The sequence below is a fragment of the Streptomyces sp. 6N223 genome (assembly GCF_052246635.1).
Classification (GTDB): Bacteria; Actinomycetota; Actinomycetes; order Streptomycetales; family Streptomycetaceae; genus Streptomyces.
On record NZ_JBQQCA010000005.1, the window covers coordinates 111,190 to 167,956 of the forward strand.

Here is a 56,767-nt window from a genome sequence, read left to right on the forward strand (position 1 = left end):
GGCGTGGACCAGATCATCCCCGTCGACGTGTACGTGCCCGGCTGCCCGCCGCGCCCCGAGGCGCTGCTGCAGGGCATCCTCAAGCTCCAGGAGAAGATCGCCGAGGAGTCCACGAGCCACCGCTACGCGGCGGAGCCGGCGGCCGCGGTTCCCTCGGCCGCCGCGCTCAGCAGCGGCCTCGTGGCTCCGCCCGGTTCCGCTTCCGAGGAGGGGCAGCGGTGAGCGCGCCCGCGGAGGACACGCCGTGAGCGAGACGGTGGGGTGGCTGCCGGGCGACGCGGCGGAGATCTTCGGCGAGGGCGCCACCGCCTCGGAGGCGTACGACGTGCTCACCGTCGACGTGCCGCCGGGCGAGGCGTGGCCGGGCGCGCTGCGCGCCGCCCGCGACGAGCTGGGCTGCCGCTTCCTCGACTGGCTCAGCGCGGTCGACGAGCCCGGCGAGGGCCTGCGGGTCTGCGCCCACGTGGTGGCGGTCGGCGCCCCCGGCACCCCGCCCAGGCGGCTGCTGCTGCGCACCACGCTGCCGCGCGAGGGCGCGTCCCTGCCGAGCGCGACCGGCGTGTACGCGGGCGCGGCGTGGCACGAGCGCGAGACGCACGAGATGTTCGGCGTCGACTTCACCGGCCACCCCGGACTGGAGCCGCTGCTCCTGCCCGAGGGCTTCGAGGGCCATCCGCTGCGCAAGGACTTCGTGCTGGCGGCGCGGGTCGTCAAGGCCTGGCCGGGCGCGAAGGAGCCGGGCGAGCCCGCGCACGGCGGCCCCCGGCGCCGCCAGATGCTGCCGCCCGGCGTCCCCGACCCCAACGAGTGGGGCCCGCTCAAGGGCCAGCTCCCCGACGCCCCCGCCCGCCCGTCCCGCGCCCGCGCCGCACGCGCCGCCCGTGCGGAACGCCCGGAACGTCCGGACAGTCCCAACCGTGCCGACGGCCCCGGCAGTCCGGAACGCCCGGCGCGCCCGCGCCGCACGCGCAGCGCGGGCGAGGGCTCGGCGAGCCAGCGCGCCGCCCGCCCGGAGGGCGAAGCCCCCGGCGCCGGTCAGGGGGAGGAGTCCTGATGGACGTGGCCGACGTCGCGCTGCGGCTGCTGGCCGTGCTGCTGGCGTTCCTCCTCCTGCCCCTCCTCGTCGGGCAGACCGAGCACAAGGTGATGGCCCACATGCAGGGCCGCGTCGGCCCCATGCACGCCGGCGGCTTCCACGGCTGGGCCCAGCTCGTCGCCGACGGCGTGAAGTTCGCGCAGAAGGAGGACACCGTCCCCGCCGGCGCGGACCGCCGCGTCTTCCAGCTCGCGCCCGCCGTCGCGCTCATCCCCTACCTCGTCGTCCTCGTCGCCATCCCCCTCGGCCCCGACGAGCTGGTCGGCGAGACCCCCGACGCGGGCATCTTCTTCGTGCTCGCCGTCCTCGGCGTCGGCGTCCTCGGCTCGCTGATGGGCGGCTGGGCCTCCGCCAACAAGTACTCGCTCCTCGGCGGCCTGCGCACCGCCGCCCAGCTCATGGCGTACGAGCTGCCGCTCCTGCTGTCCGCCGCCTCCGTGGCCATGGCCGCCGGCACGCTCTCCCTCACCGGCATCATGGCCGAGTACGAGTGGTGGTGGGTGCCCTGGCAGCTCGTCGGCGGCTTCGTCTTCTTCACCGCCGGCATGGCCGAGCTGCAACGCCCGCCCTTCGACGCCCCGATCGCGCCCGAGGAGATCATCTTCGGCGCCTTCACCGAGTACTCCGGCCTGCGCTTCGCGCTCTTCCTGCTCGCGGAGTACGCCGGGATCGTGGTCGTCTCCGCGCTGACGGCGGTGCTCTTCCTCGGCGGCTGGCACGGCCCGTTCTCCGATCAGCTCGGCTGGGTGTGGATGCTGCTGAAGACGGGCGTGCTGAGCTTCGGCGTGATCTGGGCCAGAGTCGCCTGGCCGCGGCTGCGCGCCGACCAGATCCAGCGCTTCGCCTGGACCGTGCTGGTGCCGCTGGCCCTGGCGCAGATCGCGCTGACCGGAGTGATCAAGGTGGCGATCTCATGAGCTTCGGCACCGGCATGGCCAAGGGCCTGGCCGTGACGCTGCGGACGATGACGCGGCGCGCGGTCACCCAGCAGTACCCCGAGGCGCAGCCCGCGCTGCCGCCGCGCAGCCGGGGCGTCATCGGGCTGTTCGAGGAGAACTGCACGGTCTGCATGCTGTGCGCCCGCGAGTGCCCCGACTGGTGCATCTACATCGACTCCCACAAGGAGACCGTCCCCCCGGCCGCCCCGGGCGGGCGCGAGCGCAGCCGCAACGTCCTGGACCGCTTCGCCATCGACTTCGCGCTGTGCATGTACTGCGGCATCTGCATCGAGGTGTGCCCGTTCGACGCGCTCTTCTGGTCCCCGGAGTTCGAGTACGCCGAGACCGACATCCGCGAGCTGACCCACGAGCGCGACACGCTGCGCGAGTGGATGTGGACCGTCCCCGAGCCGCCGCCCCTGGACAACGCCGCGGAGGAGCCGAAGGAGATCGCGGCCGCCCGCAAGGCGGCGGAACGCCGGGCCGCCGCCGCGGGTGGCGAAGCGGGGGAGGGCGCGTCGTCGTGAAGCGCACACCGCAACGCTCGACCGCGCCACGCCGCCGCGCGGGCGCCCAGGGGAGCGGAGCCCTCCTGGCAGGGTCGGCGGGCGCCACGCCCCCGCCCCTCCGCGCCCGCCGGGAGGCATCGTGGTGAGGCTCGCCGCCCAGGCGCCCCCGCTCGCCGCCGAGGGGAACGGCTTCCTCTCGCCCTCCGGCCAGGAGATCGTCTTCGTGCTGGTCGGCCTCGTCATCCTGGCCGCCGCCGTGCTGTGCGTCACCAGCAAACAGCTCGTGCACGCCGCCCTGTGGCTCGTCGTCGCGCTCGGCGGCCTGGCCGTGCAGTACCTGCTCCTCACCGCCGAGTTCGTGGCCTGGGTGCAGGTGCTGATCTACCTCGGCTCGGTGGTCGTGCTGCTGCTCTTCGGTCTGATGCTCACCAAGGCCCCCATCGGGCCCTCGCCCGACGCCGACTCCGGCAACCGCCCGGTCGCCCTCGCCGCCGCGCTCGCCTCCGCCGCCATCCTCGTCACCCTCGTCGTCGACGCCTTCCGCGGCCAGTGGATCGAGCTCGACGCCGAGGCCCCGCACGGCGAGTCCGGGCCGGTCGGCGAGAGCCTCTTCCGCCACTGGGTGCTGCCCTTCGAGGCGCTGTCGGTGCTGCTGCTCGCCGCGCTCGTCGGCGCCATCGTCGTGTCTCGCAAGCGGGACGGTGGTGACTGATGCACCTGGTCTACCCGGCGGTGCTGGCCGTCCTGCTGTTCTGCGCCGGCCTGTACGGCGTGCTGGCGCGGCGCAACGCCATCCTCGTGCTGATGTCGGTGGAGCTGATGCTCGCCGCCGTCAGCCTCAACCTGGTGGCGTTCGACGTCTGGCTGCGCGACGAGCTGCGTTCCGGGCAGGTGTTCACCCTTTTCCTCATCGCCCTGTCCGCCGCCGAGATCGGCATCGGGCTGGCCGTCGTGCTGCTGATGTACCGCACCCGCGGCATCTCCGCCATCGACCGGATGCGCGAGCTGAACGACACCGACCGCCCGCCCCCCGCCGCGATCCCCCACCCCACATCCCCCACGCCTGCCCCCACACGCACCCCCACCCCCACCTCCGCTGCCCCGGAACCTGCCCGCCGGGAGAAACCCACCACGTGAACACCGCCACCGCCGCCGCCCTCGTCCCGCTGCTGCCGTTCGCCGCCGCCGCCCTCATCCTGCTCACCGGCCGCCGCGCCCCCGGCTTCGTCCGCCCCCTCGCCGTCCTGCCCACCCTCGCCGCCACCGGCCTCGCCGCCTTCGTCGCCCTCGAACAGGACGGCGGCGAGCCCATCCGCGCCGCCACCACCCTCGCCGACCCGGGCGACGCGGCGTTCACCATCCACCTCGCCCTGAACCTCGACGGCTTCGCCGTCCTCGTCGCCGTCCTCGTCGGCGTCGTCGCCACCAGCGTGCAGCTCTACTCCACCGGCTACATGCGCGGCGACCCCCGCTACCCCTCCTACGCCGCGCTGATCTCCCTCTTCACGGCCGCCATGCTGCTGGTCGTCTACGCCGACGACCTGATCGTGCTGCTCGTCGGCTGGGAGGTCATGGGCATCTGCTCCTACTTCCTCGTCGGCCACTACTGGGAGACCTCCGCCGCCCGCGCCGCCTCCCTCAAGGCGTTCCTCGTCACCAAGCTCGGCGACGTGCCCTTCCTCATCGGCATCTTCGCGCTCGCCGCCGAGGCCGACACCTTCCGCATCTCGACGATCGTCACCCGCCTGACCTCCTCCCTGGCCGGCTTCGAACTCGACCAGCCCACCCTGATCGCCCTCCTCCTGCTGGCCGGCGTCGCCGGGAAGTCCGCGCAGGTGCCGCTGCACACCTGGCTGCCGGACGCCATGGCGGGCCCGACGCCCGTCTCCGCCCTGATCCACGCCGCCACCATGGTCGCGGCCGGCGTCTACCTCGTCGCCCGCCTGCTGCCCGTCTTCGCCGCCTCCACCGCCACCCTCGTGGTGCTGGCCGTCGTGGCCGCCGCCACCATGCTGCTGTCGGCGCTCGCCGCCCTCGCGCAGGACGACGTCAAGCGGGTGCTGGCGTACTCCACCATCGGCCAGCTCGGCTTCATGACGGGGGCACTTGCCGTGGCCGACCGCGAGGCCGCGATCTTCCACCTCCTCACGCACGGGGCGTTCAAGGCGCTGCTCTTCCTCGCCGCCGGGGTGCTGATCCACACCGCGGGCACCGCCTCGCTGGCCGCCATGTCGCGGATGCGGGACCTGAAGCGGCGCGCCCCGGACGCCTACTGGACGATGACGATCGGGCTCCTCGCGCTGGCGGCGATACCCCCGTTCTCGGGCTTCTTCTCCAAGGAGGCCGTGATAGGCGCGGCCGAGCACGCGGCCCTGGACGCCGAGGGCGGGCTCGCCGCCGCCGGGTGGCTCGTGCTGGTCGCCGGGCTCGCGACGGCGCTGCTGACCGCCGCGTACGCCGCCCGCCTGTGGCTGGTCGCCTTCCACGACCCGGTCGGCGCCCGGCCCGACCGGGTGCCCGTCCACGAGAGCGCCAGCCCCGCCATGACCGGCGTGCTGTGGGTGCTGGCCATCCCCGCGCTGGGACTCGGCCTCACCTACGGCGCGCTCCCCGACTGGCTCGACGGCGGCTCGCTCGACCCCACGCTCACCACCTCCCTGGTGGCCACGGGCGCGGCGCTGGCCGGCGGGATCGCGGCGTACGCCGCCTGGCGCCGGGCGTACGAGGGTGACGGGCTCGTCGACCCGGCGTACGCCCTGCTGGGCCCGCTGCGCCCGCACGCCGACGCCGGGTTCCACCTCGACGCCGCGTACGCCACGGCGTTCGTCCGCCCCACGCAGGCGGCCGCCCGGCTGGTGCGCTTCCTGGACCGGGCCGTGATCGACACCTACGTGCGCGCGACGGCCGCCGCCCCCGGCTGGCTGGGCACGCTGACGCGCCGCGCCCAGACCGGCAACGTCCAGACCTACCTGAGCGTGCTCGTGGCCGGCGCGCTGGTGCTGGCCCTCGCCGCCGTCCTCGTCGCCGCCGGAGAGTGATCCCACGCCATGATCACCCTGAACGAGACCACGATGCAGCTCCTGCTCGTCGCCATCGTCGCCCTCCCGCTCCTGGGCTCCGCCGCGGCGCTGCTGGTGGCACCCCCGGCGGGCCGCGCCGTGCCCGCCGAAGGCCCGGACCGCGACGGCATCGCGCGCGGCGAGCGGGGGGCGTTGCCCGCCGAGGGCCCGGCCGTCCGTGGCCGGGACGGCGTCACCGTCGCCGTCGCCGTCGCGGCCACGGACGCCGACTCGGCGGCAGACGAGACCAACGCCCCCAAGCCGGAGGCGCGCCCGCGCCCGCACCCGCGCCCGGCGGCCGAGCAGCCCGCCGACGCCCCGCGCGACGCGCGCGGCAACGGCACGCCGGGCCCCGACGCGCCGCGACGCCGCCCCGCCGTCCTCCTCCTCGCCGTCATCGTCACCGGCGCCGTCCTCCTCGGCGCGCTCCTCCTCGCCGCCGGCTTCGACCACGACCGCCCCGGCGACGTTCAGGCCGAGAGCGACGTGAGCTGGATCCCGGCCCTCGACGTCCGCCTCCACTTCGGCGTGGACGGCATCTCGCTCCCCCTCCTCGTCCTCACCGCGCTCCTCACCTTCCTCTGCGCCCTCTACAGCTACTTCCGCCCCCCGACGGATCCCGAGGGCGGGAACCTCACCGCCTTCGTGGCGTTCCTGCTCCTCCTGGAGTGCGGCACCCTCGCCACCTTCGCCGTGCTCGACCTGCTGCTGTTCTTCCTCGCCTTCGAGATGGTCCTCATCCCGATGTACTTCCTCATCGCCCGCTGGGGCGGCGAGGGACGCGGGCCCGCGGCCTGGAAGTTCGTGCTCTACACCGTGCTCGGCTCGGTCGTGATGCTCCTCGGCCTCCTGCTCCTCGGCGTGAGCGCCGGCACCTTCGACATGGTCGCCCTCGCCGACGCCCGCGGCGACGGCATCGGCCACACCACCCAGCTCCTCGCCGTGCTCGCCATCGGCATCGGACTCGCTGTCAAGACCCCGATGTGGCCGCTGCACAGCTGGCTGCCCGACGCCCACACCAGCGCCCCCACCGTCGGCTCGGTCCTCCTCGCCGGCGTCCTGCTGAAGATGGGCACCTACGGCCTGGTCCGCATCGCGCTGCCCATCGCCCCCGAGGGCATGGAGACCTTCGCGCCCTACCTCGGGGCGTTCGCCGTCACCGGCATCATCTACGGCTCCCTCGCCTGCCTGAACCTCGTACGCCAGGGCGCGGGCGGCGACCTGAAGCGGCTGATCGCGTACTCCTCCGTCGGCCACATGGGCTTCGTGCTGCTCGGCATCGCCACCCTCACCCCCACCGGCGTCAACGGCGCGCTCTTCGCGAACATCGGCCACGGCCTCATCACCGGCCTCCTCTTCTTCCTCGTCGGCGCCCTGAAGGAGCGCACCGGCTCCACCGACCTCGACCGCCTCGCCGGCGACGCCGAGACGGGCGGCGCTGCGCTGTACGGCCGTACGCCGCGCTTCGGCGGACTGCTCGCCTTCGCCGCCGTCGCCTCCCTCGGGCTGCCGGGCCTCGCCGGCTTCTGGGGCGAGCTGCTGGCCATGCTCGGCGCCTTCGACCCGGCCGACGGGCTCAGCCGGCCCGCGTACCTCGTCTTCCTCGCCGTCGCCGCGTTCGGCACCCTCCTCACCGCGGCGTACCTCCTCCTCGTCGTCCGCCGCGTCTGCATGGGCGAGCACACGGGGGAGAGGCTGCCCGACCTCCGCGTCCACGAGTACGCCGCCTTCGCTCCCCTCGTCGCCCTCACCGTCCTCGCCGGACTCTGGCCCGCCGTGCTGCTCGACCTCACCGATCCCGCCGTGCAGACCCTCCTCCCGGGAGCCAGCAGATGAGCACGATCCAGTCCGTCGACTGGGTGGTCATCGCCCCACCCGTGATCGCCGCCGTCGCCGCCGTGGCCGTGATGCTGGCCGACCTCTTCCTCCCGCCCGCGCGCAGGCCCCTCCTCGGCTGGCTGACCCTCGCCGCCCTCGCCCTCGCGGCCCTCTCCCTCCTCCCCCTCCGCGACGGCGACCAGGCCACGTTCTGCCTCGCCGAGAACGCCTGCTCCTACGAGGCCGACCGCTTCGCCGTCGTCGTCCAGCTCCTCGTCCTCGGCGGCGCCTTCCTCGCCGCCCTCCTCTCCATCCCGGACGTCGACGACGGGTCCCTCCCCGCCGGCGAGTTCTGGTTCCTCCTCCTCTCCTCCGCCTCCGGCGCCGCGCTGCTGCCCGCCGCCCGGGACCTGGCCACCCTCGTCATCGCGCTGGAGGTCGCCACGCTCCCGGCGTACGCCCTGGTCGCGCTGCGGCGCGGGAGCCGCACCGGCGGACCGGGTGACTCCTCCGGGCCCGAGGCGGCGGTGAAGTTCTTCCTCACCTCGGTCACCGCCACCGCCATAGCCCTCCTCGGCATCAGCTTCGTCTACGCCGGCGCGGGCAGCCTCTACCTCGACCGCATCGCCGAGGCCCTCCCCGAGGCCGACCCGCAGCTGGCCACCCTCGCCGAGGCGGGCGTCGCGCTCACCCTCATCGGCTTCGCCTTCAAGGTCGCCGCCGTCCCCTTCCACTTCTGGGTCCCCGAGACCTACCTCGGCGCCCCCCTCCCCGTGGCCGGCTACCTCTCCGTCGTCGGCAAGGCCGCCGGCCTGGCCGGACTCATCCTCGTCACCACCCGCGCCTTCCCCTCCTACACGGAGCTGTGGGGGCCCGCCGTCGCCGTCCTCGCCGCCCTCACCATGACCGCCGGCAACGTCGCCGCCCTCCGCACCGCGCCCGACGCCCCGCACGGCGCCGTCCGCCTCCTCGCCTGGTCCTCCATCGCCCAGGCCGGCTACCTCCTCGTCCCGCTCGCGGCCGCCGCGTACGCCGAGGACCCGGGCGAGGCGGGCACCGCCATCGCGTACGCCCTGATGTACGGGGCGGTGAACCTCGGCGCCTTCGCGGTCGCGGCGTACGTCGCCCGCCACCACGCCGCCCACCGGCTGGCCGACTACCGGGGGCTGTACGCCCGCTCACCCCTCACCGCCCTCGCCATGGGCTTCTTCCTGCTCTGCCTGGCGGGCCTGCCCCCGGGCGTGATCGGCCTCTTCGCGAAGGTCGCGGTCTTCTCCTCCGCCGTGGACGCGGACCTCGGCGTCCTCGCCACGGTCATGGCGGCCAACGTCGTCATCGGCCTCTACTACTACCTGCGCTGGACCGCCCTCCTCTTCCAGCCCGCCGCCGCCGACACCTCCCGGGTGACCGTGGCCGCCCCCGTCCGAGGCGCCATCGCCCTCTCCACCGCCCTCGGTCTGGCCCTCTCCCTCGCCCCTCAGCTCATCCTGACCTTCGCCTCGGGCAGCCTCCTCTAGCGGTCGTCAGCGGTCGTCAGCGGTCGTCCAGCGGTCGTCCGGCGGGCCCTGGCGGCGAGGGAACGGAACGCCGGGGAATGGCGTTGTGCACATCGGGAGTGTCCACTGTTAGTGGAGAAACCCCGACATCCTTCAACGCTCGGACACCCCCGCACTGCGCAACTGGAGGGCACACCGTGCATCGCCGGCACAACGGACTGAGGACGGCCGCGCTCCTGGGCGGCATGTCCGCGCTGATCCTGCTCATCGGCAGCTTCTTCGGCAGCACCGGACTCGTCATCGCCCTGCTCCTCGCCCTCGCCACCAACGGCTACGCCTACTGGAACAGCGACAGGCTCGCGCTGCGCGCCATGCGGGCGAGGCCGGTCAGCGAGTTCGAGGCACCTCAGCTCTACCGCATCGTCCGAGACCTCGCCAGCCAGGCACGGCAGCCCATGCCCCGCCTGTACATCTCGCCGACCGAGGCGCCCAACGCCTTCGCCACCGGCCGCAACCCGCGCAACGCCGCCGTCTGCTGCACCCAGGGCATCCTGGGCCTGCTGGACGAGCGCGAGCTGCGCGGCGTCATCGGCCACGAGCTCAGCCACGTCTACAACCGCGACATCCTGATCTCCTCGGTGGCCGGAGCCATGGCCTCGGTGATCGTCTTCCTGGTGAACTTCGCCTGGCTGATCCCCATAGGCCGCGACGACGACGAGGGGCCCGGCATCGTGGGCCTGCTCCTGATGATGCTCCTCGGCCCCATCGCCGCCTCCCTCATCCAGCTCGCGGTCAGCCGCTCCCGCGAATACGAGGCCGACGCCGCCGGCGCCCGCCTCACCGGCGACCCCCTCGCCCTGGCCAGTGCGCTGCAGAAGCTGGAGGCCGGCACCCAGCGACGCCCCCTGCGCCCCGAGCCGCAGCTGGAGACGGCCAGCCACATGATGATCGCCAACCCCTTCCGCCGCGGCGAGGGCCTGGCCCGCATGTTCTCCACCCACCCGCCGATGGCCGAGCGCATCGCCCGCCTGGAACGTATGGCAGGAGGCGGCGGCGGCCGCGGCTGACCTGCGGCCGCCCCTCCCGTCACCGGTAGTTCACGAACTGCATCGCGAAGTCGAAGTCCTTCTCCCGCACCAGCCGCTGCACTTCCTGCAGCGCGTCCCGGCTCTTGGAGCTGACCCGCAGCTCGTCCCCCTGCACCTGAGCCTTGACCCCCTTGGGCCCCTCGTCCCTGATGAGCTTGGCCACCTTCTTGGCGTCGTCCGCCGAGATCCCCTCCTTGATCCCGCACACCATCTTGAACTCCTTGCCCGACGCCTGCGGCTCCCCGGCATCCAGCGCCTTGAGGGAGATCCCCCGCTTCACCAGCTTGGACTGAAAGATGTCCAGCACCGCCTTGGCCCGCTCCTCTGCATTGGCCCGGATCTCGATCCGCTCCCCAGACCAGCCGATGGAGGCGCCGACGCCCCGGAAGTCGTAGCGCTGCGAGATCTCCTTCGACGCCTGGTTGAGGGCGTTGTCCACCTCCTGCCGGTCAACCTTCGAGACGATGTCGAAACTGGAGTCGGCCATGATCTACAGGCTCCTCACGTACTACTCGTGGGTGTTTACTCGTCGGTGTGGCTTGCCGCACAGCCTAGTGACCCACCCCCGACCAAACCCGGTGGCGGACGCCCCCCGCAGATCGGGTATCGTTTACGACACCACAAGGCGGTGTGCCCGAGTGGCCAAAGGGAGCAGACTGTAAATCTGCCGGCTCAGCCTTCCCAGGTTCGAATCCTGGCGCCGCCACCCCCATGGAACGGCCTCTGACCTGCATCAACACGGTCGGGGGCCGCTTCGTTTCCGTCGATCGATCTTCCCGCCCAGATGCCCTCTATGTCCCACTTCGCCCCCGCGGATCTCGCGTGCTGACCAGCGCGTGTGGGCCAGGTGTGGGGCAGCTCCGGCCCGTCAGACCGCGTTCAGCCGTACCGCGATCTTCGCCTTCAACCGCGTCGGCGTACCTGCCGACGAACAGGCCGCCACCGCATGGCCAGGAGTTGCTGGACCAGCACCCCGACGGCTCCTCGGTGCGGCCGGTGGTGGAGGGCGTCCGGCGTATCCTGCCCCAGCTCCTCGACCGTCCCGCCGTGCGGGAGAGGTTCGCCCGCGACGGGCACGCTCTGTCGGTGTCGCGGGATCTGCTGGACGGGCTGATGCTCGGTGATCCCGAGTACCTGGAACGCACGGTCGCGCGGCTCCAGGAGAGCCTCGACGCGCTGCCGGGCGATCGCCCGGAGACACGTCTCGCCCGGCTGCTCACCACGGCAGGCAACCTCTCCCGCAGCCTTCGGGACAGAGACGCCTCCCTCGCGGTGGCACGCGGCCTGCTGACCGACCTGACGGGCGACCCTCGCGGCCGCGCGTCGGAAGACGGCGGCGTTGTCAGCGTCGACCTGGCCGCCACCCGTGCTGTACGGGGTCGCGGAAGGGGCCGGGGCCGGGTTTCACCGGCCCGTGTGCACGTACGCCGCCCAGTCCAGCGGCCGGTCCGACGCACCCTTCCGCACCGCGCGCACCGCCTCGTGCAGCGCGAGCGCCACCGGCGGCGGCTCGGCGCGGACGGGATGGCCCCGGTGGATGCCCAGCCGCCCGTACACCCGCTCGGCCACCTCCGCGGCGGTGTCGTCGGCGACCCGCCACAGCGTGCCGACGACCTGCCGGAAGCCGGCGAGCTGGAGCGAACCGGCAAGGTGCACAGCCTCTTCGGGCATGCGGATGCCGCCCAGCGCGGTGTCGCAGGCGGAGAGATACGCCACCTCGCCGTGGGCGAGGTCGAGCCGGGCGAGGTCGAGAACGCCGAGCTCGCCGCCGGGCAGCACCAGCGCGCCGCGCGAAGGGCTCGCCGGGTCCTGCGCACCGTGGCAGGCGAAGTGCACCCAGGAGTGGCCCGCGATCTCGCGGCACACCCGCCCGGCCGTGGCACGGTCGTCGGCGAGCTGGGTGGTCGTGGGCCACCCGGGCATGCCGCCGAGCAGCGCGGCCTCCCGCCGGACGGCGGGCAGCGGCGGGTAGCCGGGAACGTCCCCGGCACTCACCACCAGCATGCGGGGCCCATCGCCGCCGCCTCGCTGAGCGCCGCTGCGGCGGGCCCGGAGCAACGCCCCGACGCTCGGCGTGTAGGAGGACACGACGCGGTCGAGGACGCTGTCGCCGGTCCTGCTGTCGGTCGCGGCGTGCAGAGGAAGGAAGTTGAGCGGCCCGGTGGGGCACCACCACAGACGTGGCAGGGGCGTGACATCGTCCGGCGAGCCGGAACTGGTGACGCCCAGCTTGGTCAGGACGGGCGCGGCGACGGCGTTCCACAGCCAGTCCAGCGTCTCCGCGGCGATGCGCTGGGCGAGGGCACCGGCCATTCCGCTGGGCCTCGCCGCGCCCACGGTGGCCGCCTCCAGGAACGCTTCCATCCGCTCCTTCGCCTCGGCGAGGTTCAGGTCGGGCAGCGGGCAGGGGCGGACGCGGCCGCCCTCCAGCAGGAGGGCGTCACAGTGATAGGCGCCGGCGTTGACCATGACGACCGGGCCCTCGTCACCGGCGTGAACCAGTTCCCTGGCTCGCGCCGGTCGCAGCAGGTTCTCGAAGCCCGGCACCGCTCGTGCCTGGGCCAGGGTCTCCTCCCATTCTCGTGCAAGGCGGTGGCGGCGATCGGTGTCGGCGCTGTCGCGGAGGACGAACGACTCGTCGAGAGCCTGGCGCAGTGCGCCCAGGCGCGCTGCGATCCCGGGCTCGCTGCGGGCCAGCCGATCCATCCCGGTCCTGAGCTGGAGCGCCTGTGTTGCCAGTACGCCGCGGCCCTGCTCCAGCAGCTCGAGGGCGTCGTCCGTGCGGCCCGCTTCCAGCGCGATCTCGGCGGCGAATGACCCCGGCTGTACGGGAAGCCCGTCGATCGCGGCGAGCTGATTCTCGTGATCGACGCGGTCGGCTCCGCGCCAGGCGACGAGGGGCAGGAGCTCGACGGCAGTCCGAGCGGTGGCGAGCGCCTGCGGCCGGTTGAACGGCCGGGCGAACCCGGCCAGTGTCACGGCGTATTCGATCCGTTGGAGGGCGCTCGCACTGGTGTCCTCGACCAGCTCGGTGAGTGCTGGGATGATCTCGGCGGTGGCACGCAGGATGTCGGGCCCGTCCCCTTCATCGAGACCGATGCTTGTGACCAGCATCTCCTGCAGCAACCCGAGGGCCTTCCGACGAGCGTAGGAACCGAGGGGGGCCGCCGCGGCCTCAGCTCGTGCGATGTCCACCGCCCGGTCGAGGTCGGCGCGGTCCGCCGTCGCTGTGCCACCACTCCGCTCCTGAGCGGTGTCTCGCAGGAAGCGCCAGTGGCACGCTTCAGCAAGGGACAGCCGGGTGCTGGTGAGTTCCTCACCGGTCACCTCACCGGAGTCGGCAAGAACCTCCAGCATCCCCACTGCCTCGTCGAGCGCGCCGTCCTCGTTCTGGTGCATCCGCAATTCTGCCAGGTTGATACGCAATAAGCCGCGACTGGGATGGCGGCTTGGCATGCGGGCGAGGGTGCCGCGCAGGAGGAGTTCCATGCGGCGCAGTCGCTCCCGCCCCTGAGCGCCCAGCGTCAGCACTCCCGCGACGACTCCCAGCACCGTCGGGAACTCTGCCGTCAGCTCCGATCGGCCCGTCATCATGCGCTCGGCCAGGGTCAGCGCCTCGTCGAGTGAGGCCGTGTCGCCCGTCCTGGAATAGCGGCGGAGCAGCGCCGAGAGCAGGAACATCTCCTCGCGGGGCGGCCGCCACGGGTCGTCGGGCTGGATGAGGAGCGCCTCGCGGCCAACGTCGATCGCCTCCTCGAGCACGGCCAGCTGCTGCGTCGCCTCATAGCGTCTGATGAGGAGAGAACCCAGTCCGCCCAGGCAGTCGGCCCGCTCCCCGCTCTGCCGGGACACCTCCACCGCCCGGCGGGCGGTGCTTTCGCCGCGGCGGTCCGCGTCCTTGATCGCGTCGTAGCCCCTGGTGAACAGATCCGCCAGTCTCCTCAGCAGCGGGGCGTCGTGGGCATGCTGCGCGCCCGGCGCGGTGGCGTGCTCCAGGCGCTCAACCGCGAGCTCGAGCAAGGCCGCATCCTGACCCAGTTGGTACCCGTGTTCGGCGACATCGGCCAGAGCGACCAGAACGTCGGGGGCCCCGGTCTCGGCCGCCGCCTCGTCCAGCACGTCCAGCAGGGTGAGCACTTCGGAAACGTCGTGTTCGTCCCGCCGCACGATGCGGTGCCGGAAAAGCAGCCTGTCGACGAGCCTGGCGGCGTAGTGGGCGCGTACGGGATCCGTGGCCGGGGTCGTCTCGAAGAGGAACCGGTAGGCATCGATCGCCTTGTCGAGCGCCTCCGGTTCGTGGTTGAGGCGGTGGAGAGAGGACAGCATCTTGGCATAGAGCAGCGTTGTTTCGGGATGCCGGCGGTCGTACAGCCACCGCTGCGGGACCTCTTCCACGAGCCGGGCGGCCTCGGCCAGGGAGGCACTCTGGCGTTCCCGGGGTTCGCCGCCCCGAAGCACCGCGTCGATCAGCACGTCTGCCAGCGTCAGGCGGACGGCGAACTCCGCGGCACTATCCGCATCGACGAGCGGCAGGATCTCACGGAGGAGTCCGGTTAACTCCTGGATCAACGAAGGGTTACGGCCGGATCCGATCGGCAACGCCACCCGCCCCGCGACCTCGTGCGCGCGCTGGGCCTGTTCGGTGGGGTCGCTGGCCGCGAGGTCGAGGAAGCGGTGCGCGTAGCGGACGGTGGCGAGCATGTCCCGGTCATCAGAGGTGAGCTCGAAGCGAGCGGCGGACTCGTTCATCTGCCAGAAGGGGGCGGCCTGATATCCGGAGTCGGTGGGAGGAATGCTGAACGACACGGCACGCGTGGCGAGCAGCGAAGCGTCCCGGCACAGGAGGGATAAGGGTGACCCCTCGGCACGGAGCGTCTCCGCACGGCTGCTCAGCGCACCCGCCAGGCGGCGTTGGCGGTCGGCGAGAACCTGGTCGGGCTCCGCCGGCGGCGCGTACCAGGCTCGCAGGGCTGCCGGCGCCCGCGGGTCGCGGGGGAACACGTAGGCCCCGGCGAGGAGGGCGATGACGTGCTCGTCCGCGACGAAGCCGGGTCGCTTGCCACGTTGGAGCGCGGGGGCGCCCAAGGCGGCGAGGCGACGCAGCCCGCGCGCCTCCTCCTCGCTGGGCTCCGGGAGCGGCCTACCGTCCCGCAGGCACGGCCAAACCTCGGCGAGCAGTCCTCGGTGCGCCGTGAGCAGCCCGGTGGATTCTTCGTCCATCGCCGGCATTCCTCCCCGAGGCGGTATTCCGCTCAACCCTATCCAGAGGAGAGAGACAGCCGAGTTGGGGCGTAAAGAGTGATTATGATGCTGAATGCGGCAGATCAGGGAAGGAGCGAGGGCTGATGGGCGGACATGGCAGAGCACGCCGAGACAGCTCCTGCTGACGATATGCTCGCGTCCTGCATCTCTCTGTGCCTGCTCGATTGCCATCAGGTTCTGGAGGTGCCCCGGTGTCGTCAGCCGCGCGGTCGCGCGCACATCTCTCGCTCGGATCGCTCGGGGACACGCCGCTGGACGCCGAGCTGATCGCCGACGTCGCCCAGGTGTATCTCGCCCCCGAGACCGACCAGGAGTTCGCCGACCCGGTCGACCTCGACGTCTTCGGCATCGGCAGCCTCGCCTACCCCCTGGGTGATGAGCAGGTGGTGAAACGGTCATCATCACCGTGGCGCGGTGGTTGATGGCCCGGCGAGAGCCGACGACATCGGGTCGCCCCCGGCGACCATGGGGACTGTGACTCTTGATCCGGCGGGCCAGCCCGTCTCGACGGCTCCCCGCTTCTTCAGTCCCTGTGCCAGGTTGTCCCACCGAAAACCTGACCCGCACCCGGAGCTTCACGCGGCTGCCCTGACCAGTCGCCTTCAGACGCCAGTCCTACGGGCACGGGTGGCGTTCGTCGCGCCCCCACTCCTCCTGGACATCAAGGTCGGTGAACGCCCCGCACTGGAGGACCACCTCCGGCTCTTCCTGGCCGGCCTGGAGGATGTACACCGGCTTGTCCTGCGGCATGCGGTCCTCTTCGAAGTTCAGCCAGCCGGTGACGCCCTGGATCTCGACCTGGTCGAACTCGGAGACCACGGCCGTCCTGTCGAAGTCCGGGGTGCTGCCCCCGTTATAGGCCCCCTCGGCGGCCTCTGCCAGGACGTACAGCGCGTCCCAGCCCAGCGCCGCGTGCCCGGAGTACAGTGCCTCCGGGCCCAGGGTGTCGATCCTGTTGAATTCCCGTTCGTAGTCCTCCACGAACCGCTCGACGGGTCCATGCGGCTCCTCGATGAGCCCGGGTACGGCATGCGCCAGGTAGTACATGGTGAGCGAGGAGTCCTCGTCGAGCGGGTTGATCTCCAGCCCTAGGTTGCTCGCGATCGTGTCCCCGCCCAACACGGTCAACGGCAGCGGACAGTGCCCGCTGTAGGAGTCGTGAAAGGCGGTGAGGTCGTCCTCCCTCCCGGACCAGAAGACGACGGTGGCGGGCTCTGCGCGCAGCCGGGCGCAGACGTCCTCGGCCAAGGCGCCGAACGTCTCCCAGGACGCGTCGCCCGAGCCGCCTGCCGGCGATCCCTGCCGCAGCAGTTCCACCTCCCCGTGCTCTCTGAAGTAGCGGGCGAAGTCCGTGGCCAGGTTCTGGCTGTAGGCGTCGCTCGGGTCGTAGACGACGACGGCCGCCTCGGCCGGGGCGTCGGGTTCGTCGCCGGAGCCGGTCAGGGTGGAGAAGATCTCCTCGTGCGCCAGGAACTCGGACGCCATGAGCGCCTGACGGTCGTTGGTGGGCGCCAGCTGATAGTAGAGCGCGGACTCCTCGCGTAGCTGGTCGGCCGTCGCCGCAGTACCGACCGTCGGCAGGCTGGCGGCACCCAGCACCCGTAGCGCGGCGTACGACTCCTCACGGCTCTCGCTGGGCCCGATCACGCCGATGATCCCCTCCTCACCGGACAGCTCCGTGATGCGGTGAGCCACTTCCTCTGCGAACTGGTGGTTCCGGCCCGCGTTCGCCACCAGCACGCGCAGGGCGACACGCTGGTCGTTGCTCCCCGCCTCCTCCAGCACTCTGCGCTGCGCGAGCGCGACGCCTCGCAGTTCGGCGAGCATGTCGGGTACTTCGGAGTCCGGCGTCGTCGCCTCGGCGCCCATCTGTATGAGGTGAACGACGGTCCTGACCTCCCTGCCGTCCTCGGCCAGGGCGGCCACGTCCTCGTTGGTCCCCGCGATCATGTCGAACGTCTTCCGTGCCGCGCTCGGCATGCCCTCGAAGTACCGTCCGTCGCTGAGACCGACGCAGATGCCGGCGTCCGGCCCCTCGAACTGCCAGTCGCCGCAGGCCGATGACGACGGGAAGGGCGGCGGCAGCTGGACATCGAGGATCCTCACCACGCCGGCCACGGCGCCGACCAGCACCAGCGTCACGCCGCAGGCGCGCAACCCCGCGTGCACGCCTGGGCTCCAGGCCCACCGCCGGCGGGGCGCGATGCGCGGACGGTAGCTCAACGCGCGTCGTACGGCTTGGTCCCGCGCCTGGTACGGCGGCGGCACGAGGACGGAGAGCTCCGGTGGGTCGCCATCGCGCAGACGGCTGGCGGCGTTGAGGAAGTCGCTCGCCCGCTGGAGGTCGCCGGGCGCGGCCTCGGCGCGGGCCAGCAGCACGGTGCCGCGGCTGCCCAGCTCGCGAGTGGCGTTCCGGTACGCCTCGATGAGTGGAGCGGTGTGGCCTGCCGCGAAGATGACGAAGCGGGTGCGGCGGGCGCGCCACGGCGACAGTCTGGGACGGCGCAGCGCCGCGTCGAGATCGGCGAGCAGCGCCCACAGCAGCGCCTCGCCGGCCGCCGCCGTCAGGTCGCCGCCGGGCGCCAGGCGGGCGGCGCTGACGTAGAAGTCCCGGTCCGCCTCCCCACGGGAACGCCGCGCCACCCATTCGGGGAACCAGGCGTCACGCCCGCCCGTCATGCGCCGCCGGGCTCGCCAGGCGAACAGCAGCGGCCCGCACCAGCCGAACAGCCACCAGACCAGCGGCCACCACCAGGGAGCCGTCGGCGGTTCGGCCTCGGGTGGGGTGACCGTGCCGCGGCGGGGGCGCTGTTCGTAGAGGTGACGACGGAGCTGCCTGACCCGCTCCTCCTCCGAGTCGCGGGGCAACGCGCTCGCCGTGGCCGCGGCGCGCAGCAGGGCGAACCGCGGCAGCCGCAACGCTCCCGTGTGCCGCGGCATGTTGCGTAACTCGTCGGCAACTCCGTCCAGCAGAGGCAGCGGCAGCTCAGCGGGCCGGTCCGCCATCTCCACCCAGGCGTGCGCCACCAACCGCCCTCCCCCAGGCCCCTGGGGGCCTGGGAGGTGCCCCCATCGCCGCCCCAGCAGCCGCTGCCGCACCCCGGCCAGCACCGGACGCGCCGCGTCCTCGGGCCCGTCGTCCTCGAGAACGATCAGAGCCGACGGCCCTCGCCGTGTCGGCGGTTCGTTGATGAGCGCCTCGATCGCCCCCACGAACGCGTCGATGTCGCCGTAGGGAGGGATCTCGTCGTCCGGGGATAACACCGCTGCTGCCATGGCTCAACGATGGTGCCAGCCCAGAGCCGGAGCCCTCCCGGGCAACCTGTTGTTATCAAACAGTCACTCACATGCGACTCGCGGGCTGGAGCCGGCGTCGCAAGACCGTGAGAGTGCGGACCACCGCTCACCTGAGTGTGCTCATGTTCTGTGCACCCCGACGGGGAACCAGGAACAAGGGAGCAGTTCGGTACCCGCACGCCAGCGGCGGCGGTCACCCGGTGATCGACACGGTCGTGCGGTTTAAGCGGTAGTACCGATAGGGCGCACGGGGCGCGGGCGGCCATTGCAGATCGGTGCCGGAGCGGCCTAACCGCGCCCGAACCGAGGACTTGATCGACCTTTCGGCTGGCGCGGGTGGCGACCAGGTAGTAGCGGCGTCGTGACTGCAGCCGTCAGGTGGTAGCGGAAGTGTGATGAAGGGGATGGCCGGTCGGCCGCGTCGTGAGTCGTATCCCTCCGCAACGTGGTCTCCGCACTGCGCCGGTACGGTCATCTGCTCAGCGACAGCCGTATGTGCGTGGCGATGAGCAGGCAACGCAGGCCGCTGCTGGCCGTGGGGGACGCGGCCATGGCGGAGCGGGCGGAGGCCGCCGTGGACATCTTTCTCCCCGAGACGGTGGGTTGGGAGGGGGGCTTTGTCGCTGAGCGGGTACCTGAGCACGCCCCGGAGGAGTCGAGGCCCGGCTTGAGGGAGAGGGGAGCGAAGCAAGATCCTGGGCAAGGATCAGCCGACACGCCGGGCACGGCGGAGTTCGGCGATCAGTTACCTGATGGGCTTCGGGTACGCGTGGCGCACGAGGGCGAAAACTTGGTGCGGCGGGAGAGGCGAAGGATGGGCCTCCTTTACGAGGTGGCTTCCGACAGGTCGGGACGAGGACATGCAGACGTGAGCGTCCGGGCAATGCGCTGTGCTCAGTTCGGTGACGCCCGTCCACGGGCTCACAGCCCCAGGTAGCGGCCTACGGCGTGCTCGATCTCGGCGAGTTCGTCGCGGTCGAGGTAGTGGACGGGGTCGCCGTGGATGAACCGGGTGTCGATGGTGCGGATCTGGTCGGCGAGGAAGCGGGTGGGGGTGCCGAGCAGGGCGAGTTCGGGTCGGAAGACGGCGGGCTGGGCGCTGGTTGATGTGGGGACGATGGTCGCCACGCTCCAGGGCATGGAGCTCGGGCTGAGCACCAGGCCGTAGCGGCGTCCGCTTTGCTCGTGTCCGCGCTTGGCGTCGCCGAGATCGACCCGGTAGACCGCCCCGCGGATCACCAGGCGTCCCTCTCCCCGGCGAGGTCTTCCCCGGCGAGCCGCTCCGCGTCGGCTCTGGCCCGGGTGATCCAGGCCTCCCGCTCCAGCAGGCGCAGCGCCCTGCGGATCACGTCGCTGGTGCTCTCCCCCTCGCGGGAGGCCGCTTCGATGATCCGCGCGTCCTCCTCCGTGGGCCGGAATCCAATGGTCGCTGCCATGCTTCTGAGCCTAAGCGCGATGTTCAGCAAGTGTCAAACAGATGTGTTACGCCGCGAGAGCGGTGGCAATTCCGCCAATCAAGATCGTCATGCCCCTGGCGTCCCCCCAGAGGCGTGCCACGTACCGGGCTGTGACCGAAACGGCCAGGTCAGGGCGGGTTGAGGAGGGGGCTTCATCGCCGCCAAACGCGGCCTCAGCTTTGCCCCGCACTCGGGAGGCCCGGCGTACGACAGCCTGCCCTCCTACTTCCGGCAGCGCTTCGTGCCCGTCCTCGGCGCACCTCTCGACACCGCGGCGAACGCTGGCCACATCCGCTCCACCATCGATCCCGAAGACCTGCTGCGCGCCGTGGCGAACACGCAGCGCATCGCACTCGTGCGGGGTCTGACTGAGCGACGGCTCCGGCACCCCCGAACACTCACGCAGCCGCGGGCGTCGCGGCTGCCAGGACGCACGGCTCAGCATGCTCTCGCGCCATGCGCAACATGAGCTTCTGTCAGTTCCGCACAAGCGAGAGCCAATCCCTCTCCGGTCAGATTCTTGTACAATGTTAAACTATCGCGAGGCGGGAGCAGTCGGGCCTGCTGTGCCACCCGAGCCCGGCGATTGTGTGTGCGCCCGATCCTGCTGACGAGACAGACGTGATCACCACCAGTACGGCGACCAGCGGACATACCCCAGGCAGCCCACAGGAGCCGAGAGTGAAGCACGAGAGCCGTTTCTCCCAGTCCATCGTTCAGCCAGGGACGGACATCGCATTCTTGCGAGCCCGTTGGGGCCGGATACTTTCGGCAACGGAAATGGTACCGATCGGGACACTGAACGCCGTCGATTCACCGCGTCGTGTGCCGGAGGATTCCATGCATGTGAAGATCCTCGTCGAATCGGAGGAGGAATTTCCACCCATCATTGTCCACCGGCCCACCATGCGCGTGCTCGACGGGAGGCATCGCCTGCGGGCGGCCGGCGACCTGGGCAGGTCGTTGATAGCCGTCCGCTTCTTCGACGGCACCGAAGGCGAGGCGTTCGCCCTGTCCGTCGAGGGAAACACGCGCCACGGCCTTCCCCTGACCCTGTCGGAGCGCACCGCCGCCGCGCGGCGCATCCTGGCGTCCAATCCGGAGTGGTCGAACGGGGTCATCGCCTCCATCACGGCGCTGGCCACGAAGACGGTCCGGGCACTGCGACGCGAGACGGCCGGCGAGGCGCTCTGCGCGGCGGTCAGGGTGGGCCGGGACGGCAGGGTGCGGCCGGTCGACCGCGCCGCCGGGCGCCTGCGGGCCGCTGAGATGATCCGGCAGAGGCCCGAGGCATCGCTTCGCACGATCGCCAGGGTCGCGGGCATATCGCCCTGGACGGTGCGGGACGTCCGGGAACGGCTCCGCCGCGGCGAGGATCCGCTGACCGCCAAGCCGAGGATCCGGAATGCCGCGGGCGGCGGCGAGCCCGTGAGGCCGTTATTGCATGCCGTGCCCGGCACTCGCCCGGAACGTCCGCCGCGGGAAACCTCCGGCCGGCTCGACGGACTGATGAGCGATCCGGCCCTCAAATACTCGGAACGCGGACGCTTTCTGCTGCGGGTGCTGGCCGTCAACGCCCTGTCAGCCGAGAGACAGGACATGCTGGTCCGCAGCATTCCGTCGCACTGCCGGAGCACCATCCATCAGCTCGCCATGGAATACGCCGATACCTGGCGGGACCTGGCGCGGCGGATAAATCCCCAGGGATAGCCGGGAACCCTGTGACCGCATCATCGTCCATGCCTTCTTGTTCTGCCTTGTTCTGCCTTGTTCTGCCTTGTTCGGCCTTGTACTGCCTTGTTCTGCCTTGTTCCGCCGGCCGCGCGGCCGGCGGAACAAGCGGGAAACGGGCGGTACCGGGCGGAACCGGGAGCCGTCAGGGCTGCAGGCGCTCGGCGCGCCATTCCCCCGCACCGCCCGCATGCCGGTCGTACCGCAGCCGGCGGTGCAGGCGGTCCGGGCTGGCACACCAGAACTCCACCACGTCCGGCGCCAGCAGGTATCCGGCGAACCGGTCCGGGCGGGGCAGCGGCGTGCCCGCCGCCGCGAGACGGCCGGCCTCCGCGCGGAGCGCCTCCACGTCACGCAGCGGCTCGCTCTGCCGTGACAGGTGCGACATGGCGTGCAGCGGCACGGGCCGAGCCGCCCACAGCGCGTCCGACTCCTCGTCGCTGAGCGGGGCCACCGGCCCGGAGAAGAGGATCTGCCGGCTGGTCTCCCGCCAGTACAGAACGCCCGACGCCCAGCCGGTGGCGTCCATCTCCCGGCCCTTCTGACTGGTGCGGTGCGTGGCGAAGCCCACGCCGCGGTCGCTCAGCTCCGTCACGGCCACCATGCGGTTGGAGGCCCGCCCGTCCGGGGTCGCGGTGGCCAGGGCCATGGCGCGGGGCTCACGGACGCCATGCTCGACGGCCTCCGCCGTCCAGCGCCGCACGAGCCCCAGCGGCTCGGGCGGGGGCGCCTCGTACTCGGGGAAGTCGAGGCCGACGGTGCCGGTGAGGGATTCGTACCTGCTGGAGTCCATGGCCTGCCCGCTCAGGTGGGGATTCCTTCCCTGCGGATCTCGGGCACCGCGATCCCCAGGGCCCGGAACTGCTGGCACGGGTTCATGAATTCCCGCTGCTGCTTGATCTTCCCGTCCTCGAACAGGAACGAATGGAGGAAGTGGTTCCGGTAGAACCCCTCCGGATAGCCGGGGAAGAGGATCTTCCCCTCGCCGTCGCACTCGACCCAGAAGCGGTTGGGGTCCTGGGTGTCGAAGATCTCGATGTTGATCCACGCCCAGTCCGGGAAGCACTTCAGCGACCACACGGCGTGGTCGCCGAGCCGGTCCCGCCCCCGGATGATGATCGGCTCACCGCTGTCCGTGGTCCACAGGCCGCCCGATCCGTCCTCCGTGAACAGCAGGTGGCGGCGGAGGCGGTCCTGGCCTCGCGTGTGCATGTACTGCTCGACGATGGCGCGGTTGTGGCCGCGCAGTTCCGTCTCGTCGGCCGGGGCCTGGGCGGTGGCGCTGTCGTTCGACATGGCTGATCCCGATTCCTTCCCTGGTTCAGGCGGTGCCGATGGGGCTGGCCGGTCGGTTCATGGTTGCCCGAGGCGGCCTGTGAGGTCGAACACCGCCCGGCGAACGCCGGGACGCACCGCCGCCACCGGCCGCCCAGGGCCGGTGTCCAAGGGGGTCGTTCTCCCGCCTTGAACGCCGGGCCGGTGGTTGGACGGCACCCTCGCGCCTAGCATGATCGGCCGGTTCTGAGCGTCATACGGCAGCGTCATACGACCCGTACGGGGAGACCACGTGACAGCAGATCTGAAGGCGTTGCAGGAGGCGGTCGAGATGATCTCCGGCGGGTGGCGGGCGCAGGCCGTCCACACCGCCGCGAAGCTCCGGCTGCCCGACCACATCGAGGCGGGCCTGACCACCGACGCCGAACTGGCCGCGGCGACCGGCGCGAAGGAAGAGGGAATCCGCCGCCTCATGCGGCTGCTGGTGGCGATGGGGCTGTTCGGCGGCAGCCACCGTGCCGGATACCGCAACACCCCGGTGAGCGCCACGCTGCTGGACCGGCCCGGCACCCTCCGCGACATGTGCCTGCTGTACGGGGAGGAGTTCTACACCGCCTGGGGCCACGCCCCGGAGAGCCTCGGCACCCTCACCGCCGGCTTCGAACTCGCCTTCGGCCAGCCGCTGTACGACTTCCTCGACGGCCATCCCGACCTGGCGGGCCGCTTCCAGCGCGCCATGGTCGCCGGCAACCTCTTCTTCGACCACGTCCCGGAGATATTCGACTTCTCCGGCGGCAAGACGATCGTCGACTGCGGCGGGGGAAACGGCCACCTGCTCTCCGTGATCCTCCAGGCGGCACCGGACGCCCGCGGCAGACTGCTCGACCGGGATCACGTGATCCCCCTCGCCCGCGCCCACCTGTCGCGCACGGTCGGCCTGGACCGTGTCGAACTCGTCGGCGGGGACATGTTCCAGGCCGTGCCCGAGGGCGGCGACGTCTACCTCTTCTGCCGGGTGCTGGCCGGCTGGCACGACGACGACGCCGTGGCGGCGTTCGCCCACTGCCGGCGCGGCATGGCCGGGCCCTCCTCCCGGCTGCTGGTCCTGGACCGGATGGTGGTGGACGAGGACTCCACCGTGCTGCCCGCGCTGTGGGACCTCCACCTGCTGATGACGACCGGCGGCCGGCACCGGAGCGTCGAGGAGTTCACCACCCTGCTGGACCGCGCCGGGTGGCAGGTCGAGCGCATCGCCTCGCTTCCCATGGAGACCACAGCCCTGGTCGCCGCGCCCCGCTCCGGTGAGGCGGCGGCCCGATGACCGGCATACCCTCCATCGCGCCCTACCCGCCGCCGACCGCCCCCGGCCCACCCGGGAACGTCGTCCGCTGGACCCTGGAGCCGGCACGCGCCGTGCTGCTCGTTCACGACATGCAGCGCTACTTCCTCCGCCCGCTCCCGGACCCGCTGCGGTCCCGCCTCGTCCACAACGCCGCCACGCTCCGGAAGCGGTGCGCCGCCGCCGGCGTGCAGGTGGCGTACACGGCGCAGCCGGGCCGGATGACGGACGAGGAACGCGGCCTGCTCAAGGACTTCTGGGGGCCGGGCATGCGCACCGAGCCCGGCGACCGGGACGTCGTGCCCGAACTCGCCCCCGAGCCGGGCGACTGGGTCCTCACCAAGTGGCGCTACAGCGCCTTCTTCCGCACCGACCTGCTCGCCCGCATGCGCGCCTCGGGCCGCGACCAGCTCGTGCTGTGCGGCGTCTACGCCCACGTCGGCGTGCTGGCGACCGCACTGGAGGCCTACGCACACGACATCAAGCCGTTTCTGGTCGCCGACGCGCTCGGCGACTTCTCCGAGGCGCACCACCGGATGGCCCTGGACTACGCGGCGCAGCGCTGCGGGATGGTTCTCGCGACCGAGGCGGTGCTGCCGTGAGGCGGGCAGCCAGGGGACCGCTCGATCCACTCGATCGCATCCTGGCGGCCGAAGTACCTCAGACGTCCGCCTTCGCCCTGCTGTACCGCCCCGAGAGCGGCACCCCCGGCGCCGTCGACGTGATGACCGGAGACGTCACGCTCCCGCCCTCGCTCGCGGACATCCCCCTCGGCCAGAGCCCAGGGGCGGGGCACGACGCTCTGGTCCTCGTGCCGTACCGCCAGCTCGCCGAGCGCGGATTCCCGGCCCCCGACGACGGGGCGCGGCCGCTCGCGATGGCCATCACCGGCCACGAGTCGGTGCCGCTGCCCGAGGTTCTCACCCGCATCCCCCACGTCCCCGCCGAGCTGACGCGCCATGGCTTCGACGTGGACGACGACGCCTACGGCGAAACGGTCCGCCGCATCGTCGCGGACGAGATCGGCACCGGGGAGGGCGCCAACTTCGTGATCAAGCGCTCCTTCCTCGTCACCATCCGCGACTTCTCGCCGCGCCACGCGCTGTCCTTCTTCCGGAACCTGCTGCACCGCGAACAGGGCGCCTACTGGACCTTCGTCATCCACACCGGGCAGCGGACGTTCGTGGGCGCCACCCCCGAACGCCACGTCTCGCTCCATGACGGGACCGCCGCGATGAACCCCATCAGCGGCACCTACCGCTACCCGGCCACCGGCCCCTCGCTGCCCGAGACCCTCGCGTTCCTCGCGGACGAGAAGGAGACCGACGAGCTCTACATGGTCGTCGACGAGGAGCTGAAGATGATGGCGCGGATCTGCGAGGGCGGCGGCCGGATCAGGGGCCCCTACCTGAAGGAGATGGCCCGGGTCGCCCACACCGAGTACCACATCGAGGGCCCCACCCGCCGCGACGTGCGCGACATCCTGCGCGAGACCATGTTCGCCCCCACCGTCACCGGAAGCCCGCTGGAGAGCGCCGCCCGCGTCATCAGCCGGTACGAGCCCGAGGGACGCGGGTTCTACGGCGGCGTCGCGGCGCTCATCGGCCGCGACCCCGGCGGCCGCCGCACCCTCGACTCGGCCATCCTCATCCGCACCGCCGACATCGACCCACGCGGCCTGGCGCGCATCGCCGTCGGCGCCACCCTGGTGCGCCACTCGTGCCCGGCCGGCGAGGCGGCCGAGACCCGCGCCAAGGTCGCCGGCTTGCTCGACGCGCTGGAGGCCGGCGGCGCCAGCCGCCTGGGAACGCACCCCGACGTCCTCGCCGCCCTGCGGCGACGCAACGACGGCATCGCGGACTTCTGGCTGCGCGACGGCACCGCGCCGCCGGCCTCCGAGCCGCGGCTGGCGGGGGTGAGAGCGCTGGTCGTCGACGGGGAGGACACCTTCACCGCGATGATGCGGCACCAACTGACCGCCCTCGGCCTGAAGGTGACGGTCCGCCGCTTCGACGAGCCCTACGCGTTCGACGGCCACGACCTCGTGGTGATGGGCCCGGGCCCCGGCGATCCGCGCGCGGACGGCGACCCGAAGATCCGGCACCTGGCGTCCGCGATCGGCACCCTCCTCGAGGAGCGCCGCCCGTTCGTCGCGGTGTGCCTGAGCCACCAGGTGCTCAGCAGGCGCCTCGGCCTCACGCTGCTGCGCCGCGACGAGCCCAACCAGGGGGTGCGGCGGGAGATCGACTACTTCGGCGCCGCCGAGCGCGTCAGCTTCTACAACACGTTCGCGGCGCACAGCCCCGAGGACAAGTGCGAGGTGGCGGGCGTCGGCGTGGTGGACGTCAGCCGGGACGCGGAGACCGGCGAGGTGTACGCGCTGCGCGGGCCGCGTTTCGCCTCCATGCAGTTCCACGCCGAGTCGCTGCTGACCGTCGACGGCCCGCGCATCTGGGCCCGGACCATCCGGGGGGTGCTCGGCCGATGAGGGTGGACATCGCCTGGTGGGACCTGGACGGCACCTCCCAGACCATCGACACCCTGCGCGAGCACCTGCGGGACGGCGCCGTCACGCCGTGGGCCGAGGTCCCCGGCCTCCGGCTGAAGTTCTGGATGGCCGACCGCGACCGCAACCGCTGGGGCGCGGTGATGCTCTGGGAGAACGACCGTCCCGCCGAGTTGCCCCCGAACCTGGCGGCCGGCCTGATCGGCGGCCCGCCCACCCACCGCATGCGTTTCGACGTCGAGGCAACGGTCGAAGGCCGCTTCTCACGCGCCGATCTCGACGGCCTCGGCCCCGCCCTGGAGAGCTAGGAGCCCCCATGCACAGGTACACGGTGGTGGACGCCTTCAGCCGCGATCCGCTCGCGGGCAACCCCGTGGCCGTCTTCTTCGACGCCGCCGACCTCACCTCCGACCTGATGCAGCGCATCGCACGGGAGATGAATCTCTCCGAGGTCACCTTCGTCCTCCCGCCCCAGCGCGGCGGCGACGCCCACATCCGGATCTTCACGCCCGTCAACGAGCTGCCGTTCGCCGGCCACCCGATCCTCGGCACGGCCGTGGCGCTCGGCCAGACGCTCAAGAAGGACAGCCTGCGGCTGGAGACCGCCGTGGGCGTCATCGACATGGAGCTGTACGACGACGAGGGCGCCGCGGCGGTGCGGATGTGGCAGCCCGTACCGACCTGGGAGCCGTACGAGCACGCGGCGGAACTGCTGGCCGCGCTGGGCGTCCCGGCCTCCACGGCGCCGGTGGAGGTCTATCGCAACGGGCCGCGCCACGTGTTCGTCGGCCTGGCGAGCGTGTCCGCGCTGTCGGCCCTCCGCCCCGACCACCGGGCCCTGGGCGCCTTCCCCGACATGGCCGCCAACTGCTTCGCCGGAAGCGGCAATCGGTGGCGGACCCGGATGTTCTCGCCCGCCTACGGCGTGGTCGAGGACGCCGCCACCGGCTCCGCGGCCGGGCCGCTCGCCATCCACCTGGCCCGGCACGGGCTCGCCGGGTACGGGCAGGAACTGCGGATTCTCCAGGGCGTCGAGATGGGCCGTCCCTCCCTCATGCGCGCCACCGCCGAGGCCGAGGGCGAGCACGTCCGCGAGGTCACCGTCGGCGGCCACGGCGCCATCGCCGCCCACGGCACCCTCTACGTCTGATCGCGCGGCGGCCCGCGGGCGCGTGACCACGGCCGGCCCGTGGACCCGGCGAGTTTTGGCCTGCGTGAAACGCCGTCCCGAAACAGATCGTGGATCTTCGCTGCTGTGCCGGCGTCACCCACACTCATGATTCGGCGGCGGTGAGCGCTGCCGGTGCGGCTCGCGGTCGTTCTCCTTTTGGTATGCCCATCCTCCCGTGTCTCCTGCGGGTGGGTCTCCTGCGAGGAAGGAGCTTCCTTTGAGAACGACTCTCCGTTCGGCCCTGCTTGCTCTGGCGCTGGCTCTGCTCACGGCCGCCACTGCGCTCGCCCCCGCCGCGGACGCGGCCCCGGGGGTCCGGCGCGTCGACGTCGCCCTGGAGTGGTACGGCGTCACCGCCGAGACGCTGTCGTCGCCCGCCCTGCCGATGCAGGTCATCAACAACCGTGGCTGGACCATCAGCTGGACCGCCGCCACCCGGGCCCTGCGCACCGCCCCCGACGCGCAGGCCCCGGACACCTACCGGCAGGCCGCCCTGGCGGGCGCCGTGCACGCGGCGCTGCGGGAGCTGGCCCCCGACGAGGCGGAAGAGCTGGACGCGGCCCTGGAGCGCACTCTTGAGCGGCTCCCCGACGGACCGGCGGAGGACAACGGGCTGGCTGCCGGCCGCGCCGAGGCGGCCACGATGCTCGCCGAGCGGCAGGGCGACGGGCTCGACCCGGTCTCCATCAACCCGCCCTTCCCCACTCCGCCACCGGCCCCGGGCGTCTGGCAGCCCACTCCGCCCGACTACCTGCCCGCTCCGCTGTCGGGCCTGCGCAACGCCCGCCCGTTCCTGCTGGTGAACGCCGACCAGTTCCGGCCGCCGCCACCGCCGGCTCTCGGCTCGCCGCGTTACGAGGCCGACCTGGCCGAGGTCCGTGACTACGGCTCGGCCGACAGCACGGTGCGCACGGCGGAGCAGACCGAAACGGCGGCGTTCTGGTACGGCTCGGCGTACGTGCAGCACACCGAGCCGCTGCGCGTCGCGCTGGCGCGCCTCGACGCGCCGCTGGTGGACCGGGCCGCGCTGGTCGCCCTCCACCACGCGGCGCTCGTCGACGCCCAGATCGCCACCTCCGACAGCAAGTACCACTACCTGACCTGGCGGCCGGTGACCGCCCTGCGGGCCGGCGGCGACACCGACTGGACTCCGCTGCACATCACCCCTCCCGGCCCCGGCTACACCAGCGGGCACAGCGGCTATTCGGCTGCGTCAGAAGGCGTCCTGACCGGCCTCACCGGAGCCCGCACCGAGCCGTTCGAGCTGACCAGCCCGACGGCACCGGGGGTCACCCGCACCTACACGGCGTGGCGGCAGCTCACCCAGGAGGTCGTGGACGCCCGGGTCTGGTCCGGCATCCACACCAGAACCGATGACGAAGCCGGCGCGCGCCTGGGCCGCCAGGTCGCGGAGCACACGCTGCGGCACGCCGAGGAGCTGTTCGGGGGGTAGGTCTCGCCACGACGAGCGGCGGGGGGGGAATGCGCGGTACCGATCGGCGGTGCCGCGCGTCTCCCTTCGCTCCGCAGGCGAGCCGAACCGTCCGGGCCACGCCGACCGGGCAGGTGAGCCGGATCACGTTCGGGTCGAGTTGAGTGTGCCCCAAGGGCAGAGTGTGAGCTGGTCGGGACGCGACGCCCCGCCGGCCGGCTGTTTCCGGCCCGTTCGAGGAGAATCATGCCTGCCCGTACCGCCCTCGCCCGGACCTCGTTGACGGCCTCGGTGGTGCCGATGCTGCTGGTGCCCGGCGCCTGTAGCCAGTCCGGCTCGGAACCAGGGGAGCAGCCCGAGGAGGACACGTCGTCGGGGGAGCCGCCGGCGGGACTGGAACGCCTCTGCGAGCGGGAGCTGGCCTTCGAGTCCTCTGCCGACCGCGCCACCACCCCGGGTGAGGAGGAGTTGCACCCCACCAACGAGGCGTTCGAGCCACTGGACCACGAGGCCCCGGCGGCGAGACGGCGCGGATCGCGGTGCTGCGCGCCCCCGCCCGCGGCGAGTCGATGGGGTCGCCGGGTGATCAACCCGGGAGGGCCTGGAGGGCCGGGGCTCTTCCAGGCCGCGACCATGAACGGGGCGTCCGGCCCGGTCGCCGAACGGTGTGACCTGGTCGGGTTCGACCCCAGAGGCGCCGGTCTCTGACCGGCTCCGTCCGGGTGGGGGACGGACCCTTGTCTCCCGCGTTGCTGCCGCCAAGGCGGCACCAGCTGCCGGCCCAGGCACTGGTGCGGACCGTGGCCGAGCCGGTGACGGCGAACGAGATGAGGAGCCCCGGTTTCCGCCGTGCCGCGTGAACCATCCCTTGGCGTCGAATTATCTCGTTGGAGGAAACTGTGACGCACAAGAAGATCGGGACATCTGGTGTGATTGCGTCGTGCTGTGCCGTGACCCGTGTGGGGCTTGTCGGCTGCAGCGATTCCAGGACAGAGGTGCAGGTGATCCTGCACGGGCAGCAATGCCTCGCGGAGGTTCCCGAGTACGGGCCGGGCCTTGAGGAAGACGGGACAAGAGGCCAGCAGGCGCGGCTGGTGTTATCCCGCAAAAGCGAACTGAACACCTCCGAGAACAGCGGGCACCACAGCTACGTCGACGAGCCCGAGGCCGCGGTCGATGCCATGGAGCGCGTCGCCTCCCGCGGCATGCGCGGCATGCGGGAACGCACCGCGCTCGATGGCGGTGACCTCACCGCGAGACCGGCGGAGGGCGGGGGGTTCGAGGTCACGCCGCGCCTGCCGATCGATGAGGCGATATGACGACACGCGTCCTCGTCGCCGACGACCAGGCCCTGCTCCGCACAGGGCTGGTCACCCTGCTGAACTCCGACGCCGGTCTTGACGTCGTCGGGGAGGCGGCCGACGGCGCGCAAGCCGTGGAACTGGCCGCGGCCCTGCGCCCGGACGTGGTCCTGATGGACATCAGGATGCCCGTCCTCGACGGCATCGCCGCCACCCGCCAGATCCTCTCCGCGCCCGGTGAGGACGCGCCACGCGTGATGGTGCTGACCTCCCTGGATCTCCCCGAGTACGTCTCCACCGCGCTCAGCGAGGGCGCCGCGGGATTCCTGCTCAAGGACACGCCCCCCGATCGCATCGTCGCCGCCGTGCACACCGTCGCCGCCGGCGACATGATCATCGCCCCCCACATCACCCGGCAACTGGTCGAGACGTTCGCGCAGCACCACCAGGCCACCGCTCCAGGACATCAGCTGGACTCCCTCACCAACCGTGAGACCGAGGTGCTGCGCCTGGTCGGCAACGGCCTCACCAACGGAGAGATCGCTCAGCGCCTCGTGCTGAGCGAAGCGACCGTCAAGACCCACATCAAACGCCTGATGAGCAAGCTCGGACTCACCAGCCGTGCCCAAGCCGTCGTCGCCGCCTACGAATCCGGCCTCATCACCCCACGAGCACATCGCGACACGAACGAACGTGGGCAGAGGGCGTGCCGGGTCGGACCGGATCGCCTCGGGCACCAGTCCTCTCCCGGATGGCGAGCCAACGCGACACCCTCACGTCCGTCATCAACGACCACCGCCTCCTGGAAGCCGTCGAGAACGAGACGATCGCCGAGCTCGCCCGCAGCGCCGCCGGCCTTTCCCCCACCAGCAGCCGTCCGCTCCATGACCGAGTCCCTGCGCCGCGTCGAAGGGCTCGGCCCGTCGTAGCCGCCCGCCCCGCGGCCACGGCCACGGCCTCGGCGGTGCTGTCTGACGCCGGACGCAGCTCCAGACCTCGGCGATGAACGCGGCCGAAAGGCTCGCCATGAGCCATCGGGCGGCATCCAGCGTGCTCCATACCTCGCCTCAGCGGACGGCGACGCGCCAGGGGCGGGTGGGTTGGCTGTCCCGTCTGGCGGCGAAACGCGGCAGGCACCTGTGCCGGCCTCCCACGGGTGTGGCCGGGAACTGACACCCAAATTTGCCTAACTGATTTAGGCAACTCCACAATCATCTATGGTAGATCGGGGAAGCGATTCGGAGGATGGGCATGGCCCGGGTAGGACTGACCACGGAGTGCCTGGTCCGGGCGGGGGCGGATCTGGCCGACCAGATCGGCTTCGAGCAGACGACCCCCGCAGAGCTCGCCCGGCGGTTCGGCGTCAAGACCGCGAGCCTGTACTCGCACGTGAAGAACGCCCACGACCTGAAGACCAAGATCGCTCTGCTCGCCCTGGAAGAACTCGCCGACCTGGTCTGCGCCGCAGTGGCCGGCCGGGCCGGCAAAGACGCCCTGACCGCCTTCGCGAACGCCTACCGCGACTACGCCCTCAAGCACCCGGGCCGCTTCACCGCCGCCCGGTTCCGGCTCGACCCGGAGACGGCGGCCGCCAGCGCCGGCGTCCGGCACGCCCAGATGACGCGGGCGATCCTGCGCGGATACCACCTGCCCGAACCGCACCAGACGCACGCGGTGCGGCTGCTGGGCAGCGTCTTCAGCGGTTACGTCGTCCTGGAAACCTCCGGGGGCTTCAGCCACAGCGCCCCCGACTCGCAGGAGAGCTGGAGCGAGATCCTCAACGCGCTCGACGCCCTGCTGCGCACCTGGCCCACCACCTCCTAGCGGCCGGCCCATCCGGCTGGCCCTGCGGCCGACTCTCCTCATGGAAGAGACCGAGGACATGGACACCGAGCACGACTGGACCACAACCCCCATCACCGCCAGCCTCCTGCGCGGCGCTCTCGACCTGGAGCACACCGAACGCGGCGTACTGCCCCACCGGCTGCCAGCGCGCGCCCGGCGACAGATCCCCGACGGCCATCTGGCCCTGGCGGAGTCGACGCCCTCCGGCGTGCGCCTGGTCTTCCGCACCCGGGCCACCGCCGTCGAACTGGACGTCGTGGCCACCAAACGGACCTACCCCGGAGCACCGCCCCGCCCCGACGGGGTGTACGAGCTTCTCGTCGACGGACAGCTCGCGGGCCAGGCCAGCGCGGCCGACGGCGACACCCTCACCATCGACCTGGCCTCCGGCACCGCACAGACCCGGCCCGGGCCGGGTCAGACCCTGCGCTTCGCGGGCCTGCCCGGGGACGAGAAGGACGTCGAGATCTGGCTGCCGCACGACGAGACCACGCAACTGGCCGCCCTGCGCGCCAACGCCCCTCTCCACCCCCCACCCCACAGCGGCCGCAAGACCTGGCTGCACCACGGCAGTTCCATCAGCCAGGGCTCCAACGCCGCTGCCCCCACCGGGACCTGGCCCGCCCTGGCCGCGGCCGCGGGCAACGTGGAGCTGGTCAACCTGGGATTCGGCGGCGGCGCCCTGCTCGACCCCTTCACCGCCCGCACCATGCGCGACAGTCCCGCCGACCTGATCAGCGTCAAGATCGGCATCAACGTCGTCAACGCCGACCTGATGCGGCTTCGCGCCTTCGGCCCGGCCGTCCACGGCTTCCTCGACACCATCCGCGAAGGGCACCCCGCCACTCCGCTGCTGATCGTCTCCCCCCTCTACTGCCCGATCCACGAGAACACCCCAGGGCCCAGCGCCCCGGACCTCAGCGCGATGAGCCAGGGACGGCTGCGGTTCACGGCCACCGGCAATCCCGCGCAGACCGCCGCGGGGAAGCTGACCCTCGCCGTCATTCGCGACGAGCTGGCCCGCATCGTCCAGCAGCGCGCCACCACCGACCCGGACCTGCACTACCTCGACGGCCTCGACCTCTACGGCGAGACCGACCACGCCGAACTGCCGCTGCTCGACGGCCTCCACCCGGACCCTGCCACCCACCAGCGCATCGGCGAGCGCTTCGCCCACCTCGCCTTCGGCGACGGCGGCCCGTTCGCCATGGCGACCGAGTTCACCCCGAGCGGGCGTACACGCTGATGTCCGCAGGGGATCGACCGTCGCGTTCCTCCGGAGCAGCGGACGGTATGCCCTCCCTCGCCCGCTTGTCTGTGATGCCGTCAGTCGTGGGCCTGGCTCGTGGGGGCTCCCGGCTCCCCGTCGGCGACCTCCCACCGGTCGTTGTAGCCCAGCGGATAGTCGTACGCCGGCCGCGCGGCGTTCCCGCTCGTCCGGAACGGCCGCCCATCGTCGTCGATCCGCACCGTCCCGCGCTGGCCGCCGCTGGACCACTCCAGCTCCAGATACCAGTTCACGTCGTGCGCCTGCGTGCGTGCGGTCACGTAGTAGACCTCGGGGTCGGTCTCGCTCACCTGGTACGGGAAGTCCCGCTGCCCGGCCTCGGGCGTCACCTCCGGCCGCCCGGCGTCGAGGTCCACGCCGAAGTGCCTCGTCTCCACCGGGCCGCCGCAGGCGTCGACGCCCATGACGTAGTCGTTCCAGGGAAGGGGCGTGTCCCTTTCCACCACACGCACCTCCAGGCCTTCCAGAACGACGGTGTTCTCCCCCGTCCCCTGCACGGTCAGCCGCACCCACTGCTCGCCGGCGGCGACCCCGCCCAGCGCGGTGACCCACCCGCGCGCGTCGTCCTCGGTCGGCGGCGGGGGCACCTGGCCGGGTTCCCGGTTCATCAGGTAGTGCTGGGAGCACGGGCTGTCCCAGTGGTACGGCTCGGTGACCACGGCGGGCGCGGTGACATCGCCGGCCTCCGTGCCGCCGGCCGCCTCACCGCCGGACTCGCCCGCGGTGGCCGAATCCGTCGCATCGGGGCCGGGGCCGGGGCTGGGGGAGGCGGACGAGGAGGGGGACTCGGAGGAGGACGCCGAGGAACCGCGACTCGGGGAAGCGCTGGAATCAGCACCGGTGCCCGGGCTCTGGGAGCCCGCGGAGGCAGCTCCCGCGACGTGCTGCTCCCCGCCGCCATCGCCGTGCCCGTCGCCGGCGTCGCCGGGACCGAGACTCGCGACCAGCGCGCCCGACAGGACGACCGCGACCACACCTGCCCCCGCCAGAACGCCGGTACGCCGACGCCGCCCCGCCACGGACACGGCCTTCGGCTCCGAAACGGTCCCGGGCTCCGGCTCCCGGCCCTCGTCGGCGGCCCCGGACCCCTCTACGGCAACCGACGTCACCGCCCCCTTCTGCCTGCGCCGGGCATCGGCCAGCACCCACCTCCGGTGCAGCTCCACCAGCTCCTCGGGCGTCGCCTTGCACACCCGCGCGAACCGCTCCACGGGCGCGTAATCCGCCGGGACGACGTCCCCGTTGACGTACCGGTGCAACGTCGACGCACTCATGTGGAGCCGCTTCCCGAGCACCCCGTAACTCAGCCCGGACCGCTCCTTCAACTGCCCCAGAAGCTCCGGAAAACCGTCCCCCACCATCGTTCCTCCCACCCTCCACATCCCGGATCCGCGTTCCAGAGAGACGGCATTCCCGCTGGCCAGAGCCATTGCGGGCATTCCAGCGTCCCCGAAGGCCCGGCAGCCATGGCAGCTGGAACGAAACACCCCACAAGCTGCGGTCAATCCAAACACGCCGCACCCGGCACCCGGTTGAGCGGCCCGCACCAGCCACCCGTACCGAAACCAGGGGGACCACCCATGTCCGCACGCACCACCCGCACCCGCCTGCTCGCCGCCACCGCGATCACCATCGCCACACTGGCGCTGACGGCCTGCAACAGCGACGACGGCACCCAGGACGAGGGCGCCTCCGCGACCCTGACGGACAACCCGAGCGAGGGGGAGACCACGGACGGCGACCAGGGCGCCGACTCCGCGACCGGATCCCAGGGTTCCGCGGGATCCACGGGGTCGACCGGCGCAACGGACTCCACCGGCTCGCAGGACTCCGGCTCGGGCAACGACACCGGCTCCAGCCGGAACGCCCCGTGCGACGGCTCGAACACCGAGACCACCGCCACCGAGGTCTCCAGGCCCGTGAACCACCTCCTCCTCACCGTCACCAACACCGGCCCGGAGAACTGCGACCTCCTCAACTACCCGATCCTCCGCTTCGAGGGCGCCCAGTCGGTCCCACCGGTCTTCGAGGACTCCAAGCCGCAGGCGGTGGTCACGCTGGCCCCGGGCGAGTCGGGCTACGCGGGCGTACTCCTGGCGTCTGCCGACGGCAGCGGCGAGAACCACTACACGGCTCAGACCCTCGAGGTGTTCTTCCACGACGGCGACGCCGAGAGCGCCGCCCCGTCCCTCCCCGAGGGGGGCGTCTCCTTCGACGACACGCTGACGGTCACGTACTGGCAGCAGCACATGGACGACGCACTCACCTGGTGACCCCTGGCCCTCGAGAGGAGGAGCGACGTCGTGGCGTGGAGCACCCGTCAGGTTGCCGAACTCGCGGGCACGACCGTGAAGGCCGTACGGCACTACCACAAGGTCGGCCTGCTCGACGAGCCCGAACGAGGCGACAACGGATACAAGCACTACGGCGTCGCCCACCTGGTACGTCTGCTGCGCATCAAGCGCCTGGCCGACCTGGGAGCCCCGCTCTCCCGGATCGCTGCCCTGGGGGACTTCGACGAGCATCCCGAAGAGGCGTTCCGCGCGCTGGACGCCGAACTGGCCGTCACCATCGAACGGCTGCAACGGGACCGCGCCGAACTCGCCCTGATCCTGCGCCAGCGCGCACCGATCGACCTGCCACCCGAGTTCGCCCCCGTCACGACCCACCTCTCCGAAGCCGACCGCTCGCTCATGGTCGTCCTCGCCCGGATCCTCGGCCCCACCACCCTCGACGCCTGGCGCGAGGCGCTGCGGGACTTACGCCGCGACCCGGTGATCGACCAGTTCGACGAGCTGCCGGCCGGCGCCGACGAGCGGACCCGGCACGACCTCGCCGAACGCCTCACTCCCCACGCCCAGGCCGTGCTCGCCAAGCATCCCGGATTATGGGACGTCGGCCCCGACGCACCGCGCGACGCGAAGTCCGTGGCACGCATCGTCGGACAGGCGATCGCCGACCTCTACACCCCCGCCCAGATCGACGTTCTGCGACGCGTGAACCGCCTGCTGCGCGGGCCCGCGGAACCGGACGGCAACCGCCCTCTCGGACAGCCCTGCCGGCCGGTCCACTGACCAAACACAGGGCGTCGGGCGTGCTTCCCCGGGAGGCATTCCGGCTACCCCCAGGGGGGTAGCCGGAATGCCCATCGAGGTGGGACGACGAAGGGTGAGACGCGGCATAGCGTCGATGACGCACCGGTCACGCGATTCCTCACCGGTGTACACCACACGGACCTGGGGGCAACGGTTGCACAGCTCATTCCCGCAGACAGCCCCGTGTACGGCCGCACCCAGCCACGCCACACCCGGACGGCCGGGGCAGCACGGAGGGCCCCGGGGGCGGATCCCCGTGGTGGTCCACGCCCCGGACCCGATCTCCCGGGAGGGCGCGCGCGGCCAGCTGCGCCGACGTCCGGAGATCGCGCTCCGCGAGGACTCCCAGGAGGGCTCCCAGGAGGGCTTCCAGGAGGGCATCGAGGAGGGCTCCGAGAAGTGCTCCGAGACCGTGCCGGGCACGGTGACCCTGCTGATCAGCGACACCCTCGATGACGCCGCCCTCACCCGGCTGCGCCGGGTCATGCGCGGCGAGGGCACCCGCGCGGTGCTCGTGGTGGGCGAGCTCCGGGAGGCCAAGCTGCTCGACGTGCTCGGGTGCGGGATCGGCGCCATCGTCTGGCGCCACGAGGCCACCGAAGACCGCCTGGTGCAGGCGGTGATCGCGGCGGCCCGCGGCGACGGCGATCTGCCGGCCGATCTGCTCGGCCGGCTGATCGACCAGGTGAACACGCTGCACGGCACGGCGGCCGGCCGGGCCAGCGCCCCCACCTCAGGGCTGTCGCCACGCGAGGTGGACGTGCTGCGGCTGGTCGCCGACGGCCTCGGCACCGTGGAGATCGCCGCCAAGCTGTCCTATTCCGATCGCACGATCAAGAACATCCTGCACGAGCTCACCACACGGCTGCACCTGCGGAACCGGGCACACGCCGTGGCCTACGCCCTCCGCGAGGGCTACATCTGACCGACCGAACGGGAGCCTGACGGTGATCCACGAGGTAGACAACGTCCTCGAGGGGCTGCTCGGCGGCGGGGCACTGGCCGGTTCCGGCATCGACGTCTCGTTCGAGGCGCCGACCCGCGACTGGGCGGCCCGCCGCAACGCGCCCGCGATCAACGCGTATCTGTACGACATCAGGGAGGACACGAAACGCCGCCAGCGGGGGCACGCGCCCGTGCGCGACGAGCGCGACATCGAGGTGAAGCGCCGGCGCCCACCGCGCTGGTTCCGGCTGTCGTACCTGGTCACGGCGTGGACGAGGCAGCCGCAGGACGAACACCGGCTGCTGTCCGCGGCGCTGGCCACGCTGCTGCCCCGCGAGCTGCTGCCCCCATCCGAACTCCCCGGCGCGCTGGGCGCGGTGGGCCTGTCGATGCCGATGACGGTGGCCGGCGTCCACACCGAGTCCCGCTCCCTCGCGGAGATCTGGTCGGCCCTCGGCGGCGAACTCAAGCCGTCCATCGACCTGGTGGTCACCGCCCCCTTCCCGGCGCACCCCGACTACGACGCCGGCCCGCCGGTCACGGAGGGCGCGATGGTCCGCGCCCGCGGCATGGACGGTGCCCCGCCGGGCCCGGAGGAACGCGCACACCGGCCCCACCAGGTGGCGGCGGCCCGGCATTCCCGTGAGTCCGCGCGGACCCCGGAGGCACCGAGGGCCGCGAGGTGACCACGGAGCCCATGACGCGGCCGGAGCCCGCCCACGCCGACCCGGCCGCCGCTCTCCTCGCCCGCCTGGCCCGGCTGCGTGAGCTGGTCGCGCTGCTGGTCGACGACCGGTCCGCCGACGACCCGACCGCCGGCGATCCGCTGCGCGGGCTGTACCTGTCCGAGGATGTCGTGCGGCACCTGCTGCGGCCCGCCGGGCCCGGGACGCCGCCCCCCGCGCCGCCCGCGCGGGGCCCCGGCGTGCCCCCTGCGGACGACCGGCTGGGCACGCTCGCCGCACGGCTCGGGCTCACCGAGGTGGACACCGCCCTGCTGCTCATCGCCCTCGCCCCCGACCTCGACCGCAGCTTCGAGCCGCTGTACGGCTACCTCAACGACGACGTCAGCCGCCGCCGCGCCACGGTCGGGCTCGCGCTCGAACTGTGCGGACTGCCCGGGCACCATGCGGCGGGCCGAGCCCGGTTCCACCCGGCGGCGCCGCTCGCCGCGCTCGGGCTGCTCGCCGTGGAGGAGCCCGAACGCCCTTTCCTCAGCCGCTCGTTGCGCGTGCCCGACCGCCTCGTGGCGCACCTGCTCGGCGACGACACCCCGGACGCGTCCCTCACCGGGCACCTGGGTCCGCCGCCGGGGCCGGTGGGCCCGTACGCCGACGGCGACGCGGAACCCCCGGCGCTCGCCCGCAGGCTGGCCGCCCGGCTCGCCCGCGGCCCGGCCTTCGTCTACCTCCGTGAGCACCGCGAGGGCGACGGGCTCGCCTGCGTCGCCGCCGCGCTGCACCACGCCCCCGCCGAGATCGAGGCCCTCTGCTACACCGGCCCGGCGGATCGCGTCCCCGACGTGCTGCGCGAGGCCCGGCTGGGCGGCCGCGTCGTCGTCGTGCCGGGACTGCCGGAGGAGCCGGCCGAGCTGCTGCGGGCGCTGACTGGGCAGACGGAGGTGTCCGTGCTGCTCACGGACCCGCGCCCGTACGACCCGCAGTGGTGCCGGCGCGCCCCGCTGGTGCTTCCGGCCCTCCGGCAGCGCGGCGGGCCCGGGGGGGCCGCGGCGGCCTGGTCGGCCGCCCTCGGGCTCGAACCCGGGGAGGAGCCCGGCTTCGACCTGGCGGCGACCGTCGCGCCGTACCACCTGGGCGGCGACCACGTCGTCCGGGCCGCGCGCGCCGCCCGCGAGCTGGCCGGCTTCGACGGCACCCCGCTCACCGCCGCCCACCTGCGCCGCGCCGCCCGGCAGCAGTCCGCCTCCGGGCTCGAACGGCACGCCCGGCAGATCCGGCCCGCCGTGGACTGGTCGGACCTGGTCCTCACCGACGAGCCCCTGTCCCGCCTGCGCGAACTCGCCCTGCGTGCCCGGCACCGCGACCGGGTCCTCGGCGACTGGCGGCTCAGCGCGGGCGGCGGACGCGGCCGGGGCGTCCTCGGGCTGTTCGCGGGCGAATCCGGCACCGGGAAGACCCTGGCGGCGGAGGTGGTGGCGGCCGAACTCGGCCTGGACCTCTACGTCGTCCAGCTGTCGTCGATCGTGGACAAGTACGTCGGCGAGACCGAGAAGAACCTCGAACTCGTCTTCACCGAGGCCGACCGCACCGACGCCGTGCTCCTCTTCGACGAGGCCGACGCCGTCTTCGGCAAGCGGTCGGAGGTGAAGGGCTCCCACGACCGGTACGCCAACATGGAGAGCTCGTACCTGCTCCAGCGTCTTGAGTCCTTCGACGGCATCGCCCTGCTGACCACCAATCTGCGGGCCAACATCGATGAGGCGTTCACCCGGCGCCTCGACCTGGTGATCGACTTCCCGTTCCCGGACCCGGCGCAGCGGCTGGCCCTGTGGCGCCACGGCCTGACCCACGTGCCCAGCGCGGACGGCATCGACCTCGGCCCGCTGGCCGCCGACTTCGAACTGGCCGGCGGCTCCATCCGCAGCGCGGTGGTCACGGCCGCGTACCTCGCCGCCGGGCGGGGCGAGCCCACCACCGTCACCGGGGCCGACCTGCTGGAGGGCGCCCGCCGCGAGTACCGCAAGGCGGGCCGCCTGGTGCCGGGCGAGGGCGGGGACGCCTGGTAGCGGTGCGCGGCGCCGGCCTCCCCGGGGCGGGGCGCGACAGCCGGTCACTGCTCAATCGGTCGCATCAGAGGCGTTCGATGGTCCACTCCTGCGCGGGCGCGCCGTTGCAGTCCCACTGGCGCACGTTGGTGCCGTCCTCGGTGCGGCCATCGACCACGTCGAGGCAGTGGCCGCTGACGGCGGCGACCAGCTGGTACGTGCCGTCGCCTCGGGGGGCGAACCGCCAGTCCTGCGCCGCCACCCCGGAGCAGTACGCCATCTGTACGTTCGCGCCCGAGTCCGTCGAGGCGTTCGCCACATCCAGGCAGAGCCCCTTGGCGTGCAACGTGTAGGTGTCGGAACCGTGGCTTTGGATCGTGAACTGTTGCGCCAGCGAGTCATTGCACGACCACAGCTGCACGTTGTCGCCGTCCGAGTCGCCGGGCCCCATGTCCAGGCACCCGCCGTTACCGGCGTGCAGGCGGTAGACCTCGCCGCTCAGGAGCTGGGATTCGTCCTCCGGCGGCGGCTCGGTCTCGGGCTTGTCCGTCGGCTCCTCGGTGGGTTCCTCCTCCGTCGGCTCCTCGGTGGGTTCCTCCTCCGTGGGCTCCTCGGTGGGCTCCTCCAGGGTGGGCTCGGTCTCGGGCTCGGGAGGCAGCGTGCCGCCGGCCTCCTGGGTCGCCGTGGCGGCGCTCGTGACCTTGGGCTGGTAGGCGAACCAGAGCACCGCGAAGATGACGGCGAGCGTCAGCACGACGCCGAGGAACGTGACGCCCCAGCGGGGCAGGACGCCGCGCTGCACGTACGTGCCGTCCACGCGCAGCGGGTCGGCGCCCGAGCGCCGCACGGCGAAGGTGTACGGCCGCTCCTCCTTGGACCCGATCCACGTGATCTGCTGCGGCGTCAGCCTCCCCTTGACGAAAGCGGCACGCCCCGGCTGGATCTGCACGTTGCTCGGACGGATCTCGTACGACAGCTGGTCGCCGTTGTCGCTGCCGCTGATGGAGGCGGTGAGTGGGGTGTTGCCGAGGTTGTCGACGGCGAACCGGGGCTTCCCCCGGAAGCGCCCCTTCACCGTGACGGGCACCAACTCGGCCCGCACCTCGGTGAACGGCAGGATGGTCAGGTTGCCTTCGGGGACGGTGACGGCGTCCGGATGCTCGGTGGGCGTGATCCGGACGGCGTACGGGTTCGGGCCGGCGGTCGCGTCGGGCGTCCGGGGCGGCGCGAACGTCAGCTCGACGGTCCCCGTCGTCCCCGGGTAGAGCCGCAGCGTCGGCGGCTCCACCCGCGTCCAGGGCGCGAGGTCCCCGACGGGCTCGAAGCGGTACTCGTCGACGACGTCGCCGGTGTTGCGGACGCGCAGGCGCACGCGCGTGCTGTCCCCGGGCTCGACGGTCGCGGAGGCGGGTTCGAGAGAAGTCCACAGGCTCACGCCACGACGCTAGGCCGGGCGGCGGGCCGCGGTCAGGAGCCTTCCGTGCACCGCTCGGCGCCACGGGGGGCGGAGCCGTTGCCCCCACGGCGGCGGAGGCCGGTCCCGGACGCGCCCGGAACCGCCCGAAAGCGCCCGGCGTCGCCCCGGCGTCCGTCGTTGTTGTCCCAAGGGCCCTGCGGGTGGGGCCGGTGGTTCACGCCACGGTGCCGGCCATGGTGACCACGCGGAGGAGGGACGGTCGCGGCCCTTCAGCGCGCTGCCGGCAATGCCGCGTTCACCAGGGCACTCGGCGCAGTGCGACAGCCGGCCGAGGAGGAGGCCGGGGCCGCGGTCCCGGTGCAGCGCTCGCTCGTCCACGAGGTGCTGAGCAGCGCGGGACGGCCGCTCGATCCCTCGGTCCGCAGGGACCTGGAGCCGCGGATGGGATGGGACTTCTCCGGCGTGCGGGTGCACGACGACGACACCGCCGCCCGGTCCGCCGAGGAGGTGGGCGCCGCCGCCTACACCTCCGGCGACCATGTGGTCGTCGGCCGCGGCGGCATGACCCGGCACCTGTGGGCACACGAACTGAGCCACGTCATGCAGCAGCGGTCGGGCGCGGTCGAGGGCACCGACCGCGGCGACGGGGTGAACGTCAGCCATCCCACGGACCGGTCCGAGCGGATGGCCGAGGCCAACGCGAGCTGGGTGCTGTCCACGGAGGCACCCGCCGCCGCGTCCGCCCCGGCGGTTCAGCGGACCGCGGCGCACGGGTCCCCCGCCACCCACGCCGTCCAGCGGGCCCGCACCGGGCAGGTGATGTCCCCGGCGGCGTTCAGGGAGGCGACCTCCAGCAGAGTGCCCCGCGGCACGTCGCGCATCACGGAGGTGGACCAGGCACTGGAGGCGTTCCACGCCATCACATCGGAGGGAAAGGAGAGCCGCGCCGAGAAGATCGCCGCCCTCCGGGCGATCGCCCAAGCGTGCCGCGCGTATCTGGCGTCGCCCCGGACGAGCAGGTGGCGCGGATCGCGCGGCGGCGGACGGCCACCCTGGCGGACCTGATGCGCGCGCTCCAGAGCGAGGGGCATCTCTTCACCGGAGCGCAGTACATGCGCCTTGAGGAGAAGGTGAACTACGGCAGCCAGCCGGGGAGGGTCCGCGTCTACGCCGACAACCTGCACCACAAGGGCCAGCTGACGGACGCGGAGGCCGAGCAGCTGAGACGCTGGGACGATCTGGCCGGGGGCGGCTCCGGGACACTCGTCGAGTACGACACGGTCCTCAACCAGATGCTGGTCTACCTCCACCTGTGGAAGACACCGGAAGACAGCGGACTCTACAAGCTGCTGCGCGCCGCCGCCGCGGAGGCGACGGCCCAGCGGCAGGCAGCCCGCGCCGCCCGGGTGGCCGCCGGCACCTGAGGCGTGCGTCGCCACCGCGGCACCGGACTCACGCGGGCGGGAGGGGGCGGGGGCCGAGCAGCGTCTCGTACTCCGCCCTGCGCTGCTCCTCGGTCCGCGCGGCGGCGAGGGTGGCGTTCCACTCCTCCTCCAGCTCCTTCAGCCGCTGCGACCAGCTCGTGCCGCCGGGAGTGCCGAAGTCACCCAGGTCGACGTGGCGCTGACTCAGGCTCAGGTCAACGCCCATGCCGAGCTTGTCGTCCTTGTGCCCGAAGAAGCTGCTCACGGGGTTGGAGTTCTTCTCGGAGCTGCGCATGCCGTGCGTGTACCCGTCGGGCGTCGTGGCGCCGGGTCCCGCGGTCTCGACGCCAATCTGCAGCGCCCCGTCGCGCCTGGCGGTCGGGGGCTTGATGCCCAGGAACAGATGCCCGTACGAGCCGTCCGGGAGGATGGTGTCGCCGTTGAAGTCCTTGTTTCCCAGGCCCCCGGCAGCCAGGTTGATGCCGGAGAGGTGCGTGTGGGGGTCCACCAGGTTCGCCAGGGTGGCCCCGAACTCGCCCTTCTCGACGAAGCGTCCCGGGCCCTGGTCCGTGTTCTCGCGGATCGACATGTGGTGGGTGGCGTACCCGCGCGGCTTGCCCGTGCCGGCGGGCCAGGAACTGGGCAGGAGGCTCCTCTCCTTGGTCACGCCGAGCCAGTTGGTCAGCGCGTAGGGCTTCTCGCCCGTCGCGAGCTGCGGGATGCGGATGTTGACGCGTCCGCCGTGCGCCAGGGCGCGGGCGACGTCTCCCTCGCGGTAGTCCATGTGCGTACCGTGCTGAGGCGAGTAGACCTTCAGCCCGTGCCGCAGGATCAGGAACACCTTCGCCAGGACGGCGTTGGCGTGCTCGACGCGCGCCCGGTGCTTCCTGGCGTCCCTGTGGTCGTCGGCGATGCCGGGAGGCACGAAGGTGTCGACGAAGGTCTTCCGGATCTGGTCGTCCCGCTCCTGCCCGAGCCTGTCCTTCTCCTCGCCCGGCGTGCTGGCGTCGATCCGGGCCAGGTGGCGGCCGATCTGGTACGGCGGATCGGTGGGCGTCGGCCCGGGGGTCTCTCCGGCGGCCTGACGCTGGGCGGTGTGGTTCTCCCACCGCCGGGTCGCGATCAGCAGGCGGGTGCCCTGGGGGAGCTTCACCCAGTCGTGGTACTTCCCGGCCTGGAGGTAGGCGTCCGCGGCGGTGACGGTGCCGAGCCCCACGTCCCTCAGCCACGTGGGGTCTTCGGACTGCAGCGCCTGAATTTCCTGGATCTCCGCCGATGAGAGCAGGGGGCCCTGGCGCAGGCGCCGCAGGAGCGCGTCCCGCACGTCGCCCCGGCCGACGGCGTCGGCGCTGCCGGTGAGCTGTTCCGCCAGGTGACGAGCCCTGCCGGACGACGCGGCGGGAGGCAAGGCCGTGGACGCCGCCGGAGGGCCGGGCCGCTGCCGCGCGAGCTGGACGGCGCGGCTCACCGCCGCGTTGCCCGCGAGGCTTTGCAACGCCATCAGCGGCGTGGAAGCGGAAACGCCACCCGGCCTCTCCCGGGACGGCGCCGTCCCGGGAGAGACCCGGCGTGACCGCGCGGCCGTGCCACCCTGCTGGTTCTCCTCGCGCGCGTGCATGGGCTCCCACCTGAACGAAAAGGGGTCGGCGTGCGGACTCACCGGATGTGCCTGGCCGCATCCTTTTCGGAAGGCGCGCGGGCTCGCCAGAGACCGAGGGGCAGACCACGCGGCCGGAGGTACCGAACGCCGCTTCACCGGAGCTAGGAACCCACGGGCAGCACCACCCCACGGGAATCCATCCGCGTGGCCTCGACCGCCAGGAACGCAGGGCTGAGCGTGATCGTGACGACGCCGCTGCCCTCGTACATCGGCTTTCCGCTGACCCGCCCCATCTGCGGGTCCACCCAAACCACCCTCCCGCGATGGTTGACGGCGGCGATCATGTGGTCCACCTCGGAGACCCTGGCACTAGCGGGCTTGAACACCACGATGCACGAGGAGCCGTGCTCCATGCTCTCCAGTTGCCGCTGCACCGCCTGCCATCCGTCCTGGACGTCCGTGGCGTTTTCCACCACCGTGTACGTCCTCGGGTCCTTGTACATGGTCCCGGCCCCGGCTGCCCAGTACCCCGTCTGCTTGGGGCCATCCGGTTCGACACCCGCTCCCCGCATTCCCGCGGCCACCGTGGGGTTGCCGGACCAGGAGGCCAGGAAGCTGCGCACCGCGTCGCCGCAGTTGCGGCGGTACGGTCCCATGTCTCCTCCTTCCTTCCGGCGCGGGTTGATCGCTCGCACCCACTCCGCGGGTTCCGCGTCGTCGGAATCGCTGGATCGCCCGGCATCCCGGGAACCGCGCAGGGACATGCTGGAGGCGACCCTCCTGAGACTGGCGCGGACCCCGGTCGCGACGGGACGAATCGCCGCCACCGGGTCGGGGAACCGTTCGAAGGTGCCGTCCTCGGCCCTGGGGAAGACCCTCTCCAGGTTCTCCTGGTCCTCCCGCCTCGGCTCCATCAGCCCGTCGGGGCCGAACTGCCGCTGGTCGTTCACCAGAACGCCGGGCGGCCGGCCGTCCCCGGCGCGCTGCACGGGCAGGCCGTGTCCGCAGCCGGCCTCATGGACGTGCCGCTGTACTGCCTCCTCACGCCGCGTTCGCTGCACGTACGCCGGCTCCGCCGCCGGCGCCAGTGCGTCAGTGGCCCCGGGGATGCCCAGCTCGGGGGCGTCCCCCCGGGCCATCTTCCGGCCGTTCTCGGCGGAGCGGCGCTCGAACGGGTCGTTCTCGTGGGAGACCCGCACCCCTGATCCGTTGTCCCTGCCCGGCACGGGTCCCAGGCTCTGCTGGTGGACGTGGTCGACCTCGTGGTACATCGTTTCGTCGTTCGCGCCCTGCGGTCCCACGACGATGTCCGGGCCGCTGGTGTAGGCAAGGGCCCCAAGCGCCACCGCCGACCGCTGCGCCACCGGATCGGTGTGCACCCGCACGTGGGCGAAGCTCATCCCGTACGCCTGCTCCGCGTTCTGGCGGATGCGCGGCTCCAGCGGCCTCCAGGGAGAGCCCAAGGCGTCGAACACCGACGACGGTCGCCGCGGGGTCGGCTGCGCGTCGGTCGACCGCTGCACCGATGCCTCGCCGTGCCCGCGGCCCGCACCGTGCTCATGCCGGGGGTCCTCCAGCGCGCGGGTGACGGCCTGGTTGCCGGCCAGCCGCTGCAGTGTCAGCAGGTGCGTGGGCACCGAAGCGCCCGGGGGTGCGAGACCGGCCGCGCGGGCCGGTGCCTTCACCGGCGGGCGTGCCTGCTTGGCCGCTGGCCCGCCGTGCTGGTCCTCTCGTGCGTGCATGGGCGCTCACCTTGTGAAGAGGGCCGTCGTGCGGGGCCCGTCGTCGGATGTGCCGACCGCATCCTTGCGGCGCCGCACGGCGCCTTGCCAGAGACCGAGGGGCAGACCGCGCGGCCGGGAGTACCTGAGCGCGACCGCCCTGCCGGGCGCCGGCCCGTCCGCATGCGGCCTCGCCGCGGCGGGCGGCGGGCGCGTCCGGGCGCGCGGGGCAGGCGGGCTTCACCCGGTGGGCATGGACTGTGCCCCCAGTCAGAGACTTGCGGCCGTTTCGGCGGGGGTGCCGCGCTTGTGAGGGTGGGATCTGTTCCGTCCCTTACTCCGAGGAGAGCGAGGAGAGCACAGCATGCCCTCGTACCTATCGCCCGGCGTCTACGTCGAGGAGGTGGCCAGCGGCACGCGCCCCATCGAGGGGGTGGGCACATCGGTGGCGGCCTTCGTCGGGCTCGCGCCCAGCGGCCCGCTGCACGAGCCAACGCTGGTGACCAACTGGACCCAGTACGTCGCGGCCTTCGGTGACTTCACCGGCGGGTACTACCTCGCGCACTCCGTTTACGGCTTCTTCAACAACGGCGGCACGGCCGCGTACGTCGTCCGGGTGGGCGGCTCCGCCGACGATGCCTCCGGCGGTCCCGGGGCCGCCGCGATCAGCGGCAACGGCAGCGGCCAGCCGGCCGCGCTGCCGGCGGGCCAGCCGCAGCAGCTCGGCACCTTCACGGTGACAGCGATCGCGGCCGGGAGCAGCGGCCCGCTGACCGTCGAGGTGGCCGACCCCGAGGGCGACGGGCCCGCCGAGCGTTTCAAGCTGATCGTGAAGGACGGCGACAAGACCGTCGAGAGCTTCAACGTCAGCGCCAAGAAGGGCAGCCGCACCTACGTCGTCAACCAGGTCAAGGAGCGCTCCAAGCTCATCGCCGTGGCCGAGGACGCGCCCAACGCGCAGCTCGCCCGCCCCGACAACCAGACCGTGGCGCTGCCCGCCCCGGCGCCCGCCCCGGCGCCCGCGCCCGCCGCGCCCGGCGAGAACGCCGTGGAGCAGCAGCCCGGCCCTGACCAGTACCTCGGCGACTCCGCCGACCGCACCGGCTTCGGCGGTCTGGAGGCCGTCGACGAGATCTCCATGGTCGCCGTGCCCGACCTGATGGCCGCCTACCAGCGCGGCGCGATCGACCTGGAGGAGGTCAAGGCGGTCCAGCTCGGACTGATCGCGCACTGCGAGCTGATGGGCGACCGCGTCGCGGTCATCGACCCGCCCCCCGGCCTGAACGCCCGTCAGATCCGTGTCTGGCGCCAGGAGACGGCCGGCTACGACTCCAAGTACGCGGCCCTGTACTACCCGTGGATCAAGACCTTCGACCCGGCCACCGGCCAGACCCGTATGGTCCCGCCGAGCGGCCACATGGCCGGCATCTGGGCCCGCAACGACGCCGAGCGCGGCGTGCACAAGGCGCCCGCCAACGAGGTGGTGCGCGGCGCGGTGGACCTGGAGATCCAGATCACCCGCGGCGAGCAGGACCTGCTCAACCCGATCGGCGTCAACTGCATCCGCGCCTTCCCGGGCCGCGGCATCCGCGTCTGGGGCGCCCGCACGCTCTCCTCCGACCCGGCCTGGCGCTACCTCAACGTCCGCCGGTACTTCAACTACCTGGAGGAGTCCATTCTCCTCGGCACGCAGTGGGTGGTGTTCGAGCCGAACGACCACGCGCTGTGGGCCCGCATCCGCCGCAACGTCTCGGCCTTCCTCGTGGGCGAGTGGCGCAGTGGGGCCCTCTTCGGCGCCCAGCCCGAGCAGGCGTTCTACGTCAAGTGCGACGAGGAGTCCAACCCGCCGGAGTCCGTCGATCTCGGCCGGGTCATCTGCGAGATCGGCGTCTCGCCGGTCAAGCCGGCGGAGTTCGTGATCTTCCGGCTCGCTCAGCTCTCCAGCGGTGGCGCGGAGCTGGAGGACTAGTACTAGTCACCCGGCTTCCGCACGGACCGGGAACAGCAGTCAGTCGTCAAACCAGAGAAGGATCGCGAGCAGATGAGTCTCCAGGATGCTGACAGCCTCACATCACACAACTTCGGCCTGCAGATCGACGGCGTCATGGTCGAGTACCTCCAGGAGGTGAGCGGTCTCACGATGGAGCAGGACACCATCGAGAGCCCGCAGAACTCGGCCGACGGCAGGCCGACGATCAAGGTCCTGCCGGGCACGAAGAAGAACGGGCAGTGCACCGTCGTGCGCGGCATGACCGAGTCGTCGGCCTTCACCGAGTGGATCAACCAGTCGATCTCCGGCCAGATGAGCCAGGCGCGCAAGAACGCGTCGATCATCATGATGGACTACGAGCTGACTCCGATGAAGCGGTACAACCTGCGCAACGCCTGGTGCAGCAAGGTCGACACGAGCACCGTGAAGGCGGGGGAGGCGGCCGTCCTCACCGAGACCGTGACCATCGTGTTCGAAGAGCTGGTCATCGAGTGATGAAGCGGACACTTGCCAGGGGGGCGGGCGGGACCGCGCTCGCTCCGGCGCCCGCCACACCCCGAGCGGCGGCGGGTGGAGCGGAGCCAACCGCCCCCGCTCCACCCCCGGCCGCCGCGGCTGATGCGGTCGGTGCGCCGCGACAGCTGCGGACGGAGTTCCCTTTCCAGCTGCCGCGCGGATACGTGGACGAGCAGGGGACGGTCCATCAGGACGGCGTGATGCGGCTGGCGACGGCGAGGGACGAACTCGTCCCGCTGCGCGACGTCAGGGTCCAGGAGAACCCGGCGTTCCTGTCGGTCGTGCTGCTCGGGCGGGTCATCACCCGCCTGGGCACGCTGCCGCAGGTGCACGACGGCGTCGTGGAGGCCATGTTCGCCTCCGACCTGGCGTTCCTCCAGGACTTCTACCGTCAGGTCAACGCCGAGGGCCACACCCGCGCCTCGGTGGAGTGCCCCCATTGCTCCGCGCCCTTCGAGGTGGAACTCGGCGGGGGCCGCCTGGGGGAATCGTGACGTACGCGACCGACCGGCTGCACGAGGAGATCGCGTACGTCGCCTACCACTTCCACTGGGGCATGGACGAGATCCTGGACCTGGAGCACCACGACCGCCGCCGCTACACGGAGCAGATCGCGTCCCTGGTGACGCGTGCCGGGGCGGAGGGCTGAGGGGTGGGATTCCTCGACAGGTTCAGGAGCGGTGGGCGGCGGCCGGGTGCCGCCGACGCGGCGAAGGACGCCGACGCCGGTGCGCCGCCGCCAGGCGGCGGCCGGGCGGTGCCGTCCGCCTGGGCGGGAATGCCGCCGATCCAGCGGGCGCTGGACGCGGGGCGCGGGGTCGCCGATTCGCGGTTCAGCGGGCGGCTGGCGACGTTCCAGAACCCGACGTTCGCGGGGACGCGGTCCCACTCGGTCCTCGACGGGACATCGGTGGGCATGACGGGCGGCGGCACGCCCACGGCGCATGGGCGCCCCATGGCCGGCCTGGAACAGCCCTCGTTCACCCTGCCGGTGGTCGGGCCGCAGCCCACGCCGCAGCCCACGCGGCAGCCGGGCCCGGCCGGACCGGGCCGCCTGACCGTCCCGGCGACCGCGCCGTCCAGGGCATCGGGGCTGCGCGTCACACCCGCGCCCCCGCCCGCGCCGCTGCCGCGCTCCCTGACGAGGGCGGCGCCTGACCCGGCGGTGGTGCAGCGCCGGGTCCTGCCGGCGACGGCGGTCCGGCGGGAACCGAAGCCCGGCGGAGACACGCGACCCGGCCCCTCGGGCGGTGGGGAACCCGCACGACCGGCCGGGGCCGGAGACGCCGTGGGTCCGGCTCCGGGGGAGACGGGCGGTACGGCGCCAGGGCCGGACTCTCCCAGCTCTGTCAGCTCTCCCAAGCCTCCCAGCCCTCCCAGCCCTCCCAGCCCTGCCAGCCCTGCCAGCCCTGCCAGGCCCTCGAGGGCCGGGGAGGCGCCCGGGACCAGGAAGGCACCGCCATCCGGCGTTCCGGTGGTTCAGCGGGCTGTGGCCACGGGCAGGAAGCCATCCGCCTCGCCGCCCGCCCGTCCCACGCCGGACCCGGCCCCGGGCACCCGTTCCGCCAGGGCCTCGGCGGCCCCGGCGGCTCCGGCGGCTCCGGCGGCTCCGGACCGTACGGCGCCCGCTGCCCGGCCACGTCCGGCGACCGGCTCCGTGCAACGGCGAGCCACCCCACCCGCGATCCCCGCGATCCATGACGGCAGCTCAGACACCGGCCGCACCACCGGCGGAACGGGAGGAGCCCCCGCTTCGCGGTCTCCGCAGCGGCCCGGGACGGGCACGCCTTCGGTCACATCCAACGATCCGGTCGGTCGTGCCGCGCCCGCGACCCCGGCGGACGCGAAGGGCGTCGCACGCGGCCGTGATGTCACCGTCCAGCGTTCGGCGGCCGGTTCCGCGACTCGCGCACCTTCCCTGCCTCCCGCACCTCCGGCGCGTACGCGGGCAGGGACGCCCGTCCCTCCCTCCCGTCCAGCGACCTCACCGACCTCACCGACGCCGGGCGACGCTCCCGGTGGGTCTGCCGGGTCCCCCGTTACCGACAGGCCCACCGGGTCCTCCCCACGCACCGCCGTCCAGCGCTCGGCGGCCGATTCCGTGCCTCCCGCGCGTAGGCCTTCCGGGACACCCGTCGCCGCTTCCCTTCCAGCGACCTCAAGGACGCCGGGCGACGCTCCCGGTGGGTCCGCCGGTTCCGCCGATACCGACGGCCCTGGCGGCTCCCCAAGCACCCCCCTCCAGCGTTTGGCAGCTGACCCCGGCCGCCCGAGCACCTCCCCGCCCCCGCCCCCGCCGGCCGCCGCCCCGCCGGGACCTCCAGCGGTGCGGCGAAGCACCCCGCGCCGTCCGGGCCGGCTGGGACTGGGGGCCCCGGTGGCCAGGCCCCTGCCGCCCGCCGCTGCGCCCGCCGACGCACCAGCCCGGCGTTCGCCGTCCACACCTCCCGTCGTGCAACGCAGCGCCGCGTCGTCTCCCCTTCCTCCCGTTTCCCCTCCGGAACCGGCGGCCGCATCGCCCGCGTCCGGTGGCCCGTCACCGTCGAGCCCTCGGGCGGTGAGCCCGCGATCGGCGGCACCAGTCCGGGCACAGGCACAGGCACAGGCCGCGCGGGATGCCGGACGCCCAACCGAACGCGCTGCCGAGCCCAGCTCTCACCGTCTGGGCCTCGGCGCTCCCCTCTCCGCACCGCCCGCAGGCGGCACGCCCCTCGCCGAGGCTCCCGTCCGTGGCGGCCTCCCGGCGCCGGTGCAGCGCGCGACCGCGCCCGGTGCCGTACCCGCCGCGCCACCCGCCGTGCGGCGCGCCCCGGAATCCCACGCGGCATCCCACGTGTCGACGCCCGCTGCGCTGGGCAGCAGGGCGCCCGAACCGGCGACCGGGGCGCGACCCGTGTCCCCGGGCGGCCCCTCGTTTCCTTCCCGCGCGCTCGCTTCCGCGCCACCCGCCGCTGCTCCCGCCGCTGCTCCCGTCGCGGTGCAGCGTCGCCGGACGAACGCCGGCGCCGTGCCCCTGCGCCGCCCCACCTCGCGAACGGCCTCCGCCGCGCCGTCCGTTCCGGTCACCGGGCTTGCCCTGGCCACCCCCCGTCAGCCGGGCATCGCCGCCGGGTCCACCCCGAGCCCGACCCCGAGCCCCGCATCGGCTCCAACACCAGCCCCCACACCAGCCTCCGCACCGGCCCTAGTCGCGTTCCCCGCGCCTGTGCAGCGCGCGGCCAGGCGCGCCTCCACCGTCCCCGCCGGCACCCCGGCGCCCGCGCCCACCATCCAGCGCCGCGAGGCGGTCGCCCCTCCGCCCGCTTCACCCGCCGCCTCGCGCCCCTCCACGGGAGGATCTGCCAGGCAGTCCCGCCAGGGGGTGGAGCCCGACGCCTCCCCGCCCCTTGAGCTCTCCGAGGCACAGCTCGAAAAGCTCGTCAAACGACTCATCCCACGCCTCAACCGCGTGAGCTTCAGCGTCGATGAGCTCACCGGCGCCCAACTCGACGAACTCGCCCACCGGCTCATCGGCCGCATCACCCGCCTGCTGCGCGCCGAACTCCGCCTCGACCGCGAACGGATCGGAAGGCTGCGCGACACCCGCCGTTGATCCGTTGACCCGCCCCAGCGCCCACCACCGACACGACGGAAAGGTCCACCCTCGATGCCCCAGGAACTCGACCCGGGCACCTCGGTCTTCTTCACCCTCAGCATCGACGGCGAGAGCCTGGGCCACTTCAACGAGTGCGAAGGACTGTCGTCCCAGGTGGAGATCGAGCAGCGTCAGGAGGGCGGCAGCAACGGCTTCGTCTGGCAGCTGCCGACCCGCGTCACGTTCTCCAACATCCGGCTGACCCGCCCCCTCACCCCGGACACCGCGAAGGTCGCCCGGTGGATCTCCTCCCTCCAGACCGGGATCACGCGGCCCACCGCGCAGATCACGGCTCTGCGGGCGGACGGGTCCGAAGTCGCCCGCTGGGGGCTGATCGACGTGCTGCCGGTCAGCTGGCAGGGGCCCTCACTCAACCCGGCCAACCCGGCCGTGGCCACGGAGGTCCTGGAGATCGCCCACCACGGATTCACGGACTGAGAAGACCTGAAGGATCAAGGAAGTTCAAGGAAGTTCAAGGAAGCTCAAGGAAACAGGACCGCAGCCATGGCCAAGGGACGCAAGGGCGCCGGCAAGAGTCTCGTCCGCGCCACGCTCGCCATTCACGAACCCCCGTCCGGCTACAGCACCACCCCGGGCGGGCTCATCAAGACGTTCAAGTTCGACTTCAACCCGGTGCAGCTGTCCCTCTCCCGCCGCGCCAACTGGAAGGTCACCCCGACCGTGGCCGTACGCGACGGCTCGCTGCCGGAGTTCATGGGTCAGGAACCGGCCGAGATGTCCCTGGAGATCTTCCTGGACTCCTCCGACAAGCCCACCCGCAACACGGTGCTCAAGAAGGTGGAGGCGCTGTTGGCCTGCTGCGAGACGACCGCCAAGAGCTCCGCCGGCAAGCAGCCGTCGCCGCCGTGGGTCGTCTTCCAGTGGGGCTCCTTCTCCACGGCGCGCTTCACCGCGTACGTCACCTCCGTCGCGGCGAACTACACCCTCTTCGGCACCAGCGGCGTGCCGATCCGCGCCACCTGCCAGCTGAGCCTGCAGGAGATCCCCAGCAAGACCAAGCGTCAGAACCCGACGTCCGGCGCGCTGACCGCGCGGCGCGTCCACCGGTTCGTCGCGGGCGACTCGCTCCAGTCGCTGGCCTGGAACGAGTACGGCGACGCCGCGGCGTGGCGGGCGATCGCCGAGGCCAACGACATCGACGACCCGGCCGCCGTGCCGACCGGCGCGGAACTGGTGCTGCCGGCCGCCGAGGAGGTGAGTGCCTGATGGGCGGGCAGGCCGGGCAGGTCACCTTCTCCAGCGTCATGGAGATCACCATCGGCGGCAACAAGCTGTCAGACGAGGTTGGCCGGCTGCTCGTCGAGGGCTCGGTCGACCAGGGCATCGGGGTGCCCGCCGCGTTCCAGCTCACCTTCCAGGACCCGAGGCGGGAGGTCTTCGACCTGCTGAAGGTCGAGTTCGGCTCCGAGGTGGTGATCGCCCCGGTGGCCGGGGGGAAGGGCGCCGCGGATCCGCTGCTGACCGGCGAGGTCACCGCCCTGGAGGCAGAATTCGACAAGGGCGCGGGCTCCTCGGCTGTCATTCGCGGCTACGACAGCGGGTTCCGCCTGATGCGGCAGCGCCGGGTGGTCGCGTACAAGAACCAGACGGCCGCCAGCATCGTCCGCAAGCTGGCCGTCCAGGACGGCGTGCCCATCGGCCAGATCGACCCGACGGGCAGCCCGTACGAGTTCATCAGCCAGTCCGGCGTCACGGACTGGGACTTCCTCGCGCGGCTCGCCGACGACTGCGAGATGGACATGTCCATCGACGCGCGCGGGAAGTTGCAGTTCGTCAAGGGCAAGAAGGCGTCGGGCGCGCCCTCGCCGACCTCGCAGAGCGACACCAACCCCGCCCTGCTCCGGGGCGGCGACGACATCCTGCGGCTGCAAGCCTCGGTCACCGCCGCCGACCAGGTCAAGAAGGTCGAGTCGCGCGGCTGGAACGTCACCACGAAGAAGGCGATCACCGCCACCAAGACCATCGCCGCCAACGACGGCATCAGCATCGGCAGTACCTCGCGCGAGGCGACCAAGAAGCTCAAGCCCGCCACGCTGGTCGAGACGCGGACCCCGTACGACAAGGACAAGGAGGTCCAGCAGGCCGCCAAGGCGTTCGCCGACGACGTCACCTCGTCCTTCGCCGAGCTGGAGATCGTCGTGCGCGGCAAGCCGAAGCTGCGGGCGGGCATCCCGGTGGCGCTCAGCAACGTGGGCAAGCCGTTCGAGGGCAAGTACACCGTCACCTCCGTCCGGCACGTCTTCGGCAACGGCGACCACTACGAGTCATGGGTGACCGTCAGCGGGCGCCAGTGGCGTTCGCTGTACGGACTCACCTCGGGCGGCGGCGGCGCGGCCGACACCGAGGCGCGGCTGCCCAGCGTGGCGAACGCGCTCGTCACCGACGTGCGGGACCCGCTCAAGCAGGGGCGGGTGAAGCTGGAGTTCCCGTGGCTGGACGACCGGTACGTCAGCGACTGGGCGCGGGTGGTGCAGTGGGGCGGCAAGCGCGGCGGCGGGATCTTCCCGATGGACGTCGGTGACGAGGTGCTGGTGGGCTTCGACCGGGGTGCCCTCGACCACCCCTTCGTCATCGGCGGGCTGTACAACGGCAGGGACGACCCGACCCCGGTCACAGAGCCGCTGTACAGCGGGATGCGGAGGCGGGCGGCCCGGCACACCCTCTCCGACCGTACGGGCAACCGGCTCGACCTGCTCAGCCCGACGAGCGGCCGCGCCGGCACGAAGGGGGTCAGACTCGCCACCGGCAACGACCAGCTGAAGATCTTCCTCGATCGCACGAACACCGAGATCACCGTGGACAGCAAGGGCACGGTCAGCATCACGGGCGGCCGGTCGGTGTCGGTGGAGGCCGGCACCGACCTCAACCTGAGCGCGCGGCGCAAGCTGACCCTCGACGGACAGTTTCTCGAGCTCCGAAGCCGCGGCTACATCAGCCTCAGATCGCTCGCGGGCCCGATCTCGATGAACGCGGCGGGCCCGTTCTCGGTGAACTCGGTGGGTGCGTTCTCGGCGAATGTGGGGGGCGTGATGTCGCTGACAGCGCCCACGATCTCGCTGAAGGGGATCACCACTGTGGTCCCGCCCAAGATCAACAACACGCCGGTGATCTGATGTCCGAACAGTTCGTCGGTTCCGGATGGTCGTTCCCGCTGCGGCTCTCGCCGACCGGCGGCGTCGCCCTGGTCAGCGGGGAGCGGGAGATCGAGGAGGCGATGCGGCTGGTCCTGGCCACCGCGCCGGGCGAGCGGCCGATGCGCCCCGAGTTCGGCTGCGCCATCCACGACCTGGTGTTCGCCCCGGTCAACGAGCAGACCGCGGGCCGCATCCAGTACGACGTGTACACGAGCCTCGACCGCTGGGAGCCGCGTATCGAGGTCCACGACGTCGAGGTCACCGCCGAGGACGACCAGAGCGTGCTGTACATCGACGTCCACTACTCGATCCGCGGCACCAACAACCCGCGCAGCCTCGTCTTCCCGTTCTACGTCATCCCGTCCCACGACGAGCCGGAAGACCTCTCCGGCACGGCTGAAGAAAGCAACTGAAAGCGACCTCCGATGGCCCTGCCCTCCCCGAACCTCGACGACCGCCGCTTCCAGCAGTTCGTCGACGACGCCAAGCGCTACATCCAGCAGCGCGCCCCGGAGTGGACCGACCACAACGTCTCCGACCCGGGTGTCACGCTCGTCGAGGCCGTCGCCCACATGGCCGACCAGATCGTCTACCGGCTCAACCGCGTGCCGGAGAAGAACCACCTGGCCTTTCTCGA

50 protein-coding genes, 1 tRNA gene and 1 pseudogene (2 of these 52 running past the window's edge) are annotated in these 56,767 nt (G+C 72.2%); 41 read left to right on the plus strand and 11 right to left on the minus strand.

Annotation, left to right across the window (positions count from 1 at the left end; genetic code table 11):
• From ACTWQH_RS05855 to htpX, 10 genes are all read left to right on the plus strand, one after another.
• Positions 1-222 carry the 3' end of an NADH-quinone oxidoreductase subunit B gene (locus tag ACTWQH_RS05855; protein WP_443285251.1) on the plus strand. It extends 360 nt beyond the left edge of the window, so 222 of the gene's 582 nt are visible here — the last part of the coding sequence; the start codon falls outside the window, past its left edge; it ends in the stop codon at positions 220-222.
• Between the two features lie 22 nt (positions 223-244).
• The gene (locus ACTWQH_RS05860) at positions 245-1,054 is read left to right on the plus strand and encodes an NADH-quinone oxidoreductase subunit C (RefSeq protein ID WP_443285252.1); all 810 of its coding nucleotides are present in this window, start codon (positions 245-247) and stop codon (positions 1,052-1,054) included.
• Positions 1,054-2,013 carry a complex I subunit 1/NuoH family protein gene (locus ACTWQH_RS05865; RefSeq protein ID WP_443285253.1) on the plus strand — a complete coding sequence of 320 codons (960 nt, stop codon included), beginning with the start codon at positions 1,054-1,056 and terminating at the stop codon, positions 2,011-2,013. The genes ACTWQH_RS05860 and ACTWQH_RS05865 overlap by 1 nt, the downstream gene beginning before the upstream one ends.
• Positions 2,010-2,561: a NuoI/complex I 23 kDa subunit family protein gene (locus ACTWQH_RS05870; protein WP_443285254.1), complete on the plus strand. Its 552-nt coding sequence runs from the start codon at positions 2,010-2,012 to the stop codon at positions 2,559-2,561. Before ACTWQH_RS05865 ends, ACTWQH_RS05870 begins: the two co-directional genes overlap by 4 nt.
• 121 nt (positions 2,562-2,682) lie before the next feature.
• Entirely contained in the window at positions 2,683-3,255 is a 573-nt protein-coding gene (locus tag ACTWQH_RS05875) for an NADH-quinone oxidoreductase subunit J family protein (protein WP_443285255.1), read from the plus strand.
• On the plus strand, positions 3,255-3,680 hold the full coding sequence (gene nuoK / locus ACTWQH_RS05880; protein ID WP_443285256.1) for an NADH-quinone oxidoreductase subunit NuoK: 426 nt from the start codon (positions 3,255-3,257) through the stop codon (positions 3,678-3,680). The genes ACTWQH_RS05875 and nuoK overlap by 1 nt, the downstream gene beginning before the upstream one ends.
• Complete coding sequence (locus tag ACTWQH_RS05885; protein ID WP_443285257.1) at positions 3,677-5,581, plus strand: NADH-quinone oxidoreductase subunit 5 family protein; 1,905 nt, start codon at positions 3,677-3,679, stop codon at positions 5,579-5,581. Before nuoK ends, ACTWQH_RS05885 begins: the two co-directional genes overlap by 4 nt.
• Before the next feature lie 9 nt (positions 5,582-5,590).
• Positions 5,591-7,438, plus strand: a complete 1,848-nt coding sequence (locus tag ACTWQH_RS05890; protein WP_443285258.1) for a complex I subunit 4 family protein — start codon at positions 5,591-5,593, stop codon at positions 7,436-7,438.
• Positions 7,435-8,937, plus strand: a complete 1,503-nt coding sequence (locus tag ACTWQH_RS05895) for an NADH-quinone oxidoreductase subunit N (protein ID WP_443285259.1) — start codon at positions 7,435-7,437, stop codon at positions 8,935-8,937. Before ACTWQH_RS05890 ends, ACTWQH_RS05895 begins: the two co-directional genes overlap by 4 nt.
• A 176-nt stretch (positions 8,938-9,113) precedes the next feature.
• Positions 9,114-9,983: a zinc metalloprotease HtpX gene (gene htpX, locus ACTWQH_RS05900; RefSeq protein WP_443285260.1), complete on the plus strand. Its 870-nt coding sequence runs from the start codon at positions 9,114-9,116 to the stop codon at positions 9,981-9,983.
• A 19-nt stretch (positions 9,984-10,002) separates the two neighbouring features.
• Here the strand turns inward: htpX and ACTWQH_RS05905 are convergent, their stop codons facing one another.
• Positions 10,003-10,491 carry a YajQ family cyclic di-GMP-binding protein gene (locus tag ACTWQH_RS05905; RefSeq protein ID WP_443285261.1) on the minus strand — a complete coding sequence of 163 codons (489 nt, stop codon included), beginning with the start codon at positions 10,489-10,491 and terminating at the stop codon, positions 10,003-10,005.
• A 137-nt stretch (positions 10,492-10,628) separates the two neighbouring features.
• Between ACTWQH_RS05905 and ACTWQH_RS05910 the strand changes: the two genes are divergently transcribed.
• Positions 10,629-10,710, plus strand: a tRNA-Tyr gene (locus ACTWQH_RS05910).
• Between the two features lie 698 nt (positions 10,711-11,408).
• On the opposite strand, the gene ACTWQH_RS05915 is transcribed toward ACTWQH_RS05910, so the two are convergent.
• Positions 11,409-15,224 (minus strand): CHAT domain-containing protein, encoded by a 3,816-nt coding sequence (locus ACTWQH_RS05915; protein ID WP_443285262.1) that lies wholly within the window; start codon positions 15,222-15,224, stop codon positions 11,409-11,411.
• A 233-nt stretch (positions 15,225-15,457) separates the two neighbouring features.
• On the opposite strand from ACTWQH_RS05915, the gene ACTWQH_RS05920 reads away from it, so the two are divergent.
• A complete protein-coding gene (locus tag ACTWQH_RS05920; RefSeq protein ID WP_443285263.1) occupies positions 15,458-15,688 on the plus strand; it encodes a hypothetical protein in 231 nt (76 codons plus the stop codon).
• Between the two features lie 193 nt (positions 15,689-15,881).
• On the opposite strand, the gene ACTWQH_RS05925 is transcribed toward ACTWQH_RS05920, so the two are convergent.
• From ACTWQH_RS05925 to ACTWQH_RS05935, 3 genes are all read right to left on the minus strand, one after another.
• On the minus strand, positions 15,882-18,542 hold the full coding sequence (locus tag ACTWQH_RS05925; protein ID WP_443285264.1) for a hypothetical protein: 2,661 nt from the start codon (positions 18,540-18,542) through the stop codon (positions 15,882-15,884).
• Between the two features lie 942 nt (positions 18,543-19,484).
• Positions 19,485-19,802 carry a type II toxin-antitoxin system PemK/MazF family toxin gene (locus ACTWQH_RS05930; RefSeq protein WP_443285265.1) on the minus strand — a complete coding sequence of 106 codons (318 nt, stop codon included), beginning with the start codon at positions 19,800-19,802 and terminating at the stop codon, positions 19,485-19,487.
• Entirely contained in the window at positions 19,799-19,999 is a 201-nt protein-coding gene (locus ACTWQH_RS05935) for a hypothetical protein (RefSeq protein ID WP_443285266.1), read from the minus strand. The genes ACTWQH_RS05930 and ACTWQH_RS05935 overlap by 4 nt, the downstream gene beginning before the upstream one ends.
• A gap of 702 nt (positions 20,000-20,701) precedes the next feature.
• Here ACTWQH_RS05935 and ACTWQH_RS05940 point away from each other — a divergent pair.
• Positions 20,702-21,730 carry a hypothetical protein gene (locus ACTWQH_RS05940; RefSeq protein ID WP_443285267.1) on the plus strand — a complete coding sequence of 343 codons (1,029 nt, stop codon included), beginning with the start codon at positions 20,702-20,704 and terminating at the stop codon, positions 21,728-21,730.
• A gap of 166 nt (positions 21,731-21,896) precedes the next feature.
• Here the strand turns inward: ACTWQH_RS05940 and phzG are convergent, their stop codons facing one another.
• Positions 21,897-22,544, minus strand: coding sequence for a phenazine biosynthesis FMN-dependent oxidase PhzG (gene phzG / locus ACTWQH_RS05945; RefSeq protein WP_443285268.1), 648 nt, complete (start codon positions 22,542-22,544; stop codon positions 21,897-21,899).
• An 11-nt stretch (positions 22,545-22,555) separates the two neighbouring features.
• Positions 22,556-23,047: a PhzA/PhzB family protein gene (locus ACTWQH_RS05950; protein ID WP_443285269.1), complete on the minus strand. Its 492-nt coding sequence runs from the start codon at positions 23,045-23,047 to the stop codon at positions 22,556-22,558.
• A gap of 271 nt (positions 23,048-23,318) precedes the next feature.
• Here ACTWQH_RS05950 and ACTWQH_RS05955 point away from each other — a divergent pair, with 271 nt between their 5' ends.
• The 11 genes and pseudogenes from ACTWQH_RS05955 to ACTWQH_RS06005 all read left to right on the plus strand — a co-directional run bounded on the left by ACTWQH_RS05955 (position 23,319) and on the right by ACTWQH_RS06005 (position 33,866).
• Complete coding sequence (locus ACTWQH_RS05955; protein WP_443285270.1) at positions 23,319-24,347, plus strand: methyltransferase; 1,029 nt, start codon at positions 23,319-23,321, stop codon at positions 24,345-24,347.
• The gene (locus ACTWQH_RS05960; RefSeq protein ID WP_443285271.1) at positions 24,344-24,967 is read left to right on the plus strand and encodes an isochorismatase family protein; all 624 of its coding nucleotides are present in this window, start codon (positions 24,344-24,346) and stop codon (positions 24,965-24,967) included. The genes ACTWQH_RS05955 and ACTWQH_RS05960 overlap by 4 nt, the downstream gene beginning before the upstream one ends.
• The gene (locus ACTWQH_RS05965; protein ID WP_443285272.1) at positions 24,964-26,853 is read left to right on the plus strand and encodes an anthranilate synthase family protein; all 1,890 of its coding nucleotides are present in this window, start codon (positions 24,964-24,966) and stop codon (positions 26,851-26,853) included. The genes ACTWQH_RS05960 and ACTWQH_RS05965 overlap by 4 nt, the downstream gene beginning before the upstream one ends.
• Complete coding sequence (locus ACTWQH_RS05970; RefSeq protein ID WP_443285273.1) at positions 26,850-27,179, plus strand: hypothetical protein; 330 nt, start codon at positions 26,850-26,852, stop codon at positions 27,177-27,179. Before ACTWQH_RS05965 ends, ACTWQH_RS05970 begins: the two co-directional genes overlap by 4 nt.
• An 8-nt stretch (positions 27,180-27,187) precedes the next feature.
• Entirely contained in the window at positions 27,188-28,021 is an 834-nt protein-coding gene (locus ACTWQH_RS05975; RefSeq protein ID WP_443285274.1) for a PhzF family phenazine biosynthesis protein, read from the plus strand.
• Between the two features lie 238 nt (positions 28,022-28,259).
• Complete coding sequence (locus ACTWQH_RS05980; protein ID WP_443285275.1) at positions 28,260-29,495, plus strand: vanadium-dependent haloperoxidase; 1,236 nt, start codon at positions 28,260-28,262, stop codon at positions 29,493-29,495.
• Positions 29,496-29,720: 225 nt separating this feature from the next.
• Entirely contained in the window at positions 29,721-30,182 is a 462-nt protein-coding gene (locus ACTWQH_RS05985; RefSeq protein WP_443285276.1) for a hypothetical protein, read from the plus strand.
• Positions 30,183-30,373: 191 nt separating this feature from the next.
• Positions 30,374-30,793 carry a hypothetical protein gene (locus tag ACTWQH_RS05990; protein WP_443285277.1) on the plus strand — a complete coding sequence of 140 codons (420 nt, stop codon included), beginning with the start codon at positions 30,374-30,376 and terminating at the stop codon, positions 30,791-30,793.
• Positions 30,790-31,443: pseudogene (locus ACTWQH_RS05995) on the plus strand (response regulator); the annotation flags it as partial. The gene ACTWQH_RS05990 and the pseudogene ACTWQH_RS05995, both read left to right, overlap by 4 nt.
• Before the next feature lie 583 nt (positions 31,444-32,026).
• Positions 32,027-32,599: a TetR/AcrR family transcriptional regulator gene (locus tag ACTWQH_RS06000; RefSeq protein WP_443285278.1), complete on the plus strand. Its 573-nt coding sequence runs from the start codon at positions 32,027-32,029 to the stop codon at positions 32,597-32,599.
• Between the two features lie 58 nt (positions 32,600-32,657).
• Complete coding sequence (locus ACTWQH_RS06005) at positions 32,658-33,866, plus strand: GDSL-type esterase/lipase family protein (protein ID WP_443285330.1); 1,209 nt, start codon at positions 32,658-32,660, stop codon at positions 33,864-33,866.
• An 80-nt stretch (positions 33,867-33,946) separates the two neighbouring features.
• Here the strand turns inward: ACTWQH_RS06005 and ACTWQH_RS06010 are convergent, their stop codons facing one another.
• Positions 33,947-35,347 carry a helix-turn-helix domain-containing protein gene (locus ACTWQH_RS06010; RefSeq protein WP_443285279.1) on the minus strand — a complete coding sequence of 467 codons (1,401 nt, stop codon included), beginning with the start codon at positions 35,345-35,347 and terminating at the stop codon, positions 33,947-33,949.
• Between the two features lie 141 nt (positions 35,348-35,488).
• Between ACTWQH_RS06010 and ACTWQH_RS06015 the strand changes: the two genes are divergently transcribed.
• From ACTWQH_RS06015 to ACTWQH_RS06035, 5 genes are all read left to right on the plus strand, one after another.
• On the plus strand, positions 35,489-36,181 hold the full coding sequence (locus tag ACTWQH_RS06015) for a DUF4232 domain-containing protein (protein ID WP_443285280.1): 693 nt from the start codon (positions 35,489-35,491) through the stop codon (positions 36,179-36,181).
• Positions 36,182-36,211: 30 nt separating this feature from the next.
• On the plus strand, positions 36,212-36,982 hold the full coding sequence (locus tag ACTWQH_RS06020) for a MerR family transcriptional regulator (RefSeq protein ID WP_443285281.1): 771 nt from the start codon (positions 36,212-36,214) through the stop codon (positions 36,980-36,982).
• A gap of 277 nt (positions 36,983-37,259) precedes the next feature.
• A complete protein-coding gene (locus ACTWQH_RS06025; RefSeq protein WP_443285282.1) occupies positions 37,260-37,928 on the plus strand; it encodes a helix-turn-helix transcriptional regulator in 669 nt (222 codons plus the stop codon).
• Positions 37,929-37,950: 22 nt separating this feature from the next.
• Positions 37,951-38,634 carry a DUF4255 domain-containing protein gene (locus tag ACTWQH_RS06030; protein ID WP_443285283.1) on the plus strand — a complete coding sequence of 228 codons (684 nt, stop codon included), beginning with the start codon at positions 37,951-37,953 and terminating at the stop codon, positions 38,632-38,634.
• An 11-nt stretch (positions 38,635-38,645) separates the two neighbouring features.
• Positions 38,646-40,694 carry an ATP-binding protein gene (locus tag ACTWQH_RS06035; protein WP_443285284.1) on the plus strand — a complete coding sequence of 683 codons (2,049 nt, stop codon included), beginning with the start codon at positions 38,646-38,648 and terminating at the stop codon, positions 40,692-40,694.
• A gap of 64 nt (positions 40,695-40,758) precedes the next feature.
• On the opposite strand, the gene ACTWQH_RS06040 is transcribed toward ACTWQH_RS06035, so the two are convergent.
• Entirely contained in the window at positions 40,759-42,108 is a 1,350-nt protein-coding gene (locus ACTWQH_RS06040) for an RICIN domain-containing protein (RefSeq protein ID WP_443285285.1), read from the minus strand.
• 297 nt (positions 42,109-42,405) lie between these two features.
• On the opposite strand from ACTWQH_RS06040, the gene ACTWQH_RS06045 reads away from it, so the two are divergent.
• Both ACTWQH_RS06045 and ACTWQH_RS06050 read left to right on the plus strand, forming a co-directional pair.
• Complete coding sequence (locus tag ACTWQH_RS06045; protein ID WP_443285286.1) at positions 42,406-43,155, plus strand: eCIS core domain-containing protein; 750 nt, start codon at positions 42,406-42,408, stop codon at positions 43,153-43,155.
• Positions 43,155-43,514, plus strand: a complete 360-nt coding sequence (locus ACTWQH_RS06050) for a hypothetical protein (protein ID WP_443285287.1) — start codon at positions 43,155-43,157, stop codon at positions 43,512-43,514. The genes ACTWQH_RS06045 and ACTWQH_RS06050 overlap by 1 nt, the downstream gene beginning before the upstream one ends.
• A gap of 28 nt (positions 43,515-43,542) precedes the next feature.
• Here the strand turns inward: ACTWQH_RS06050 and ACTWQH_RS06055 are convergent, their stop codons facing one another.
• Both ACTWQH_RS06055 and ACTWQH_RS06060 read right to left on the minus strand, forming a co-directional pair.
• A complete protein-coding gene (locus tag ACTWQH_RS06055) occupies positions 43,543-45,015 on the minus strand; it encodes a PE-PGRS family protein (RefSeq protein ID WP_443285288.1) in 1,473 nt (490 codons plus the stop codon).
• Between the two features lie 260 nt (positions 45,016-45,275).
• The gene (locus ACTWQH_RS06060) at positions 45,276-46,856 is read right to left on the minus strand and encodes an eCIS core domain-containing protein (RefSeq protein WP_443285289.1); all 1,581 of its coding nucleotides are present in this window, start codon (positions 46,854-46,856) and stop codon (positions 45,276-45,278) included.
• Between the two features lie 343 nt (positions 46,857-47,199).
• On the opposite strand from ACTWQH_RS06060, the gene ACTWQH_RS06065 reads away from it, so the two are divergent.
• The 10 genes from ACTWQH_RS06065 to ACTWQH_RS06110 all read left to right on the plus strand — a co-directional run.
• The gene (locus tag ACTWQH_RS06065; protein ID WP_443285290.1) at positions 47,200-48,804 is read left to right on the plus strand and encodes a phage tail sheath family protein; all 1,605 of its coding nucleotides are present in this window, start codon (positions 47,200-47,202) and stop codon (positions 48,802-48,804) included.
• Positions 48,805-48,876: 72 nt separating this feature from the next.
• A complete protein-coding gene (locus tag ACTWQH_RS06070) occupies positions 48,877-49,320 on the plus strand; it encodes a phage tail protein (protein ID WP_443285291.1) in 444 nt (147 codons plus the stop codon).
• Entirely contained in the window at positions 49,320-49,835 is a 516-nt protein-coding gene (locus ACTWQH_RS06075; RefSeq protein ID WP_443285292.1) for a hypothetical protein, read from the plus strand. The genes ACTWQH_RS06070 and ACTWQH_RS06075 overlap by 1 nt, the downstream gene beginning before the upstream one ends.
• Positions 49,832-49,990, plus strand: a complete 159-nt coding sequence (locus ACTWQH_RS06080; protein ID WP_443285293.1) for a DUF6760 family protein — start codon at positions 49,832-49,834, stop codon at positions 49,988-49,990. Before ACTWQH_RS06075 ends, ACTWQH_RS06080 begins: the two co-directional genes overlap by 4 nt.
• Before the next feature lie 2,556 nt (positions 49,991-52,546).
• Positions 52,547-52,933, plus strand: a complete 387-nt coding sequence (locus ACTWQH_RS06085) for a hypothetical protein (RefSeq protein ID WP_443285294.1) — start codon at positions 52,547-52,549, stop codon at positions 52,931-52,933.
• Positions 52,934-52,987: 54 nt separating this feature from the next.
• On the plus strand, positions 52,988-53,413 hold the full coding sequence (locus ACTWQH_RS06090) for a phage tail protein (protein ID WP_443285295.1): 426 nt from the start codon (positions 52,988-52,990) through the stop codon (positions 53,411-53,413).
• A gap of 66 nt (positions 53,414-53,479) precedes the next feature.
• Positions 53,480-54,202, plus strand: a complete 723-nt coding sequence (locus ACTWQH_RS06095; protein WP_443285296.1) for a CIS tube protein — start codon at positions 53,480-53,482, stop codon at positions 54,200-54,202.
• The gene (locus ACTWQH_RS06100; protein WP_443285297.1) at positions 54,202-56,109 is read left to right on the plus strand and encodes a VgrG-related protein; all 1,908 of its coding nucleotides are present in this window, start codon (positions 54,202-54,204) and stop codon (positions 56,107-56,109) included. Before ACTWQH_RS06095 ends, ACTWQH_RS06100 begins: the two co-directional genes overlap by 1 nt.
• A complete protein-coding gene (locus ACTWQH_RS06105) occupies positions 56,109-56,543 on the plus strand; it encodes a GPW/gp25 family protein (RefSeq protein ID WP_443285298.1) in 435 nt (144 codons plus the stop codon). The genes ACTWQH_RS06100 and ACTWQH_RS06105 overlap by 1 nt, the downstream gene beginning before the upstream one ends.
• A 12-nt stretch (positions 56,544-56,555) precedes the next feature.
• Positions 56,556-56,767, plus strand: the 5' portion of a protein-coding gene (locus tag ACTWQH_RS06110; RefSeq protein ID WP_443285299.1) for a putative baseplate assembly protein. Its footprint extends 1,765 nt past the window's final position; 212 of the gene's 1,977 nt are visible here — the first part of the coding sequence; it begins with the start codon at positions 56,556-56,558; its stop codon lies off the right edge, out of view.

What these genes read in the sequence shown, in the direction of transcription:
- ACTWQH_RS06005 (WP_443285330.1), top strand. Translation starts at nt 32,658, where the DNA reads ATGGACACCGAGCACGACTGGACCACAACCCCCATCACCGCCAGCCTC.
- phzG (WP_443285268.1), bottom strand. Translation starts at nt 22,544, where the DNA reads ATGGACTCCAGCAGGTACGAATCCCTCACCGGCACCGTCGGCCTCGAC.
- ACTWQH_RS06095 (WP_443285296.1), top strand. Translation starts at nt 53,480, where the DNA reads ATGGCCAAGGGACGCAAGGGCGCCGGCAAGAGTCTCGTCCGCGCCACG.
- ACTWQH_RS05890 (WP_443285258.1), top strand. Translation starts at nt 5,591, where the DNA reads ATGATCACCCTGAACGAGACCACGATGCAGCTCCTGCTCGTCGCCATC.
- ACTWQH_RS05905 (WP_443285261.1), bottom strand. Translation starts at nt 10,491, where the DNA reads ATGGCCGACTCCAGTTTCGACATCGTCTCGAAGGTTGACCGGCAGGAG.
- ACTWQH_RS05985 (WP_443285276.1), top strand. Translation starts at nt 29,721, where the DNA reads ATGCCTGCCCGTACCGCCCTCGCCCGGACCTCGTTGACGGCCTCGGTG.
- ACTWQH_RS05915 (WP_443285262.1), bottom strand. Translation starts at nt 15,224, where the DNA reads ATGGACGAAGAATCCACCGGGCTGCTCACGGCGCACCGAGGACTGCTC.
- ACTWQH_RS06000 (WP_443285278.1), top strand. Translation starts at nt 32,027, where the DNA reads ATGGCCCGGGTAGGACTGACCACGGAGTGCCTGGTCCGGGCGGGGGCG.
- nuoK (WP_443285256.1), top strand. Translation starts at nt 3,255, where the DNA reads ATGCACCTGGTCTACCCGGCGGTGCTGGCCGTCCTGCTGTTCTGCGCC.
- ACTWQH_RS06065 (WP_443285290.1), top strand. Translation starts at nt 47,200, where the DNA reads ATGCCCTCGTACCTATCGCCCGGCGTCTACGTCGAGGAGGTGGCCAGC.
- ACTWQH_RS05975 (WP_443285274.1), top strand. Translation starts at nt 27,188, where the DNA reads ATGCACAGGTACACGGTGGTGGACGCCTTCAGCCGCGATCCGCTCGCG.
- ACTWQH_RS06070 (WP_443285291.1), top strand. Translation starts at nt 48,877, where the DNA reads ATGAGTCTCCAGGATGCTGACAGCCTCACATCACACAACTTCGGCCTG.
- ACTWQH_RS05960 (WP_443285271.1), top strand. Translation starts at nt 24,344, where the DNA reads ATGACCGGCATACCCTCCATCGCGCCCTACCCGCCGCCGACCGCCCCC.
- ACTWQH_RS05970 (WP_443285273.1), top strand. Translation starts at nt 26,850, where the DNA reads ATGAGGGTGGACATCGCCTGGTGGGACCTGGACGGCACCTCCCAGACC.
- ACTWQH_RS06060 (WP_443285289.1), bottom strand. Translation starts at nt 46,856, where the DNA reads ATGCACGCACGAGAGGACCAGCACGGCGGGCCAGCGGCCAAGCAGGCA.
- ACTWQH_RS06100 (WP_443285297.1), top strand. Translation starts at nt 54,202, where the DNA reads ATGGGCGGGCAGGCCGGGCAGGTCACCTTCTCCAGCGTCATGGAGATC.
- ACTWQH_RS05925 (WP_443285264.1), bottom strand. Translation starts at nt 18,542, where the DNA reads ATGGCAGCAGCGGTGTTATCCCCGGACGACGAGATCCCTCCCTACGGC.
- ACTWQH_RS06010 (WP_443285279.1), bottom strand. Translation starts at nt 35,347, where the DNA reads ATGCCCGCAATGGCTCTGGCCAGCGGGAATGCCGTCTCTCTGGAACGC.
- ACTWQH_RS05895 (WP_443285259.1), top strand. Translation starts at nt 7,435, where the DNA reads ATGAGCACGATCCAGTCCGTCGACTGGGTGGTCATCGCCCCACCCGTG.
- ACTWQH_RS05935 (WP_443285266.1), bottom strand. Translation starts at nt 19,999, where the DNA reads ATGGCAGCGACCATTGGATTCCGGCCCACGGAGGAGGACGCGCGGATC.
- ACTWQH_RS06075 (WP_443285292.1), top strand. Translation starts at nt 49,320, where the DNA reads ATGAAGCGGACACTTGCCAGGGGGGCGGGCGGGACCGCGCTCGCTCCG.
- ACTWQH_RS06105 (WP_443285298.1), top strand. Translation starts at nt 56,109, where the DNA reads ATGTCCGAACAGTTCGTCGGTTCCGGATGGTCGTTCCCGCTGCGGCTC.
- ACTWQH_RS06055 (WP_443285288.1), bottom strand. Translation starts at nt 45,015, where the DNA reads ATGGCGTTGCAAAGCCTCGCGGGCAACGCGGCGGTGAGCCGCGCCGTC.
- ACTWQH_RS06035 (WP_443285284.1), top strand. Translation starts at nt 38,646, where the DNA reads ATGACGCGGCCGGAGCCCGCCCACGCCGACCCGGCCGCCGCTCTCCTC.
- ACTWQH_RS06050 (WP_443285287.1), top strand. Translation starts at nt 43,155, where the DNA reads ATGCGCGCGCTCCAGAGCGAGGGGCATCTCTTCACCGGAGCGCAGTAC.
- ACTWQH_RS05870 (WP_443285254.1), top strand. Translation starts at nt 2,010, where the DNA reads ATGAGCTTCGGCACCGGCATGGCCAAGGGCCTGGCCGTGACGCTGCGG.
- ACTWQH_RS06090 (WP_443285295.1), top strand. Translation starts at nt 52,988, where the DNA reads ATGCCCCAGGAACTCGACCCGGGCACCTCGGTCTTCTTCACCCTCAGC.
- ACTWQH_RS06015 (WP_443285280.1), top strand. Translation starts at nt 35,489, where the DNA reads ATGTCCGCACGCACCACCCGCACCCGCCTGCTCGCCGCCACCGCGATC.
- ACTWQH_RS05950 (WP_443285269.1), bottom strand. Translation starts at nt 23,047, where the DNA reads ATGTCGAACGACAGCGCCACCGCCCAGGCCCCGGCCGACGAGACGGAA.
- ACTWQH_RS05865 (WP_443285253.1), top strand. Translation starts at nt 1,054, where the DNA reads ATGGACGTGGCCGACGTCGCGCTGCGGCTGCTGGCCGTGCTGCTGGCG.